Annotated in this window: 41 protein-coding genes and 3 pseudogenes (1 of these 44 cut by a window edge); 20 read left to right on the forward strand and 24 right to left on the reverse strand. The window is 68.8% G+C overall.

Going from position 1 to position 57,671, the window contains the following annotated elements; all coding sequences use genetic code 11:
* The 10 genes and pseudogenes from ACZ44S_RS23600 to ACZ44S_RS23645 all read left to right on the forward strand — a co-directional run.
* Positions 1-1,466 (forward strand): annotated as a pseudogene (locus ACZ44S_RS23600) (AAWKG family protein); the annotation flags it as partial.
* 58 nt (positions 1,467-1,524) lie between these two features.
* On the forward strand, positions 1,525-1,977 hold the full coding sequence (locus tag ACZ44S_RS23605; RefSeq protein ID WP_037940043.1) for a YbaB/EbfC family nucleoid-associated protein: 453 nt from the start codon (positions 1,525-1,527) through the stop codon (positions 1,975-1,977).
* Between the two features lie 2 nt (positions 1,978-1,979).
* Positions 1,980-2,357, forward strand: a complete 378-nt coding sequence (locus ACZ44S_RS23610; RefSeq protein ID WP_466932119.1) for a hypothetical protein — start codon at positions 1,980-1,982, stop codon at positions 2,355-2,357.
* Between the two features lie 18 nt (positions 2,358-2,375).
* Positions 2,376-16,790 carry a WXG100-like domain-containing protein gene (locus ACZ44S_RS23615; protein ID WP_466932121.1) on the forward strand — a complete coding sequence of 4,805 codons (14,415 nt, stop codon included), beginning with the start codon at positions 2,376-2,378 and terminating at the stop codon, positions 16,788-16,790.
* A 175-nt stretch (positions 16,791-16,965) separates the two neighbouring features.
* A complete protein-coding gene (locus tag ACZ44S_RS23620) occupies positions 16,966-17,199 on the forward strand; it encodes a hypothetical protein (protein WP_466932123.1) in 234 nt (77 codons plus the stop codon).
* An 11-nt stretch (positions 17,200-17,210) separates the two neighbouring features.
* The gene (locus ACZ44S_RS23625; RefSeq protein ID WP_466932125.1) at positions 17,211-19,490 is read left to right on the forward strand and encodes a heavy metal translocating P-type ATPase; all 2,280 of its coding nucleotides are present in this window, start codon (positions 17,211-17,213) and stop codon (positions 19,488-19,490) included.
* Positions 19,487-20,002: a copper chaperone PCu(A)C gene (locus tag ACZ44S_RS23630; RefSeq protein ID WP_466932127.1), complete on the forward strand. Its 516-nt coding sequence runs from the start codon at positions 19,487-19,489 to the stop codon at positions 20,000-20,002. The genes ACZ44S_RS23625 and ACZ44S_RS23630 overlap by 4 nt, the downstream gene beginning before the upstream one ends.
* 406 nt (positions 20,003-20,408) lie before the next feature.
* Positions 20,409-21,614 (forward strand): sensor histidine kinase, encoded by a 1,206-nt coding sequence (locus ACZ44S_RS23635; protein ID WP_466932129.1) that lies wholly within the window; start codon positions 20,409-20,411, stop codon positions 21,612-21,614.
* Positions 21,602-22,258: a response regulator gene (locus ACZ44S_RS23640; protein ID WP_037940961.1), complete on the forward strand. Its 657-nt coding sequence runs from the start codon at positions 21,602-21,604 to the stop codon at positions 22,256-22,258. The genes ACZ44S_RS23635 and ACZ44S_RS23640 overlap by 13 nt, the downstream gene beginning before the upstream one ends.
* A 63-nt stretch (positions 22,259-22,321) precedes the next feature.
* Positions 22,322-22,987 carry a DUF6461 domain-containing protein gene (locus ACZ44S_RS23645; RefSeq protein ID WP_466932130.1) on the forward strand — a complete coding sequence of 222 codons (666 nt, stop codon included), beginning with the start codon at positions 22,322-22,324 and terminating at the stop codon, positions 22,985-22,987.
* A gap of 31 nt (positions 22,988-23,018) precedes the next feature.
* Here the strand turns inward: ACZ44S_RS23645 and ACZ44S_RS23650 are convergent, their stop codons facing one another.
* The 6 genes from ACZ44S_RS23650 to ACZ44S_RS23675 all read right to left on the reverse strand — a co-directional run bounded on the left by ACZ44S_RS23650 (position 23,019) and on the right by ACZ44S_RS23675 (position 28,982).
* Positions 23,019-23,393 carry an ATP-binding protein gene (locus tag ACZ44S_RS23650; RefSeq protein ID WP_466932131.1) on the reverse strand — a complete coding sequence of 125 codons (375 nt, stop codon included), beginning with the start codon at positions 23,391-23,393 and terminating at the stop codon, positions 23,019-23,021.
* Between the two features lie 169 nt (positions 23,394-23,562).
* A complete protein-coding gene (locus tag ACZ44S_RS23655) occupies positions 23,563-24,294 on the reverse strand; it encodes a DUF1775 domain-containing protein (RefSeq protein ID WP_466932133.1) in 732 nt (243 codons plus the stop codon).
* A gap of 29 nt (positions 24,295-24,323) precedes the next feature.
* Complete coding sequence (locus ACZ44S_RS23660; RefSeq protein ID WP_466932135.1) at positions 24,324-25,871, reverse strand: YncE family protein; 1,548 nt, start codon at positions 25,869-25,871, stop codon at positions 24,324-24,326.
* A 114-nt stretch (positions 25,872-25,985) separates the two neighbouring features.
* Positions 25,986-26,678: a hypothetical protein gene (locus ACZ44S_RS23665; protein ID WP_466932137.1), complete on the reverse strand. Its 693-nt coding sequence runs from the start codon at positions 26,676-26,678 to the stop codon at positions 25,986-25,988.
* On the reverse strand, positions 26,663-27,244 hold the full coding sequence (locus tag ACZ44S_RS23670) for a sigma-70 family RNA polymerase sigma factor (protein WP_466932139.1): 582 nt from the start codon (positions 27,242-27,244) through the stop codon (positions 26,663-26,665). The genes ACZ44S_RS23665 and ACZ44S_RS23670 overlap by 16 nt, the downstream gene beginning before the upstream one ends.
* A 379-nt stretch (positions 27,245-27,623) precedes the next feature.
* Positions 27,624-28,982 carry a dicarboxylate/amino acid:cation symporter gene (locus ACZ44S_RS23675; protein ID WP_466932174.1) on the reverse strand — a complete coding sequence of 453 codons (1,359 nt, stop codon included), beginning with the start codon at positions 28,980-28,982 and terminating at the stop codon, positions 27,624-27,626.
* Between the two features lie 185 nt (positions 28,983-29,167).
* Between ACZ44S_RS23675 and cuyA the strand changes: the two genes are divergently transcribed.
* Together cuyA and cuyB are read left to right on the forward strand one after the other, a co-directional pair.
* Entirely contained in the window at positions 29,168-30,175 is a 1,008-nt protein-coding gene (gene cuyA, locus ACZ44S_RS23680; RefSeq protein ID WP_466932176.1) for a D-cysteate sulfo-lyase, read from the forward strand.
* Positions 30,172-30,909: a cysteate racemase gene (gene cuyB, locus ACZ44S_RS23685; protein WP_466932178.1), complete on the forward strand. Its 738-nt coding sequence runs from the start codon at positions 30,172-30,174 to the stop codon at positions 30,907-30,909. Before cuyA ends, cuyB begins: the two co-directional genes overlap by 4 nt.
* Here the strand turns inward: cuyB and ACZ44S_RS23690 are convergent, their stop codons facing one another.
* Positions 30,910-31,818, reverse strand: a complete 909-nt coding sequence (locus ACZ44S_RS23690; RefSeq protein ID WP_466932180.1) for a LysR family transcriptional regulator — start codon at positions 31,816-31,818, stop codon at positions 30,910-30,912. It abuts the gene before it with no gap.
* Between the two features lie 58 nt (positions 31,819-31,876).
* Entirely contained in the window at positions 31,877-32,593 is a 717-nt protein-coding gene (locus tag ACZ44S_RS23695) for a hypothetical protein (RefSeq protein ID WP_466932182.1), read from the reverse strand.
* A 259-nt stretch (positions 32,594-32,852) separates the two neighbouring features.
* Here ACZ44S_RS23695 and ACZ44S_RS23700 point away from each other — a divergent pair, with 259 nt between their 5' ends.
* Positions 32,853-33,434, forward strand: coding sequence for a sigma-70 family RNA polymerase sigma factor (locus ACZ44S_RS23700; RefSeq protein WP_466932184.1), 582 nt, complete (start codon positions 32,853-32,855; stop codon positions 33,432-33,434).
* Positions 33,435-33,777: 343 nt separating this feature from the next.
* Here the strand turns inward: ACZ44S_RS23700 and ACZ44S_RS23705 are convergent, their stop codons facing one another.
* The 6 genes and pseudogenes from ACZ44S_RS23705 to ACZ44S_RS23730 all read right to left on the reverse strand — a co-directional run.
* Positions 33,778-34,137 carry a DoxX family protein gene (locus ACZ44S_RS23705; protein ID WP_466932186.1) on the reverse strand — a complete coding sequence of 120 codons (360 nt, stop codon included), beginning with the start codon at positions 34,135-34,137 and terminating at the stop codon, positions 33,778-33,780.
* 235 nt (positions 34,138-34,372) lie between these two features.
* A complete protein-coding gene (locus ACZ44S_RS23710; RefSeq protein ID WP_466932188.1) occupies positions 34,373-34,546 on the reverse strand; it encodes a hypothetical protein in 174 nt (57 codons plus the stop codon).
* 70 nt (positions 34,547-34,616) lie between these two features.
* On the reverse strand, positions 34,617-37,160 hold the full coding sequence (locus ACZ44S_RS23715; RefSeq protein WP_466932190.1) for an ABC transporter permease: 2,544 nt from the start codon (positions 37,158-37,160) through the stop codon (positions 34,617-34,619).
* 3 nt (positions 37,161-37,163) lie between these two features.
* Entirely contained in the window at positions 37,164-37,937 is a 774-nt protein-coding gene (locus ACZ44S_RS23720; RefSeq protein WP_466932192.1) for an ABC transporter ATP-binding protein, read from the reverse strand.
* Complete coding sequence (locus tag ACZ44S_RS23725; protein ID WP_466932194.1) at positions 37,934-38,173, reverse strand: hypothetical protein; 240 nt, start codon at positions 38,171-38,173, stop codon at positions 37,934-37,936. The genes ACZ44S_RS23720 and ACZ44S_RS23725 overlap by 4 nt, the downstream gene beginning before the upstream one ends.
* 332 nt (positions 38,174-38,505) lie before the next feature.
* Positions 38,506-38,964, reverse strand: a pseudogene (locus ACZ44S_RS23730) (IS701 family transposase); the annotation flags it as partial.
* Between the two features lie 248 nt (positions 38,965-39,212).
* Between ACZ44S_RS23730 and ACZ44S_RS23735 the strand changes: the two are divergent.
* Both ACZ44S_RS23735 and ACZ44S_RS23740 read left to right on the forward strand, forming a co-directional pair.
* On the forward strand, positions 39,213-40,154 hold the full coding sequence (locus tag ACZ44S_RS23735; RefSeq protein ID WP_466932196.1) for an STM4015 family protein: 942 nt from the start codon (positions 39,213-39,215) through the stop codon (positions 40,152-40,154).
* 40 nt (positions 40,155-40,194) lie between these two features.
* Entirely contained in the window at positions 40,195-42,567 is a 2,373-nt protein-coding gene (locus ACZ44S_RS23740; RefSeq protein WP_466932198.1) for a wHTH domain-containing protein, read from the forward strand.
* A gap of 329 nt (positions 42,568-42,896) precedes the next feature.
* Here the strand turns inward: ACZ44S_RS23740 and ACZ44S_RS23745 are convergent, their stop codons facing one another.
* The 3 genes from ACZ44S_RS23745 to ACZ44S_RS23755 form a co-directional block, all read right to left on the reverse strand.
* Entirely contained in the window at positions 42,897-44,009 is a 1,113-nt protein-coding gene (locus tag ACZ44S_RS23745) for a ParB/RepB/Spo0J family partition protein (RefSeq protein ID WP_466932200.1), read from the reverse strand.
* Positions 44,006-45,169, reverse strand: a complete 1,164-nt coding sequence (locus tag ACZ44S_RS23750; RefSeq protein WP_466932203.1) for a ParA family protein — start codon at positions 45,167-45,169, stop codon at positions 44,006-44,008. Before ACZ44S_RS23750 ends, ACZ44S_RS23745 begins: the two co-directional genes overlap by 4 nt.
* A 297-nt stretch (positions 45,170-45,466) precedes the next feature.
* A complete protein-coding gene (locus ACZ44S_RS23755) occupies positions 45,467-46,576 on the reverse strand; it encodes a YeiH family protein (protein ID WP_466932205.1) in 1,110 nt (369 codons plus the stop codon).
* 120 nt (positions 46,577-46,696) lie between these two features.
* Between ACZ44S_RS23755 and ACZ44S_RS23760 the strand changes: the two genes are divergently transcribed.
* Complete coding sequence (locus tag ACZ44S_RS23760) at positions 46,697-47,599, forward strand: LysR family transcriptional regulator (RefSeq protein ID WP_466932207.1); 903 nt, start codon at positions 46,697-46,699, stop codon at positions 47,597-47,599.
* Between the two features lie 179 nt (positions 47,600-47,778).
* On the opposite strand, the gene ACZ44S_RS23765 is transcribed toward ACZ44S_RS23760, so the two are convergent.
* Genes ACZ44S_RS23765 through ACZ44S_RS23775 form a run of 3 tightly spaced genes read right to left on the reverse strand, consistent with a single transcriptional unit; the run spans position 47,779 to position 50,824 of the window.
* Positions 47,779-48,180 carry a DUF6009 family protein gene (locus tag ACZ44S_RS23765; protein ID WP_466932209.1) on the reverse strand — a complete coding sequence of 134 codons (402 nt, stop codon included), beginning with the start codon at positions 48,178-48,180 and terminating at the stop codon, positions 47,779-47,781.
* A complete protein-coding gene (locus tag ACZ44S_RS23770; protein ID WP_466932211.1) occupies positions 48,177-49,706 on the reverse strand; it encodes a DNA primase family protein in 1,530 nt (509 codons plus the stop codon). The genes ACZ44S_RS23765 and ACZ44S_RS23770 overlap by 4 nt, the downstream gene beginning before the upstream one ends.
* Positions 49,703-50,824, reverse strand: coding sequence for a bifunctional DNA primase/polymerase (locus ACZ44S_RS23775; protein WP_466932238.1), 1,122 nt, complete (start codon positions 50,822-50,824; stop codon positions 49,703-49,705). The genes ACZ44S_RS23770 and ACZ44S_RS23775 overlap by 4 nt, the downstream gene beginning before the upstream one ends.
* Positions 50,825-51,791: 967 nt before the next feature.
* Between ACZ44S_RS23775 and ACZ44S_RS23780 the strand changes: the two are divergent.
* Positions 51,792-51,972: pseudogene (locus ACZ44S_RS23780) on the forward strand (site-specific integrase); the annotation flags it as partial.
* A 117-nt stretch (positions 51,973-52,089) separates the two neighbouring features.
* Entirely contained in the window at positions 52,090-52,308 is a 219-nt protein-coding gene (locus tag ACZ44S_RS23785; protein ID WP_466932212.1) for a hypothetical protein, read from the forward strand.
* 193 nt (positions 52,309-52,501) lie between these two features.
* Here ACZ44S_RS23785 and ACZ44S_RS23790 read toward each other — a convergent pair whose 3' ends face one another.
* The 4 genes from ACZ44S_RS23790 to ACZ44S_RS23805 all read right to left on the reverse strand — a co-directional run bounded on the left by ACZ44S_RS23790 (position 52,502) and on the right by ACZ44S_RS23805 (position 54,952).
* Complete coding sequence (locus tag ACZ44S_RS23790; RefSeq protein ID WP_407702066.1) at positions 52,502-52,759, reverse strand: cyclic nucleotide-binding domain-containing protein; 258 nt, start codon at positions 52,757-52,759, stop codon at positions 52,502-52,504.
* A gap of 50 nt (positions 52,760-52,809) precedes the next feature.
* The gene (locus ACZ44S_RS23795) at positions 52,810-53,262 is read right to left on the reverse strand and encodes a MarR family transcriptional regulator (RefSeq protein ID WP_466932214.1); all 453 of its coding nucleotides are present in this window, start codon (positions 53,260-53,262) and stop codon (positions 52,810-52,812) included.
* 377 nt (positions 53,263-53,639) lie between these two features.
* Positions 53,640-54,530, reverse strand: coding sequence for an NmrA family NAD(P)-binding protein (locus ACZ44S_RS23800; protein ID WP_466932217.1), 891 nt, complete (start codon positions 54,528-54,530; stop codon positions 53,640-53,642).
* Complete coding sequence (locus ACZ44S_RS23805) at positions 54,527-54,952, reverse strand: nuclear transport factor 2 family protein (RefSeq protein WP_466932219.1); 426 nt, start codon at positions 54,950-54,952, stop codon at positions 54,527-54,529. The genes ACZ44S_RS23800 and ACZ44S_RS23805 overlap by 4 nt, the downstream gene beginning before the upstream one ends.
* An 85-nt stretch (positions 54,953-55,037) precedes the next feature.
* Here ACZ44S_RS23805 and ACZ44S_RS23810 point away from each other — a divergent pair, with 85 nt between their 5' ends.
* Positions 55,038-55,631, forward strand: coding sequence for a TetR/AcrR family transcriptional regulator (locus ACZ44S_RS23810; RefSeq protein WP_466932221.1), 594 nt, complete (start codon positions 55,038-55,040; stop codon positions 55,629-55,631).
* 1,589 nt (positions 55,632-57,220) lie between these two features.
* On the forward strand, positions 57,221-57,671 hold the start of the coding sequence (locus ACZ44S_RS23815; protein WP_466932223.1) for a ParA family protein. It continues 812 nt past the right edge of the window; the window shows 451 of its 1,263 coding nt (coding positions 1-451); its start codon is at positions 57,221-57,223; its stop codon lies off the right edge, out of view.

Genomic DNA, 57,671 nt, shown 5'->3' on the forward strand with positions numbered 1-57,671 from the left:
CCAACGGCCCCCTGCAAGCCGCCCACCTGGCACCACTCGGCACACCCCTCGGCAGCCCCGGAAGGCTGAACCGGGGCGCGGCCGGCGACCTCGGGCGGCTCGACGACGGCAGGATCGCCTCGTCCTTCCCGGACGGCAGCCGCAGCGTCTTCGACCCTGACATCGGGGCACTCACCACCACCCGCCCGGACGGCACCACCACGATCACCGACCTCACCCACGGGGCCAAGGTGACCAACCCGGACGGCTCCACCACCGTCCTCGACGACGACGGCAAGCTGACCACCACGTACCCCGACGGCACCACCCGGACCGTCGATCCCACGACCGGCGAAACGGTCACCACCCGCCCCGACGGCACCACGACCACCGAGAAACTCGGCGACCTGGGCAACCTCAACGGCCGCAACGGCCTGGGCACCCCGGGCGACCTTGCCGGCCTGGAGACGCCGACTGGAGGTCGCACGGCCCTCGAAGAGGGCGACTTCACCACCAGGTATCAGGACGGCAGCCGCGCCACGTTCGACCCGGACACCGGGGCGCTCACCACCACCCGCCCGGACGGCACCACCACGATCACCGACCTCACCCATGGGGCCAAGGTGACCAACCCGGACGGCTCCACCACCATGCTCGACAACGGCCGCCTGGTGACGAGCTTCCCCGACGGCAGCAAGCAGGTCCTCGACCCGGAGACCGGCATCGTCACCGTCACCGATCCCCAGGGCAACACCAGGACGGTGGACCTGGGCGAGCTCAACTCGCCGCGGGGCAGCGACAGGCCGGACCAGCTCGACAGCCCGGGACTGCCCGACCGCCCCGAACGGCCGATCGACCTGCCCGACGGCATCAACCTCCCCGACCGCCCCACCCAGCCCATCGACCTGCCCGACGGCATCAACCTCCCCGACAACCTCGGCTCGCCGGGCGGCCTGAATGGGAACGGTGGAGACGGCATCGATCGTCGCGATGTGCCAGTGGCTGGGCCGAGCCACGGTGGCGTCGGTCTCGCCGGCGGGGGTGAGGACAGTGATGTCCTGGCCACTGGCGCCTTCGCCGCGACCAGTGCGGCACCCCCCGTGGGGGCTGCCGGCTCCGGTCTCGGTTTCCCCGCCGTGCCGGGTGCGCCCGGTATTCCGGGTACTCCCGGTACTCCCGGCATGCCGATGGGCGGCGGCATGGGCGCGGGCGGCGACAAGGGCAACGGTGAGCGGGTGCGTGCTGTCCTGGTCGACGCGTTGGAGGAGAGCGAGCGGCGCAGCCGCCGCCGGCGCGGCCCGTGGAACCGCCAGGAAGACGACGACACCTTCCTGGCTCCGGCCTCGCGGGTACCGACCACCGGGGGTCATTCCGCGGACGAGGAGCAGCCGGGACGCCGGCCCACCAGTTCCGCCGACTACCTGGAGGAGGAGACGGACGTGTGGGGCACCGAGGAGGGCGGCACTCCGGCCGTCATCGGGCGCTGACGGCCGGGAGCCCCGGCAGGACAACCGCGACAGGAGCGGCATGAGAAGGAGAGCGGGCGTGGCGGAGCCGTTGGAGAAGCGGTTGGAGAAGGCGATGGCTGAGCTGGAGGCGGTTCAGGAGGCGGTGGCGCGTACGGAGCGGGAATTGCGGGAGGCGTCGTTCGCGGTGGTGTCTTCCGATCGTGCTGTCCGGGTCACTGTGGGGTCGCAGGGTGAGCTGGCCGGGATCGAGTTTCTGGAGAAGAAGTACCGGGACATGTCTGCGCAGGAGTTGGCCGCCAGTGTGCTGGAGGCGGCGAAGGACGCGCGTTTGAAGATGAACCGGCATGTGATGAGGGCGATGGCGCCTTTCACCGAGCCGAGCGCGGATGTGCCGGAGCTGAAGGGCTTCGAGGTGGACTGGGAGAAGATCTTCGGTCCGGAGGTACTGCGTGAGGACGACGACAGGCCGGACCAGGGGCGTGCTGTTCCAGTGTGGCGGGATGCGCTGGGTGAGGACGGGGAGGACTGACGGTGGGGCAGCGGTACCACGTTGATCCGCAGCGTATCGAGGCTCTGACCCGGCAGTTGGAGGAGATCGCCTCGCTGGCGAGGAACATGACCGAGGAGTTCCTGGACGACCAGGCCAGAACGATTCGGTGGCCGGGAACGGAAGGCGAGTTCGCGGCGAAGGCCAGGCCGCAGGAACAGAGGGAGCGGGAGACCACGAAGGCCACCATGATGGCCGTCCGTGACGCTCTGGTGGGCGTCACTGATGCCACGCTTCGTCAGGTCGAGATGATGAAGACCACGCGGGATCGTCATATTGAGGAGGTCGAGCAGCGGAACAGTCGTATCGGCGTGCCTGGTTTGGGTGGTGACGGGGGGCCGGGCCGTCATGGCCGTCGCTGATCTCGGGGTGCTGGTGCGGTGAGTCTCGATCCTTCCGATTCACTCAAGGACTTTCTCTGGGCTCTGACAGGGGAGCGCTGGCTCGACGCCGACGAGGACCTTGCCTATGCGAGCCGTCAGGACTACTCGGGACTGGGCCGGAAGCTGGAGAAGCTCGCCGGGCTCATCGGCAGGTCGGTTCACGATATTGCCGGTGCGCTTCCGGATGATGTGGCACGCGCGTACTCGGATGCCGTGAGGTCGCTCATCGACGACGGGGGCAAGAACCCTTTGATCGATTTCGCTGGTCAGCTCGATCAGATCGCTGAGGGCCGGCGGAAGACTTCCATGGACATCATGGAGGCGAAGTGGCAAATGATCGCCGAGGTCGTGCTGCTGATGGCCCAGATCGCCTTTCTCCTGGCGCTGTCGTTCTTCACGGGTGGTGTCTCGGCGAGTCAGATCTTCCTGGCCAGGCTGCGCAGCCGGTTGAGGATCTTGCTCATCATGAGTCAACTGCTGCAGCGTTTCCATGTGTTGCCCTCGCTGTCGGAGGCGTTCCAGGAGGCGTTCACCACATTCGCGGTGCGGCTGGCGATGATGAACTTCGCCCCGGACGGCCGTCGTCCCGACGGCATCGACTGGAACGACATCCTGAAGTCCGCCGCGTTCGGCGCAGCCGCGGGCGCCTTCACCAGCATCTTCGACAACTGGGCCAGGAGCATCGTCAAGAGCTTCGACAACGACTTCCTCAAGAACGGGCCGGACCTCGGCTTCAAGGACCAGCCGAATCTGCAGAACAAAGTCGGCCTCTCGGGCGGCGGTCCGGATGCCACACGGGGCCCGGATCCTGAGCTGGGACCGGATGTGCGACCGGATCCCAAGCCGGGACCGGATGTGCAACCGGATCCCAAGCCGGGACCGGATGTGCAACCGGATCCCAAGTTCGGCACCGATGTGCGACCGGATCCCAAGCTGGGACCGGACGGCGCCGGTCCGTCCGCGAACGGCTCCGGCGCTGAGAGGAAGACGCCGCTGACGTTCCGGGACGACCCGCTGTCGTTCCGGAACAACTCCGACCTGTGGCGTAACAACCAGCTGATACGCGACAACGCCGACCGGCCCGGCGCGCTGGCCGTCCACTACGGTCTCAAGGGCGCGACCGATTTCGTCGCCGCCGGTGCCGGCGAGGCACTGGCGGAGTACGTGATCAAGGGTGCCTTCGACGGTAAATGGTCCTTCAGCTGGTCCACGTTCGTCGGCGCGGGCGTCAGCAGCCAGGTCGAGTCCACCCTCAGCGACACCGCTCTGAACAGTGGCGCCGAGCTACGCCACACGATCGACAAACTGCGTCACCAGCCACCACCCACCGTCTCCCGCGGCGACAGCGGTCCCACCCGTCAGGAGCCCACCGACGGCTCCCCGCTGACGAACGCCCCGGACGGCAGTTCGCCGGACACGCAGATCGTGGGTGGCGGCTCCCCGCTCGCCCGGCCCCCGGTCCACTCGGCGTACCCTCCGGGATCGGACGAGGTGCCTTCGCTGTCCTCCCCCGGCACCGTCACTCCCCTCGAGAGCGATCTGTGGCAGCAGGTCCACCAGGGCCCGGCGGAGGTCCGGGAACGGACACTGCGCGAGCTCACGGACATCCGCGGCTCCCAGCCCCCCAGCAGTGCCGAGATCGAGATCCGGGACACCCTGCACAACAGCCTGTCCGGGCGACCCGAGATCCGGCTGGTGCCGATCGGCACCAGCCCCACGACCCATACCGACGCCGACTGGATCAGCCACATCCTCGACAGCTTCGGCACCCCGGTCACGGTCGCTCCGGCCATCGAGAACACACCGATCACGCAGAGCACACCGATCAGGGACAGCGTCCCGCTCACGGACAACCACCCCGTCACGAGAAGCACCCCGGCCCCTGACAACATCCAAGTCACCGACAACCACCCCGTCACGGGCAGCACGCCGGACCTCGACAACACCCCGCTCACACGGAGCCCCACACCTCTCACCGCTTCGTTCCCACCCGGCGACAGCACACAGCCCACGGCCGGCACTCCCACGAGCCCCGACGGGAACACGACGGACCATCCCGAGGGCACCACCGAACCGGTCACCGCCCAGCCCCCGGACACGACTCGAACCTCGCACACCACCCCCACGCAACCGCACACCGACACCCCCTCCACGCCCCGGGACACTTCGGACGTCCCCGCGGGCAGCCCTCACACGCCACCCGCCGGCGTCACCACCGACCCACCGAGGACCGGCACGACCGGCCCCCACACCATCAGCGGCCGGGAAGCCACCCCGTCAGCCCAAAACCCCCCGCCCACCCCCGCCTCACCGCTGACAATCGTGGTTTCGGACATGCCACCATCGGTGGAGGGCACACCGGAAGCGGCCGAACTGCTCGACAAAGCCGGAACCGACCGAGCGGTGGTACTCGGACCGGCGATCACACCGGACGGGGCCGGGCGACCGGTGCGCGCGGCCGTCGAGCTGACCCGGGAGGCGCCGGGCGCTCCGGTCAAGGTCCGTCCGCTCAGTGGCCCACTGTCCGTCGTGTCACCGGACACCGGTGACACGGACGTCGCCACGACGGACCTCGGCACGGCCTCTCCGGGGAGCGAGGACACCACTCGGGGCTCCGCCGACACCGCGTTCCCTGATGCGGATGTGCTGCTTCCGCTCGCCGACGCCCTCGGCGCATCCCCCGCACCGGAGACCCGACCCGCCACCCAGAGCACCGGAACCCACCACGGCGACCCGCCCGCCCCTCCCGCCACGCCCCCGAAGACGCCGTTCGTCACGACGCCTCCGGTGCACGACGGTGGAACCGCCCCGGTTTCCCCACCGGACGGTGAGCCTTCCTCCCTCAAGCACCTCACCCTCTCTCAGCCCTGGGACGAACCGGCTACCGACCTGTACCTGGAGTCGGGCCACGGCACCGACGACACAACCGGCGTGAGCGCTCCCGGAAACAACTCCGCTGGGTCCGACGGAGCAGGCAGCACGGGCGAAAGGAGCAGCGCCGACAGGCCCGGCCCGGAGACCGACAGCACCCCGGCCACGCCCGTGCCCACCGTTCCGTCCGGGCCCCTGACGAAGCCAAGCGTGACCTCCGCTTCGGGGCGGATCACCGTGCGGCCCGCGGAGCGCAACAGCACCGTCGACGACAAGAAGGGCGGCCCTGCGGAACCACCGGGCGATCCGGTCGTCACCGCCCTGGACGGCCACACCGTACCCATCGCGCAGCTGAGACTCTGGGCGGCGGACACCGCAAGCTCCCCACCAAGCGGTGCTGTGAATGCGCTGATCATTTCCCAGAGCCCGGCCGAGGACGGTACACCCCAAAACGCGAAACGCCGCGAGTTGCTCGGCACATCCACGTTCCGCCATGTACGCATCACTTCGGCTTCCGGCTCCCCGGCGTCGCAGAGGGCCGTGTTCACCGGCCCTCCGACGGCCCTCCCCGGCTTGGGCACCGGGCTGGGCGCCCAGTACGCGGTGATGCACGGCACCTCCCGTAGGGCCGAGCTCGGAAGCACCGACCCGGCGTACCCCACCGTGACCGTCAGTGGAGTGCAGCTGGGCAAAGTGATCCAGCACCTCGGCCTGGACCGGCCACTTGTGCTGTACTCCTGCGAAGCCGGGCAACAGCCGAAGGTGGCGGGACTGCCGCTGGCACAGCACGTGACGAACCAGACCGGCCAGTCGGTGTGGGCACCGACCAGCAAGGTGGGCACGGCCCTGGACGCGGACGGCAACACCGTCGCGGTGCTCGTCGACGGCCAGGACGGCCCTGGGCAGTGGCGATTGTTCACCCCGGAACCCAGCGGTGCCGACCTCGACCGGCTCGCGCGCGACATCGGCCTGCACGTGGGCCCGGAACCGGTTGACCCCTTCGTCCGGGCCCGTACGCTCCAGCAAGTCCGCACGCTGCGGGAGATCCTCGGCCCGGACGCCGAGAAGCGGCCGGAGCACCTGGACCTGCTCGCCGGGCTCGCCTTCGTGGACAGCCGACGCTGGTTCAGCCCCCACACCGCGGCCCGCTACGGCGATGGCCGGATGACCCCGGACCTGCTGCGTCGCATGGTCGTCGACCGCAGGGGCGCCACGGCGGGAGACGCCACCTCCGTCCCGTCGGCCGGCCCCACCGTCGAGGAGTACAAGGAGTTCCTGCGCGCGGCAGCCGAGTTGCGCTCCACCGCCGGACCCGAGACCACCCTCGACGGACTGGTGCCCCCTCCACCGCCACCGCCCGCGCTTCCACCGAACACCCTGGTCTCGCCAGAGGAGGTGCGCGATCTCACGTATGCGCCCTCGGTGCATATCACCTGGTCCCTCTCTCACACACCCCTGCCGCTGTCCGAGCTCGCTCTCAGCCCCGAGGACACCGCCGAGCTCGCCCGCCGCAAGGGCTTGGCACCCGCGATGTCCCCTCCGGAGAACCTGGCCGGGGACCCAGCCCCGCCGGGCACGAGCACCACTGTGCCCGTCACCGTGCACACCGTGCACGCTGACGGCAGCATCTTTCGGCGATGGGACACGCCCGGGGATGGAAACTGCCTCTTCCGTGCTCTGCTCGACAGTGCGCGCAGTCAGGACATACCACCGGCGTGGGCGGCGCGGGACATCACCGGGCTGCGCCGCCTGCTGCGCGACCGGCTCGACGACTCCGAACTTGCCGCCGTGGCGGACGAGGCCCTCCCCGATCCCGTGCTCGCCGTGGTCGACGACCTGCGTCTGCGCGCCCTCACCGGGGCACAGGACCCCGGCGAGCGGCAGCGGATCACGGATGACTGGAACCGGGTCGCAGAAGCGGTCGTCAACGACGGTGACCCCGGCGAATGGAAGCGGATCCTCCGGGACAGCAGCTACCCGGAGCTCGCCGTCGTCGCTCCCACTCCCACCGATGCGCGGCAACTCGGTACCCGGGGACTCCTCACTGCGTCGGCCGAGCTCCCCGGTCTGTGGTCCTCGCCCTTCGCCGATCTGCTTCCCCAAGGGCTGGCGCACACGCTCGATCTCGATGTGCGGATCGTCGCGCCCGACCAGCAGTCTCCGGGGAACACTCACGTCTTGGCGCTCAACCCGGGTGGCCGAGGCGGCACCCTGTACCTGGACTACAACGGCATCGATCACTACAGCGCCCTGGCCCCACTGCCTCACCAGGCTCCTGCCACGGGGCCGGACCCGGCGGCTTCAGGCCCCGAACCGGGCGACCCCTTCGGGGACTGGCTGCGCGACATGGCCGACGCCCCCAGCCTGTACGGCCCCGAACCGGGCGACCTCTTCCGGGACTGGCTGCGCGACATGGCCGACGCCCCCAGCCTGTACGGCCCCGAACCGGACGCCCCGGTACCGACGGAAACCCAGCTCGAGCGGAACCGTCCGGCCCAGCTGCTGACTGGCCCGGACGTCCAGCCGCCGGGCCCGGCACCACGCACCGTCACCTTCGAGGACGGCAGCCGGCTGCCCACCGTCCTGCTCCATCCGGACGCCGACCCGGACGATGGGCGTCCGGACGACGCCGCGCACGAAACACGGCCGGCGGGGCTGTTCGCCGGCCCAGGGGTCCTCACCCTGCGTTCCCCCGAGCAGGTGGCGCAAGAGATCCTCGAGCAGGTGCCGGAGAATCTGCGCGACCGGTTCGACAAGGCGGAACTGCTGGGTCTGCTGACCGACCAGCCCTCTGCGTTCACCGCCCCGCGCGGGGCGCGCTTCGTGGGCCGTGAGAAGTCGGGAACCGGCCTCGAAATGACGGTCGAGGCTGTCCCCTACCACCGCTGGGAGCCCATCTCCGACGTGAAGGACGGCACGGTCCGGGTGGACACCATGCACCGTGGCCAAAGCGGTATCGAGGGCGCGCGCAGCGTCGGCACCGGCCGCAGGATCGCCGCCGCACTGGGTATGGGCACACCACTCAACTGGCTGTTGAAAATCAGCGTTTCCCTTGGCTGGTCCCGCCGAACCGACTACAACCAGAGCACCCAGGGTTACCACCAGTCCGAGTATCGCAGCGTGGATGGCTCCCGCCTGTACCTGGACGACGTCTACTACCGGGTGCGGGTGGACCGGGTCACCAGAGCCCCGCAGACCACTGGCCAGGACACTTCACCCGGCGCACCTTCACCGGGCCCCGACTGGGTGCGCAGCCAGGTGCACTCCGAGGGGTTCGCCATGCGGCATGGGTTGAGCTGGCGACTGCCCACCGACCTCACGGTGCCCTTCGCGGGACCCCGGCGCGCGCCCAAGAAGCTCACCTTCCCGGCCGGAGAGGAACCACGGCTCACCGAAACCGCCGGACTGCACCTGACGGACCCGCCGGAGGAACTGGCGCTCGCCATCTCCGTTGCCCGGCCCGGCAGTTCCGCGCACCACACGCTGGTCGACTACGTCCGGCCGCAACGGCTGCTCTCCCTCTTCGGGCGGTTCTCCGCACCGGTCAGCGGCCCCGAACTCACTCGGGGGCACCGCCAGCGCCCGTTGGGCCACCTGGTGATCGAGCGGTCGATTCCGCACCGGGCCACCCTGGTCACCGAGTCTGTGACGTCCGAACTGCGCGAAATCACCCAGACGACCTACCAGAACCAGCGTGCGCACGTCCGAGAAACCCGACTCGGTCTGCAGACGACCTCCGGTCCCGGCGGCACCGTCCTCGGCCCGGAGACGGACGTACGCATCCAGGGTGGTCCGCTGATCCGCGGGGATTTCGGCACCGGGCGGAGCCATCACCTGGGCAGCGAAGCGGCTCGTAAGATCACCGGCCGTGTCCGCAATCACCCGATCGCGCTGTACCGGGTGGAACGCACCCTGATGGTGCGCAAGGCCGGCGAGCCGTCGTCCGCGGCCCGCCCGCTGCGAGTGGTCAGCCTGGACTGGATCTCCACTCAGGACGCGCGGCGGCTCGCGGGCTGGGACGGTCGTATCCCCGGGCAGACGGGACCCGACCCGGCCGCCGAGCCTCCGGTGCCGTGGTACCTCACCCGAAACGACCCCATACACCTGGGCAGTCAGGTCCGCGTGGAGGGCTTCCGCGCGGTCCGTCGACACAACCCGGCACCGAACGAGACCTCAGCGCCGGACGGCAGCCAGGACCCGGCGCTGAACCAGCAGAGCCGAAACCAGGCACAGAACCATGATCAGAACGGGCAGACCGGTCCGCAGGATCCGTTGCGGGTCTTCGCGGACGCCGTACTGGACACCCTTCACCGCGTGTACCCGTCGCTGTTCGTACCACCCCTCATGCTGCGCCACCCGCGGCTGGCCAGATTCTGGTACGGCGACGGGCGGATGAGGACCGCGCTGTACAACGACCGCCAGGTACGCGAGGCGCTGAACCATCCCACCCTGAAGCAGAGTCTGGATGTTCTGACCACCACCGGAGTGCCGGTCTCCGTCACCGAGGACGGCAAGGTGCGCCGTGGCCATTACGTCCTGATCCTGCGTGCGCGGCTCACCGATCGGCAGTTCGAGACCACCCTGAGCGAACGCTCCCTGCGCAACGCGTTGGTCGGCACCGAGGTCTCCGGGCAGGGCCAGCACACGTCCAGCACCCTGTCCGGCGGTGTCGAAGCGGGCATCTCACCACGCGACCACAACAAGGTGCCCGGAACCGGGCTGCCGCGCCAAGCCGGCGGCGTGGCGGTGGGTGCCCGCTGGGGCAGGACCCGGCAGAAGGCCACCCGGAACACCCTTGCGGTCGTCAACGACCACCTGTCGTACCACAACGGCGCCGACCTCTACAGCTACGAGGTACGCCTGAGCGCCTCCGTCGAGGGACACCGCCGTCCGCGCAGGTTTCCCCGGTTCGCCTCGGTCGGTCTGCTCGGCGCTGGTGTCTTCGTCAGCCGGATCGAGGAGAGTGCGCTGTTCGACGAAGAGGGCGAGACCGTGTGCCGGGTGGATCTGGCGGTGCCGTCGGCGCACGGCTCCAGCCGCCACGCCCCCACCGACCAGCAGGCCGGCGAACCGGCACGCACACCCGAACCGGAGCAGCTCTCCCCCACCGAGGCGGACCAGCTCATCGACGGCACCGGACCGCCGGTGGACGACTCCGCCGACCGGCAACTGACCCGGAGGGTGCTGAGCGCCCCGCACGTGGTGGCAGGCGTCGAGGGAGGACCTCAGCGTCAGCAGCTCATGCAGGACACGGCTGACCGAGCGTCGGGCACCTCCTGGCATGTCGGCATGCCAGGAGCCCCGTCGCACACCGCACTGCGCCGTGCGGTGGCGGACCTCAGTATCGCCGCGCAACTCGGTCAGTACCTGGGACCGTTCGGCTCCCGTATCTCCGGACTCGTTGGCGCCGGCCCCCTCCAGACCCACTATCTGAGGGGCGCGATCCGCGGCGAACTGCGCAACCTGCGGGTCAAGAGCGACCCGAAGCCGGCCGCTTTGGAGGCAACCCTCGGCAACGAACACCGGCTCCAGTCCACGAAGAGCACCGCCTCACGCGTCACCGCAGGCGTTCTGGGCGCCGACCGCCCGCTTCAGCAGGCCGCCCAGGGCGGTGTGGCGGTGATCGGTTCCTACACGGCCGGACTGCAGTACAACTGGGGCAAGACCACCACCGTCTCCGGGAACATCACCCCGGGCCGCAATACCACTCTCACCTTCTCCGGGCGCATGTACCTGGTGGTGGCCGACGTCGTCGAGACCCTCTCGGTGCGAGACCGCTGGACGGCCGTGCTGGGCACGGTGGGCACCCGTGCCGGGGCCACACTCGGCGCCGCGGCAGGGCGGCTCTCCGAACGGCTGGGACGTGTTCTCACCCCACGCGGGGCTGCCGCCGCGCTGCACCGCCTGCGCGACGCGGTGATGTTCCAGCTACCGATGCAGGACGCCATCGAGTCCGGGCTCGCTCCGGACGGCATGGGCAGCACCACCCCGCGTAACCTCGGAGGTGGTTACCGGGTGCCCGCCTTCCTGCGCAGCCGCCGCTTCGCCACCCATTCCAGCGGCCAACTCGACGCGAGCGGAGCAGCGCGGGCGCTGACGGACAGGCTGCAGAAGTTCCATGTCCCCTCAGCCGACCGGGAGCAGATCCTTCAGCGACTCTCCCCCGACTTTCTCCGCGCCAACCTGCACGAGTTGACGACCGACGGAATGCCCCTGCCGGTCCGCCTCCGCGTGTGGAACAGCCCTCACCACCTGCCGGTCGGCGGCAGCCCCGCCGAAGTCCGCTTCAAGCTGACCCCGGTCACCACAACTGTGGAAAGGCTGCGGACCGGCATCGAACTGGAGGACTACCGCAACTCCGTACGTGATGACGCAGAAGCCTCCTCGCGGGACCGCAGCGGAGAGCTGACGGCCGCGGTCGGCGCGCGCACGGCCGACAGCGGCCCCCTCGCTGCCAACCCCTCGCTTCAGAGCACCGCGGCCGAGCAGGCGTCGAGTACCCGGACCCGTACCACCGGCAGCACTGCCATGCCGAACGTCGCCACCACCCAGACACACGCCGAGATCGTCACCGGCTACACCCTCACCGTCACCATGACGGACCGGACCGGCGAGCCGCTCATCGACGAAGTCACGGTTCCGGTCGGCAGCCTCAACGAATTCGTTCCGGCCGGCCTGCTCACCCCGGACGGCAACGGACATTATGGCGAGCTCACCGAGCAGGACATAGGGGAACCCGAGCGCGCGGTACGGATGCTGACCGCCTCCCAGGCCCGCCCGGAAGGCATAGCCGAATGGCGTGCCTCCAGCAGCAGCGATCACCACAGCGGCGACACCGCCACTCCCGCCGACCCGGACATCCTGCCCTTCGACGACCGCACGGGCTCCGGCATCCTTGCCGTGGACATCCTCGGCGCGCCCAACGTCCAGGACGCCCTCACCCTTGCCACCGCTCGCGCCGATGGGTTCGGCGACAGCGACCTCGGCAAGCGGCACGTCAACGATGCCCTTGCCGAACGCGTGCGCATGGCCCGGCTCACCCCGCTCACCGCCCTCGGCACCACACCCGCCCAGACCCAGCAGGAGGCCACCACGCAGATCGGCCTGACCGCCGGCTTCCGCCAGGCGCTCAGCGCGAACGGCTCGCCGCTGCCCACGCAGACGTCCGCCCGCCTGCTGGGCCAGTCCCACACCGCCGACTCCCGCCTCTACGCGAAGATGCACCGCCGCGGGGCCCGGCTGCTCGCCGTGGAGAACAAACCACGCATGGAAGCCATGCAGCGACAGAAGATCTCCAACACGCTGACGGCGGGTACCACCGACAACGTCGAGGGTACGGTGGGCACGGCACCGCTGGTGAGCACCGGCAACGCAGGTGTGCTGAACCCGGGTGGCACAGTCCCGGTCGGCGGGGCCATCGATGGCACCCCGTCCACCGGCACCACGAGCACCACGCTCGGCACCCACGTCAAGGTGGCCACCGACCGGACCATGCTCTTCGCGCTGCCGGTGAGCTGGCTGGCGGTGGCAGACGTGGACCACCACATCACCGACGGCCGCCCGCTGCACGCGCTCGGCAAGCCGAAGCGCGGCCCGCGCGCCGTCGAAGCCGAGACGACCGCCCTGGTCTGGCTGCGCGAGGACATGGCCCGCGACTACGGCCTCCTGGACGACACCACGTTCCCCGACGACGTCGTCACCGCCTGGGACAGCCTGGCCAACGCCGTGGGGGACCTCGCCGAGGCGGAGCGGAGCTACTACGACGCCCGGGCACGGGCTCGGGAGGCATGGCTCGACATGAGCGCGGAGGAACGGGCCGCACTGGGCGACGACCACCCGGACCGGGCGACCGTCCTGCCACAGGCCATCGCCCAGTCCCCGGCCGTCGCCACCTGGCAGGCCGCCCGCGAGGACGTCCGCCGCTGGCAGCGGCGCACCGACGCCGCCGCCCAGGACCACCACCGCCTGCATCTCTACGCCTCCCGTCTCACCGCCCACCACCAGAATCCGGTCTCGGTACGGCCGCCGAACCAACCGCAGACGTACACCGAGCCGGACTGGCGCTCCGAGGCACCGGAGCCGTACACCGTCACCAACGGCACCGGCTCCGACCCGCGCACCCTCACCTCGCCGGACGGCGCGACAGTGCGCGAGGTGCACGCCGTGCCGCACGACGGCGCCTCGTTCTTCCATGCGCTGCTGGCGGTCGCCCAGGACCGCGGCCGGCTCCCCCACCTGCTGGGCACGGATCTGGCCGAGCGCTTCACGAGTACCCCCGGCGACCCGGAGGTCACCGCGGAGGCCGTCGACACCGCCCGCAGGCGCCTCGCCTGGGCGCTGGGCGAGGACGGCAACGAGGACTTGCTCGACGCCCTCGCCCTGGATGTCTCGGACGCCTTCACCCAAAGCGAACTCGACGCCGCCGGCGTGCAGCTGACGCCGGCGCAGCAGGCCGAGTTCAACGAGCTGGGCCGTCTTCCACAGACCTTCTGGGCGACCCCCGCGCAGCGGGTGGCACTTGCCACTGCTGCTCTGTCACGCCCGTTCGCGAGCGAGCCGCAGCAGGACGGCGCCGAGCGCCCGGACGGTGAGCCCGCCCCGCCTGACCGCCGCCCCGGCGCCCACGGCGGTGCCGACCTGCTGCCCGCCCTCGCCGCCCGGGTCCTGGGCACCCCGCTCACCGTGGTGACCGAGCATGGCCACGAGCAGGTCTTCCTGCCCCGAGGCTTCGATCCGGCCGCCGTCTCCCCTGCCCACGACCCCGTCCTCTTCGCCACCGAAGCCTTTTTCCACGCCGCACTCCCGCCCGGCACCCCGGCCCCGGTCACCACCCCGCTGCCGGATCCGACGTTCGAGACCCCCGCCCCGGATACCAAGCCTGCGGACACCAGCACGACGCCTCCCGCCCCCGAGCAGCGCTCCGGCGCACCGAAACAGCAGCCCGAGGAGGAACGGTCCGCGGAGCCGCCTGTCGGGCGAAGCCGTGTCTCCCCTCCTGGCACGCACCCATCCGACAGCGGTCACGAGGCACCAGTGCCCATGAGCACCCGGACTCGGGCTCCGGAAACGCAGCTCGTGTCCTCACTCGACACCGCTCCGCCGGTTCTTCCTGTGTCGCACGACCCACGGAGCCCGGCCGAGGCCCCCTCGACGCCCCCGTCCGACAGCGACGTCCCCGGCCTTCCGGACGAGGAAGAGGCGTACGAGCTGAGCACCCTCGGGGCGGCCACAGCCACGCCCCCTCGCTCGACCGTACGAGGGCTGAGGCTCGAACCGGGAGACGCGGTACTCAAGATCCCCTCCTACGAGACAGGCATCCTCGAAGGAGCTTTGATGCGGGAATACGGCGGCCATCTCCTGCCCGGCCCCGAAAGCCTCCGCCCCGGAGGCAAACTCGTCATCATCGGCCACGGTCACCAACTCGGCGACGGACAGGCAGCCGCCGACCAGATCAAAGCCCTGTACAACGGAGCGCTGCCGGCCGGAGTCCACATCCACATGGTGGTGTGCCGGGCCGGCGACGGCGCATACCCGCCGGCACAGCGTCTGGCCAACGAACTCGGCCGCACCGTCGTGGCATCGACCATCGACGTCTCCATGACCAACACCCTCGACGCAGCCCACTTCATGGACGTGGAGTACGACGACCCCTACCTCAGAGGAGTGCATTACGGCCTGAACACCACCCACACCCATCTGCAGGGCAGTTTCTACGCGTACTCCCCGCACGAGGTCACCCAGGACAACGAAGGCGACATCGTCATGGGCGGAATCGACCCCACCACGCACACACCCGCCCCGGCCAACGGACCGCACAACGGCCCCTCCTTCCAGCTCCTCTCAGCCGAAACACCACAACTGAGCACCTTCTCCGGAACCGATACCACGGACAAGTCCCGCGGCCGACGAGTCACCCCGCCCCCGGCACCCGACAGTCAACAGCCGCATCCGCCGGACCAGGTGGGCGTGGCCGTAAACGAACTGGTGCGTCGCACAGAAATTTTCCGGCAGTCAGCGAAGCGCCACTTCACTGCCCTGATGAATGGCGACTATCGGGAGGGAAAGAGGCCACAGATCCCCCTTAGATACACGATCGAGGTCCAGGAGATCCTGGACCACATCGAGCGCCTGGCAGACACCGACACCGCATTTCAACAATGGTGCAGCGACTACACGAACCACCGACAGGCGTTGCGCAGCGAGATCACCGATGCCCTTACGGCACTCAACGAACAGTGGCGTAACTACGGATATTTCCTGATGTTTCATTTCGGCAGCATATGGAGTGATATCACACCGAAGGACCACTGGTTCAACTATTCCTACAGTGAGTATTTCCGTGCCATGTCCGTAGACAATTTGCGGTCGCTGGACAAGGATCCCGCCGTCGTCGAGGCGCGCCGGAAACACGCGACAACCGGGCAAACGGACAGCCCGTGGGTCGACCAGAAGCGATCGGAGATCGAGGCCGCCCTGCGGCAATGCGTGCTGCGCCACTACTCGCCTGCCGACCGAGTAGAGAGCATTCTCGAGCTGGGGCACGCCCACCAGCCAGGCCCCTCTCTCAAGTCCCTGGCGGTGCTGGAAGATGAGAAACCCGGTTCCTTCGAACACAACACCGCGACCTACGACATGGAAGACCTGGCCGACCATGGATTCGTCTTCTTCTACATCGAGCCGGAGGTTTCCGCGTTTCGTGCCAGCCGGTTCGGCGGCGGCGACCCCGCCCGCATTACGGTTCCCATTGATACGCTGGAACAGCAAAACGGCTGGGTGATGCTGAACGACTTCCTGGACCGTGAGATGCCCACCCTCCGCGCAAATGACCAGGGTGAACTGATCTCCTACGTCCGCACAGCCGACGAGACGCTGCATGAGGACACAAACTGGGTCGGCGGTATGGACAAGTATTTCAGCGTTCCCGCCAAGTCACCGGAAGGGAAGCTGAAGAGAGCCGTTTACATGACGAAAGCACTCCTCAACGAGGTGGAGGATTCGGTCGAGCAGGTGGCCGGCCTAGCCGGACGGGCCCACGACCTGATCGAGTACGAGGACGACGACGAGGACATGCCGTACAGACTGATCAGGATCATGCGACAGCTCCGGGAGGAAGAGGACATACTGAAGGCCGCCCTCGCGAAAATCGACCAGGGAAAGCTGGAAAGGCTGCGGCAGGAACGCGCAAAGGCGCTGAAGGAATCCAAGGACTACTCCCACAAGGTGCGCGTCTACAGGCCGGAGGCACTGTCCCACGAAACCGGGCATACCCAGTACAACGGCATCGGAACGACTGACGTTCGTCCGGAGCCAGGAACAGCGAACATCCTTGTAGGCGCCGACGTCATCCCTGGTTTGGCACTGCGCTGCGTCGTCGAGATCGCCCGCGTCGAGCGCACCCGCCCACACGTGGCCAGTCGCCTGAAAAGCATGTCGGGCGAGGCCTTGGTCCGGGTGCTGCTCAAGGACTTCATCCGCCCTCAGGCCATGCTGCAACGGGAGGTTCCCTTCACCCGGGCGGACGTGGAATTCAAGAACCGTTGAACCGCCCGCGCCCGAGCAGCACCGTGAGCGTCGTTCAGCGGGTTTCCGCACCTGGGCCGGCGACTGTGATACGCACCACTCCCTCGCCCGGGAACTCACGCCACAGCCGTCCCGACTCCTCAAGCAGTACGGCGGAATCCGACCACCGTCGTACAACGCGACCTGGAGACCTGTGATGGCCGAATCCCGACAGAAGTCGCCCGCCGGGTGCGCTGCGGTGCGGAGAGCGGTGCTCCCACCCGCCCTGCTCGGCTTCCTGCTCCTCTTGACGCTGATGTTCGCGCTCTCCTACGCCGTCGGCTCTGCCGCCGGTCCGGTGTCGCCGGGCATGTCCGGCACCAGCACCGGGGGCACATCGCCGGACGGCGGCGGAGACGTGCAGGACATGGACATGGGCGGGATGGGCTGAGGAGGACACCGATGGACACCGAGCCAGTGACTTCCGGGACCGTCATCACCGACCTGACCGTCGGCGGCATGACCTGCGCTGCCTGCGTGAACCGCGTGGAGAAGAAGCTCGGCAGGCTGGAAGGGGTCACGGCGAGCGTCAACCTGGCGACCGGCCGTGCCCGTGTGGAGCACCCGCCGGACATCGCCGCCGAGGAACTCATCGCGGCCGTGGTGAAGGCGGGTTACACCGCCGAGCTGCCGGAGCCGCCCCGCGCGGCGAAGGCCGAGGGCGACGACGAGGCAACCGCGGACACCGCCGGGGCCGAGGCCACACGGCAGGACCGCAACCGGCTCCTGGTCACCGCGCTGCTGGCGGTGCCCGTCCTCGTGGTGTCGATGGTGCCCGCGCTGCAGTTCCGCAACTGGCAGTGGCTGTGCTTCGCGCTCACCGCTCCGGTCGTCTTCTGGAGCGCGTGGCCCTTCCACGTGCGGGCCCTGCGCGGGCTGCGCCACTCGTCGGCGACCATGGACACCCTGGTGTCGCTGGGGGTGGTGGCCTCCTTCCTGTGGTCGACGTACGCCCTGTTCCTGGGCGGTGCCGGGGAGCCGGGCATGGAGATGGCTTTCTCCCTCGTCCCCGGCGCCTCCCCGGACGCCCCGGCGATCTACCTCGAAGCGACCGTGAGCGTCCCGTTGTTCGTACTGGCCGGGCGCTTCCTGGAGGCACACGCGCGACGCGGAACCGGCGAGGCGCTCCGGTCGCTGGCCCGGCTGACGGCGAAGGAGGTCTCGCTCCACGAGAACGGATCCGAACGGCTCGTTCCCATCGAGGAACTGACCACGGGCCAGGTCTTCATGGTGCGGCCCGGTGAGCGGGTCGCCACCGACGGCGAGGTCGTGCAGGGCAGTTCCGCCGTGGATCTGTCCCTGGTCACCGGCGAGAGCGAGCCGGTGGAGGTGGCACCGGGCTCGGCGGTGGTCGGCGGCGCCGTCAACGCCGGCGGGCTGCTGCTCGTACGGGCCACCGCCGTCGGCGCCGACACCCAGCTCGCCCGTATCGCGCAGCTGGTGACCGACGCCCAGGCAGGCAAGGCGAAGGCCCAGCGCCTGGCCGACACCGTCGCCGGGTTCTTCGTCCCGGTGGTGCTGGCCCTGGCCGTGACCACCCTGGGTTTCTGGCTCGGCGCCGGGGCCGACGCCCAGCCGGCCATCACCGCGTGCGTCGCCGTCCTGGTCGTGGCCTGCCCCTGCGCCCTCGGCCTGGCCACGCCCACCGCGCTCATGGCCGCCACCGGCCGCGGTGCCCAGATCGGTGTCCTCGTCAGAGGCCCGCAGGCCCTGGAAGGTCTCCAGCACCTCGACGCGGTCGTGCTGGACAAGACCGGCACCCTCACCTCCGGGCACATGAGCGTGGCCCGCGTGACGACGGTCCCCGACGGGCCCGACGAGGCCACGGTGCTGCGCCTGGCCGGCGCGGTCGAGCAGGGCTCTGAACACCCGCTGGGACGGGCGATCGTCGCATACGCCCGGAAGGAACCCGCGGGACAGCGCCTCCCCGAGGTGAGTGACTTCCGTGCCCTGACCGGGCGGGGAGTGTCCGGCCTGGTGGAGGGCGGCCGCGTGGAGGTCCTCGCGCCCGGCGACGACCTGCCGCGCCCGCTGGCCGACGCCCTGACAGCGGCCGAGACCGCCGCCCGTACCCCGGTGCTGGTGCGCCTGGACGGCGTGGATCAGGCGCTGATCGAGGTGGGGGACGTCGTACGGCCCGGCAGCTACCGGGCGGTGGACCGGCTCAGGCGTCTCGGCGTGCGCCCGGTGCTCGCCACCGGCGACCGCGAGGCACCCGCACGGGCGGTGGCGGACGCCCTCGGCATCGACGACGTGCACGCCCGCCGCAGTCCCGAGGACAAGGCCCGTCTCGTCGAGGATCTGCGGGAGCAGGGCTACCGGGTCGCCGTCGTCGGCGACGGCGTGAACGACGCCGCGGCACTCGCCGGTGCCGACCTGGGCATCGCCATGGGCAGCGGCACCGATGTGGCCATCACGGCGGCCGACGTGACGCTCGCCCGTGGCAACATCGACGCCCTCGCGGACGCGGTGGAGCTCGCGCGGCGCACCCTGGGCACGATCCGCGTCAACCTCGTCTGGGCGTTCGGCTACAACGTGGTGACGGTGCCGCTCGCCATGGTGGGGCTGCTCAACCCCATGGTGGCCGCCGCGGCGATGTCCGTGAGTTCGCTGCTGGTCGTCGGCAACAGTCTGCGGCTGCGCACCTGGCAGCCCTCGGCCCCTCGGAGGCGTGTGCGATGACCCGTTCCTTCCGGCAGCTCGACCGCCGCCGCCTGACCGACACCGCACTGGCCGCGCTCGCACCCGTCGTCGCCTGCGGCGTGGCCCTCGGCGGGCTCACCGCATGGGTCGGCGCGGGCGGGGCGGGCCGGCCTACCGCCCGGATCGATGTCTCGTACGGCCGTGTTCTGCTGCCGTTCGGTGATACGAGGGAGACGTCCGCGTACTTCGACGTCTCCAACACCGGTGACGCGGGCGACCGACTGGTCGCGGTGACCTACACGGGCAAGCAGGCCGAGATCAGCCGCCACGCCAAGGCGGGCCGCGGGGCCGCCACCAAGGCGTACCTGGACTCGACGGAAGTCCCCGCAGGTACAAGGCTGTCCATGTCGCCCCATGGCGTGAACGTGACCCTGCTCGCGCAACGCGGCTGGCGTCCGGGTGATCTCGTCCGGTTCACGTTGCGCTTCGAGCGCAGCGGCACGATCGACGCCTTCGCGGTGGTGACACGGCCGGGTGAATCGGGCTTCTGAGCGCCGCGTGGAGTCCGGCGTCTCGACCGCAACCGCCAGAAGCGCGCCTGCGCCACTCCCCCACCGGTACCGTCCCGCGGCCGGGCGGGAGGCGGGAGGGGGCCCGTCTGCGTCATGGCTGCTCTTTCGGCGTACGCGACTGTGCGGGTCACGGACGACGGTGGCACCTCTGCGACGCTTCGGACCGGCGTCGCCCGCGCCGATCTCTCGGGCCGCAGGACTGGTGGTACAGCAGGCTGTACTCTTCCTCGCTCGCTCTCGGTTCGCGGCACCTTCGGGCTTAGGGTGACTGGCGTATCGGCAGGCTGGCGAAAGGTGACAGGTGGCCACCCGGCACAACGACAGTTCCGGCGGCCGGTCCGGGCCCGGTGCAAGAGAGCCTTTCAGGGAGACCGTCGCCGGTTCCGTGTCCGCCGCGCTGGCCGCGCTCGGGCAACTCGTGGGCGGTCTCGGCACGGCCGTACTCGCCCTGGTCGGCCTCGGCTGCCTCGTGCTGACGGCGGCGGCCAGTCTGGCAGGCGTGGGACTGCTGCTCGCCCCGGCCGTGCTACGAGGGCTGCACGCACTCGCCGGCCGGGAACGCACACGGCTCGCCCGTCACGGTCTCGACATCGTGCCCCCGGAACCACCGCCCACCCGGCTGCGGCCCGCTCTGGCCGATGCCACCACCCGCCGCGAGACGCGCTGGTTGCTGGTGCACGCCACCTTCGGTCTGCTGCTCGGCCTGCTCGGACTGCTGCTGCCGGTCGTGGCGGTCCGCGACACCGCCTTCCCGCTGCTGTGGCCGTTCGCACCGGAGGATTCCACCAGCACCTCGCTGGGTTTCGGGACCGCGGATTCCTGGGCGGAGGCGTCCGTGGTGTCCCTGCTCGGGGTGGGCTGGATCGCCATCATCCTCGGCCTGGGGCCGGGCATGGCACGCCTGCAGGCGCGGCCCGCCTTGCGCCTCCTGGCGGCCGGGCCGGACACCGACCTGTCGCTGCGGGTGGCCGAGCTGACCGCGACGCGGGCCGCCGCGCTGGACGCCCACGCCGTCGAGCTGCGGCGGATCGAGCGCTCCCTGCACGACGGCACGCAGAACCGCCTCGTCACCGTCACCGTGCTGCTCGGCGCGGCCCGCCGCATGGTGGCCCGTGACCCCGCCGGTGCCGACGAGGTCCTGGAGCGCGCCCAGTCCGCCGCCGAGCAGGCACTGGCGGAGCTGAGAGCCGTCGCGCGCGGCATCCTGCCGCCCGTGCTCGCCGACCGCGGGCTGACCGGAGCACTCTCGGGTCTCGCGGCGAACTGCGCGGTTCCGTGCCGGACCGATGTCGAGCTGCCGGAGCGGTGTGCGGCGTCGGTCGAGGCGACCGCCTATTTCGTGGTGGCCGAGGCGCTCACCAACATCGCCAAGCACAGCGGCGCCACCCGGGCCACCGTCACCGTGCGCAGCCGGGGCGGCCGGCTCCTGCTGCGCGTCGAGGACGACGGCCGGGGCGGCGCCGACGAGACGGGCGGTTCCGGCCTGGCCGGCATCCGCCGCCGTATCGCGGCACACGACGGTGTGCTGCGCCTGACCAGTCCGCACGGCGGACCGACCCTTCTCGAGGTGGACCTTCCATGCGGATCGTGATGGCCGAGGACGACCCGTTGCTGCGCGAGGGACTGGCCCTGCTGCTGCGCGCCGAGTCGCTGGACGTGGTCGCCAAGGTGGGCACCGCCGACGACGTCCTCGACGCCATCGACACCCACCGGCCCGACGTCGCCATCCTCGACGTACGGATGCCGCCCACCCACACCGACGAGGGCATCCGCGCCGCCGTCGAGGCCCGCCGCCGCCACCCCGGGCTCGCCGTCCTGGTGCTGTCCGCCTACGTCGAGCAGAGCTTCGCCACCGATCTGCTCACCGGCGGGGTCGGCGGCCTCGGCTATCTGCTCAAGGAGCGGGTCGGACGGGTGGAGGAGTTCCTCGACGCCCTGCGCAGGGTGGCGGACGGCGGTACCGCCATCGACCCCGAAGTCGTCGCCCAGCTGTTCACCCGCTCACGCCAGGACACCCGGCTGGAACGCCTCAGCCCGCGTGAGCGGGACGTACTCGGTCTGATGGCCGAGGGGCTGGGCAACAGCGCCATCGCCGGGCGGCTCGTCGTCACCGACGGCGCCGTCCACAAACACATCCGCAACATCTTCGCCAAGCTGGACCTGGCACCCACCCAGCAGGTCGACCGCCGGGTCGCCGCCGTCCTGCACTACCTGGAGAACGCCCGCCGCCCCTGACACCCGTAAGAGGTGAATCACGGAGCAGTTCCGCACAACCGACGACAAGGAAAAGACCCGCACATGCCGACGCCTGGATTCCCGGTGGGCACCCTCGACTCCGAGGGAACGCCCATATGGATCACGGATGTGGCCGCAGAGGATCCCCATCACAGCCTGCACGTGGTCCGTGGCCTTGACCCAGCGGCCGCGCTGGAGGCACTGGGCGCCCCACCACACGAGATCCGTCCGTGTGTGCTGCCCGACCCCTCCGCCAAGCCCAATGCGTTCACCTCGCTGCCCAAAACCGTCCTCGGCACGGAATGGCCCTCAGCCACGCTGATGGCCGGCAGCGCCGGTGCGTGGACCTTCGTGTATGACGACTCCGGGGCGACCTGGGACCGCGCGGCCGCACTGTCCCGCGACGGCCGGACGGCGGCCACGAGCGTGTACACCGTGAACGCAGATGCCAGCCTCGACTACGCAGTCAACGGAGCGATGCTCCGCCATGTCGACGTCGACGACCTCGTGCTCCCGGGGGGCCTCTCCGGGATGCCGGAGGAACTGCGCACGGCATTCCAGGAGGCCGGCATCTTCGAAGCGGACTACCGGGAGTCGTCCGACGAACCCGACTACAGCATCTGCATGCGCGCCGTCTGCGCTCTCGGGGGCCTGCCCCGCACCTCCGAAGACCTGCGCCGTGTGCCACTGCTGGCAGCGGCGGTGCCCACGAGGCCACTCGGCTGCTGATCCCGACTGCTCGACAGGATGCGCGAGGCTGTCAGAACCGCACCGGCCGGCCGGATCCCCTGATGCCGACCTCCGCGCTCACCCGCAGTCCCCACACCTCCCGGACCGTCTCGGTCCGGGAGGCGAGGCAGCCGACGATGTCCAGACCCCTCCCGCACTCGTCGGCCTCGGCCGGTTTGGGTCGCGGGTCGGGCCCGCCGTAGTCCGTGACGTCGACCCGCAGGGTGTTCCCGACGAGTGCCAGCGTCATCGTGAGATCGGAGCCCCCGTGCTGCACGGCGTTGGTGGTCAGCTCGCTCACGATGAGCACCGCTGCGTCGGCCTCCTCACCGTGGATTCCCCAGCGGGCCAGGACGGCGGCGGTGAAGCGTCGTGCGTCGCGGACACCGCGCTCGTGCGCCATCATGGCCACGCCGGCTACCCGCGGCGCCGTACCAGGAAGGCGAGCGACTTCATCGTGACGAGGGAGAAGTGCTGTGTGGGACATCGGGTTGCCTTGTCGGGGAGTCGGGGCAAAACCGTGGCCGAGTGTTCCGGGCGGAGAGTGCGGTACCAGGGTGAGGGCCGATGCGGGTCTAGGAGGACACACTCCGGCTTCTGCGACGCTGCAGCAGGACGGCACCGCCCGCCCCGCCCACCGCGGCCGCCGCGCCGATCCCGACGACGATTCCGAGGGACGAACCCCCCTCCTCGGCGGCGGCCGACGGTGTCGGCGTGGCCGCGACGGACGGCTCGGGGGCCGTCTCCGCCCCGTCCGTCGCAACCGACGGTGAGGAACCGGTTGCCGGCCGGGCCGGGGGATCCGCCTCCGGGTTGACGGTGAGCACCGGCAGGGGGAACTCCGGGTCCTCACTGCCGGTCGCCGGCTGGTTCCACGCGGCGATCGTGCCGTTGGAGTAGGTCTGCTCGGAGGGGAAGTCGAGGGAGTACCGGTCGGGTACGGGGCCCACCTTCACCGTGAAGGTCCCGCTTTCCTTGGGCGGGATGTCGTAGCCGGGCTTCGCCGTCCAGAGCAGCTGAGTGCCCTCGTCGGCGGGCCCGGCCACCTTCTTCCCAATCCAGCCCTCCACCGTCGGTACGTCGGTGACCTCGAGCTCCGGGGGGACGATGACGGCGACGCGGATCGTGCTGGCGTCGGCGAGCTCGCTGGGGACGCGGAACTCGAGCGTGGCGGGTTTTCCGGGGATGACGTCACCGGTCACCGAGACATGGGCTGCCGCGATGCCGGACGCGAGCAGAACTGCGCCCGCCGCACCGGCGGCCACGGTGACCAGGGAGGCGATGTGCCGTCGAATGCGGCGGGGCATGGTTCACGTCCTTCCGGTTAAGGAACAGGTCAGCAGCAGTCGCAGTACAGAAGGTCGGTGGCCTTGACCGAGTGGCCGTGTCCGCTGGCCTGCGCGGCGAAGTTCGCCTTCTGGACGGGGGTCACCTCGCCCTTGACCTCGATGGCGATGCTCTCGCCGTTGAAGGCGCCGAAGGAGAGCGCCATGGGTGTCTTGCCACCCTTGTCGGTGGGGAACGAACGCAGCACGGTCTTCTTGCCGTCGGCGGCCACGGAGTAGGCCTGGTAGACGGTGTCCGGCTGAAGGCCCCGCGCCTGGAGCTGGATCATGTCCAGTCCGGCCACCGGGCGGACGGTGGCCTCCAGGACACGGCCCTTGACCGGGTCGAGGGTGTCACCGCGGCTGCCGTTCGGCAGCGTGGTCGGCACGTTGTACGCCTGCTGGCCGAGACCCTGCCGGCCGAGGCCCGGGGCGCTGCCGGCACGGTCGGTGGCCCTCGGGGCGTAGACGATGGCCTGCGGTTCCTGGCCCGTCGCGATGGTGTCGATCACCTTGTTGGTGCGGGTGTCGATGACGTCCACCGCATCGGACTTCTCCAGGCCGACGTACAGGCGGGAGCCGTCACCGCTGCCCCACGCACCGTGCGGTGCGTGCCCCTTGTTCTTGATCTTGGTGATGAGTTCGGGAGCACCGCTGGTCCGCTTGTAGACCCAGGTCTCGTCCAGCCCTCCCATGGTCAGGTAGACGAACTTCCCCTTGCTGTTCTCGATGAACTGCGGGTGGTTGGTGTCGGGTCCTGTGTTGAGGACGGTGACCACCTTCCTGTGCTTGAGGTCCACCACGGTGATCTTGCCGTCGCGCTTGTGGGAGACCCAGATGCGCTTGCCGTCGGCGGAGATGGCCTGGTCGGAGGAGAAGGTGGCGCCGAGACCGGTGATGCGCTCCTTGATCTTGCGGGTGCGCACGTCGATGACGCTGACTTCGGCCTTGCTGGTGAAGTTGACGTACGCGTACCTGCCGTCGGGGCTCATCAGCACCTTCGACGGCCCTTCACCGACGCGCACCGTAGCGATGACGCCTCCGCGCTCGACGTCGACGACCGAGATCGTGTCGCGGCCCCGGTTGGCGACCCAGAACTGCTTGCCGTTGGCGGTGAAGCTGCCCTCGTGGGCGGCGCGGCCGACGTCGGTGGTGTTGAGGACCTTGTTGGTCCTGGTGTCGACCATGTGGACGGTGTTGCTGGTGACGCTCACCACGGCCAGCCTCCGGTGATCGGGCGAGTACGCCAGACCGTGCACTCCGGAGTCACCGCTGTACTGCGGGCTGAAGGTGCTGCCCACCCGCTGATCGCCCAGGGCGATCGTGCCCAGGGTCTTGTTGGTGGAGGGGTCGATCACCGACACCGTGTTGGAGGTCTGGTCGGCCGTGTAGATCCGGTCCCGGCCCGTGATCGGAACCGGGCGCTGCTTGGGGGCGGCACTGGCCTCGGCGGCCGTGGTTTCCGGGCTGGCCTGCGCGATGGACGTGGCCGCGAGCCCTCCGCCTCCGACCCCCAGCGCGGCGATCAGCATCCATGTGGCACGACGCACAGTAGGCATGTACTTGCTCCATTGTCTGTTTTCGGGCAGGGGGGGCCACCGCGCCTGCGGGGGCGACGGACCGTCTGACCACTTGGGAAATTGCGGCGTCAGGGAGTTCGTGTGTCCGGGCCGTCAGGCCGGCCGGGACGGGGAGGGGGACGGAGAAGGCACGACGCGAACGTGGCTCACCACGTGTCCGTCCCCGTCCTCGACGATCAGAGCGGTGATCGTGTCCTTGCGCATGGCGGTGACCATGCGGGTGGACACCTGCTCCCCGGAATCGGCGCGCACACTGCCGCCCGGGACACGCGTGCCGTCGGCGTTGACGGTCACCATCCGGTACGTCTCACCCTTCTTGAGGCCCGACAGGGCCACCGGTACCTCGGTGCCCCACGGATGGTCGATCATCGATCCCTCGCGGACCAGCACCACCGCCGTGGCGGGAGCCGGCTGGTCCTGGTCCAGGGTGAGGGGGACGACCGTCGCGGCCGCGGTGACGAAAGCGGCGGCCACGCCCAGGGCGACGCGACGCCGGAACCTGGGCCGGACCGGCTTCGGATCGGCCACGACCTGGCGGATGCGGTCGCCGAGGTCCTTCGAGGGCCGCGCCGGGGAAGTGGAACCCCGTGCGCCTGTCCAGTCGGCGAACGGGTCGACCCGTCGCAGGGTGCGGACCACGTCCTCGAGCTCGGCGGCCTCGCGAGTGCACTCCGGGCACTGGTCCACATGGCGGGCCAGGTCCTCCGGTAGTGGTGTCCCGAGAAGCAGGTGCTCGGTCAGCAGCGGACGGAAGGGGATGCATTCCTTGTTCATGGTGCCAGCCACCCGTTCTCCTCCAGGACGAGTCGCAGCGCGCGCACGCCGTAGTAGAGGCGGCTGCGCATCGTGGAGGCCGGGACCCCCAGCTCCTCACCCAGCTCCGCGCAGGTACGGCCGCCGAAGTACACCTCCACCACTGCCTCCCGGTGCTGCGGGCTCAGCCGCTCCAACGCCTCTCCGAGCTGAATCCGCTCGAGAAGCTGATCGACGGGGTCGAACGCCGGGGACGACTCGGACACGGCGTCCCACGAGGAGTAGCCGGTTCCCTCCCGGACCTTGCGCCGACGCAGGGCGTCCACCACTCCGTTCCGGGCGATGGCGAACAGCCACGTGCGCATGCTGCCCTGGCCCGGATCGAAGCCCCGGGGCGACTTCCACGCACGGACGAAGGTCTCCTGGACCACGTCCTCGGCGAGCTGACGGTCGTCCAGTGCCTTGTACGCGAACCCGAAGAGTTCTCCACCGTAGAGGTCGTAGGCGGCCTGTACCTCGCGTTCCGTCCTCAGTGCGGTCGGCTCGGCCTCTTTCGACGCGAACCGGTCGCGCAGCCATCTCACCGGACTACCGCTCACCGACACGGCCGTCCACATCCGATCCGCGCCAGAACACCATGGTGCTTTCCATTTCCGGAGACGATGTGGTCATCAGGGGATACGCAGGCCTCACCACTCATGTTGAAAGGAGGGGAAACTTCGTCGGTGCTGCCGAAAGACACCTGGTCAGCTCCCCGTGGGCGGGGGTGCCGGGTCATGGCGACGGCCCGAGCACCGCGGTGGCGGTGGCACGGGCACGGTCACGATCACAGAATGGGGGTACGGCGGTTCCGATGCGACTGGATCACAGGCATCGGGCGCGGGACACACCGGCCGCCCTGATGTATGGCGTGGTGCCGGTCCAGGGCTGTCGTCCCTGAGGTGCACCGGGACGCTCGGTCAGCGCGTTCGGTCCTCGTCAGGCGTCGCTGCGTCCACCGATGTCGGCGGCGGTGGGCTTTCCGGCGAGTTCGGGGGCAGCGGGTTCCCCGGCAGGGGCGGCGGGGCTGGTCTTGGCCCGGTGTACGAATTGACCCTCCGACTTCGCGATCACCATGGCGGCGAGCGAGTTGCCCGTGACGTTCAAAGCGGTCCGTGCCATGTCGACCACGAAGTCGATGGCCAGCAGAATGGCGATGCCCTCCGCGGGTAGTCCGATCACCGCGCCGGCCGAGAACAGGACGACGATCGAGGCGGACGGCACGCCCGCGATGCCCTTGGTCAGCAGCATCAGTACCAGTAGCGCGGTCAGCAGGCGCGGGATCGTCAGCTCGACGCCGTAGGCGTGCGCGAGGAAGACGACAGCCAGTCCTTCGTACATCGTGGCGCCGTCGGCGTTGAAGGAGTAGCCGAGAGGCAGCGTGAACGAGGACACCTTCCGGTCCACACCGAACTTGTCGAGCCGTTCGATCAGGGGTGCCAGTACGACCTCGGCACTGCGCGTCACGAACGCCAGGAACAGCAGGTCCCCGACCGCGCGCAGCATCGGCACGTACGGAACCCGGAAGATGATGGCGATGACCGGGAACAGCACGACGAGCACCACGAGCACGGCGGCGTAGAAGACGACGACGAACACCGCCAGCTTCAGCACCAGGTCCCAGCCGTAGTGGGCCGTGTTGTACGCGACGAAGGCGACGACGGCCAGCGGGGTCAGCTTGATGATCCAGGTGATCATCTGGAACATGGCGTCGGCGACGGCGTCGAAGACGGCAACCACTGGTTTGGCCTTGTCTCCGATCTTGGTCAGCGCCATCCCGAGAAATACGGCGAAGAACAGAATGGCCAGCAGCTCCCCCTCGCCGGCCGACGCAAAGACGTTTTCGGGAATGATGTGCAGGAAGAGTTCCTTCAGATCGATGTCTCTCCCGATGCCCGCCGTCTCGGCGGGGTCGACTGATCCAAGGTTCGCGTCCTTCCCGATGCCGGAGTAGAAGGCCACGAAGAGGGTGACCGCGAGAATGGCCGTCGTGACGATTTCGAAGTAGAGAATCGCCTTGGTCGCCATGCGACCCACCGTCTTCGCCGACTCCAGCCGCGCTATGGACACAACGATGAGCGGAAAGATCAACGGCACGATGGTCATCTTGATCAGCCTGATGAACGCATCCCCGACGATCTTCAGCTGGTCGCCGAACGCCGGCGCCACCAGACCGAGCAGGGCACCGACCACGAGCGCGATCAGCACCTGCACGCCCAGAGGGGGCATCGAGAACTTTCGTCTGCGGTGCTCGACGCGGCCGGCGTTCGCCGCGGCAGCAGGTTGCACATTCGACATGAGTGACAGGTCCTTTCCCTTGCCGGTGACGTGTCATTTGGCTCGCCGAAGCGGCCCAGGTCAAGCACGGAGAAATATCCATGCAGTCTGTGCATGACCCCTGACGGAACCGACATTGGACAGCGCTTCCCGAGGGCTCTACCTTCTGGAACATTCATCCACTGCAACCTGATGGGGAGCATTCCATGGTTCAGACGGCACGTTTCGCTCGCTTTCCACTGGGTCATTTCCCGACCGCCCTCGAACCGATGGAGCAGCTGACCACCCATCTGCGGCAGAGCTACACCTCGGTGCCGGAACTGTGGATCAAGCGGGACGACTGCACGGGGCTGGCGACCGGCGGCAACAAGACACGCAAGCTGGAGTTCCTGGTGGGTGAGGCGGCCCGGCAGGGGGCCGACGTGCTCATCACGCAAGGGGCGACCCAGTCGAACCACGCCCGGCAGACCGCTGCGGCGGCCGCCCGCGCCGGCATGGAATGCAAGCTGTTCCTGGAAAAGCGCCAGACGCGGGACGAGGAGTACGAGCTCTCCGGCAACGTCCTCCTGGACGAGCTGCTCGGGGCCGAGATCGTCGACCGCGTACCTGCAGGGACCGACATGCAGGAAGCCATGGAGCTGCTGGCCGACGAGCTGCGCGCGGAGGGGAGGCGGCCCTACGTGATTCCCGGCGGCGGGTCCAACCCGCTGGGTGCGGTGGGCTACGTCCAGTGCGCCCAAGAGCTCGAGGCGGCGCCCGTCCCCGTCGACTGGGTCGTGCACGGGACGGGGAGCACGGGTACGCAGGCGGGCCTCGTTGCGGGACTCCGTGCGATGCACAGTCCGGCCAAGGTGCTCGGCATCAGTGTGCGCCAGCCCGAACAAGCCCAGATAGATGCCGTGTTCGGTCTCGCCGAGCGCACGGCGGCTCTCATCGGTGCCGAGGGCGCCGTCAAGCGGGAGGACATTCTGGTCGACGACCGCTGGGTCGGCGGTGGATACGGCGTCCCGACGGACACCATGACCGAAGCGGTCCGCCTCGTTGCCGCCTGCGAGGGCATCCTGCTCGACCCCGTGTACTCGGGCAAGGGATTCGCCGGACTGATCGGTAACATAGCCGACGGCCGCTTCGCCCCCGACGACAACGTCGTCTTCCTGCACACCGGAGGAAGCGCGGCCCTGTTCGGCTACCGGTCCACGTTCCAGACGCCGTGAGCACACACGACCACCTGGTGGGCATTCTGGGCGGGATGGGCCCGGCCGCCACCGCCGAGTTCTACACCAAGCTCATCGGCCGGACCCGGGTGACCCGCGACCAGGACCACCTCCGGGTCGCGATCTGGGCCGACCCGACCGTCCCCGACCGTGTCGGGGCCGTGATCGGCACCGGCATCGACCCCTATCCGGCGATGTTGAGCGGAGCGAACCGGCTGCGCGATCTCGGCGTGACCCTGGCGGTGATGCCGTGCCACACCGCGCACGTCTTCCTGCCGGCCCTCGTCAAGGACTCGGGATTGCGGTTCCTCGACATGGTCGCCGAGACAGTGGCGGAACTCGAGCGGCGGGCCGGGGCGATGAGCAGCGTCGGACTGCTCGGTACCCGCGGGACGATCGCCTCCGGCCTTTACCAGGACCGGCTGCGGGAAGCGGGGTTCGGCGTGGCTCTGCCGGGAGAGTCCACGCAGGTGCAGGTGGATCTCGCCATCAAGAAGGTCAAGCAGGGCGACCCGGAGGCAGCCGGTGTGCACCTGGACAAGGCGGTGCGCGCCATGGCGGGTACCGAGGGGCGGCTGATCGTTCTGGCGTGCACCGAGCTCCCGCTGGCGGCCCGGTTTCTCTCCGCATCGCGAGGGGCTCCCCTGCTCGATCCCACCGATCTGCTGGCCGACGCGGTGGTCCGGGAGTGCCTGGGCCCGTATCCGGCGGAGGGCCTCCCGGAGGCCGGATAGTCAGGAGCCGTCCGCCGCGAGTCTGGCGGCACGGTGCCAGATGCCCGCCGCGCGGGCGGGCACCTTGTCGGACGGCACACGGTACAGCCGGATCTCGATGCGCGCCGTCAGCGACGAGTCACCCACCTGCTGCAGTGTGCCGTCGGCGAGTTGCGAGGTCACCAGACGCCCGGGCAGCCAGCCGATGCCCAGACCCGCGCCGATGAGAGCTGCCAGCCCCGAGGTGAAGTCGCTCTGCGCGATGGGCAGGAGGTGGAGGTCCCGCTCAGCGAGGATGCGCTCGGTCACCCGGCCGAGAAACGCGCCCTGGCTGTGGGTGACCATGGGTACAGGCTGTGCGGCGGTGCCGGGCAACGAGAAGTCCGGCTGCTGGCCGGTGACCGACGTGTACGGAGCGAGGACATCCTCCGCCAGCACCATCCACTCCACGTCGGCCACCGGAATACTGAGCGGCAGAGCCGGATCCGCGTAGGCGAGCAGCAGGTCGCAGCCGCCGTGGAGCAAGGCGTCATAGGCATCGAGCGTGTTGGACGGCAGCAGGACACACGGCACCGGTCCCTGATCGCTGCAGCTCGCCCACCATTGGGCGAAGAACGTGGTGGCCAGCGTGTGGGTCACCGCGACCCGTACGGCTCCTCTCGGTGTCCGCTGCCGTCCGCGGATCTCATCACGCACCGCACTGATGGCGGCCACCGTCTCGATCGCTCCGGCGCGGACCTTGACGCCCGCCGGTGTCAGGCTTACGGGATAGGTCGAGCGGTCCACCAACGGCTCGCCGAACCAGATCTCGAGGGCGCGGATCCGGCGGCTGAAGGCAGGCTGGCTCACGTGCTGCGCCTCCGCGGCACGTGTGAAACTGCCGTGCTCGACGAGTGCCAGGAAGCTTTCGAGCCAGCCGATGTCCACCACGGTCGGATTTTAGCGGTGCCATGACCGATGGCAGGTGACCTTGCTCGCCCTCTTCCTTTCACCGGTGCCGGTCGTGGATGCCCCTGAAGGTCGTCCGCCCCCATTCGGCGGTCCTGCGCAGGAACATCCCGTGCTGCGCCAGGCGGTCGTCCAGGCGTCTGATGCGCGCCTGCAGTGCGCGCCTCCTCAGAGGTGTGTCCGCGCCACCGAGGAGGAGACACAGGTCGTGGCAGCACAGCGGGCGCGACGCTGAGGACAGCAGATGGAGCAGCACTCGCTGGGACGTCTGCTGCACTTCCGGTAAGCGACGCAATTTCCAGGCGACACGTCGGTCGCTGCCGGAGCGGGACAGCGTGAGCCAACGGCGTTCGGCGACGAGCCTGCCGGCCAGTTCCGGGGGTGACAGGTCGTGGGGCAGGACATTGACCGCTCCCGCCAGCAGAAGACGCGCCGGGTCGGTGGGGCCGGAGGTCAGCACGATCACAGCTCCGAAGTTGCTCAGCACCCTCACTTTCGACTCCACATCGCCGTCTCTCACCTCGTTCGGCACGTGCAGGACCACCAGGGGACACACATCGCCCAGCAGCTCCAGGTACGCCTGTTCCGAACCCCAGGGGTAGGAGAAGGCCGGCATGACGTGATAGCGCCGCATCCTGCGCAGCAGACGGGCGGTCTCCGTTCTGCGCAGGGAGAGGACCGGGCCGACGATCTGGTGCCGGGCAGGTTCCGTGAGCACCCGGCCAGTGGACGAGGTGACGACATCGAGTGGTGACATGGCAGACCACCGGAAACAGCCGAAGGGATCGATCCTGGCGACAGAGTGTCGCTCATGTCCGCGCCACGCTTGGCCCCTCGGCCCCTGTCAGCGTTTCAGACGCTCGTCATACCTGGTCAGGTCGAGGACGGACGCGCATCCACGACAAACGAACGACAACGTTTGACCAATGGTTTGCGGAGAGTATTGATCACGCTCCCCTGCCCCAGCACGGGAACACGCCACATGACCACCGGCGGACAGCGATTGGGCACCATCCATGACGGGGACCACCAAGACGGAAGGCATCAGTCTCGCTCCGAGCCTGATATCAACCCGGCACTACGCACCCCACGATGACCACCACGCCCTCATCCAGACGATCTACGACCGGCACGGCCCCCTGCTCCTGCGATACGCGGCACGGCTGCTGGGGGGCGACTGGCACAAGGCCGAGGACATCCTCCAGGAGACGGCGGCGCGCGCCTGGAAGCACGCCACCTTCCTGAGAAGCCATCGTGAGCACCTGAGGCCGTGGCTCTTCACCGTGGTCAGGAACCTGGTCACCGACCATCACCGCTCCTGCGGCCTGCGCCCTCTGGAACTGGTGCCGATCGAGGACCTCGACACCACCTGGGAGAGCTCCGACCACGCGCTCACCCTCCACGTGGTACTCAACGCGCTGCAGGACCTCAACGAGCAGCAGCGGACCGTGATCAGGCTCCTGTACTGCCTGGAGTGCAGCGTGGCACAGACTGCCGAGCACCTGGGCATCCCGCCCGGCACGGTCAAGAGCCGCGCTTTCTACGCCCTGCGAGCTCTGCGCAAGGTGCTGGAGGGCCGGGGAATGACCGAGGCGTGAGACCACGACCGGGCCGGAGGCGGAATTTCGCCGGCATCGCAGGTGAACCGGACCGCGGCTTCGGTCGTTGTGCCGAGTGTGGGCGCCCGCGTACTCCTCCCTCCACCACCGGGATGGACGGCTTCCAGCCCACACACGCCACGCGCGGTACTTCCCCCGGCTGCACGTGGAACGGCCCCGGCAGGTTCACTCCGCACCTGTCGGGGTCCGTATCCGCCGGCCCACCCAGCCGGCGCTGACCGACTGCGGCGGACGAACCGAGGTGTGGGGCCGAGGTACGGACGCCGCGGCCGGACGCCTGGCCGGTACAGGGAAGCTGGTCACTTCGGTGTGCCGGCCAGGTTCAGCTCACGCTGCTCAGGGGAAGGCCCACGAACAAGCAGAGCATGATCGTGGCCGTCACCAGGGGCGCCCACAGGCGCAGCCCGCGCTGCTCGTGGCTGTCGTGGTACGTGAACGCCGCGGCGGTGAGCAGGAACAGGCCCCCGGCGGCGACGACCGCGGACGCGGTGACGAAGTACGCGGACGACAAGCCCGCGCCGCCCAGCAGTTCCAGGACGCCGATCCCCCGGCATGCGGCCCGGGAGAAGCCGCATGCGGCAGCCGGCGTGCGGGGCACTCCCCGGCCCACGATGTGCCCCAAGCCGCTGACCAGGAAAAACGCTCCGCAGACCGCGGCGACCGCCGTCAACGCAATGCTCACTGGGATGAGTCCCTCTCCTCGCCGTGATGCCCGGTGCTGTCACCGGGACCCGTCATCGCGGGAACGGTGAGGAGACGACCGTGGTTCACATCGGGTACACGGTGACCCGCGCCTCTGAACATGCGTGCGTAGCGTGGCGATGGACGGTCGGACGAACGCACCGGTGCCCGTACGGTGAGGCCCGGATCGCCACCAGGGGCCAAACCCGCTCGGCCCAGGCCGCGCAGGACGTACGTCAGGCCGATCGCGCCGCGTGGTGATCGGGGTGGACGTCGGCGAGCACGCCGATCCTGCGGGCGTCGTCATTCGGCGTGTCGAGCGAGGCGGTGCGGCCGGCGCCCACCGCACGGCGCAATACTTTTGTTTCGCCCTCGATCCGTGTACGCGCCGCGCCGCCGGCGTCGGTCACAGGGCCGTCGTCGGGCCGGCCACGCGCGGGACGTGCCGTCGCCGCGCCGCCCGGCATGGCTGCCGCGCGTTCACGGCGTGCGGAGGGCTTCTGCGGGCGGGGTGCGCAGGGCCTTGCGCGTGGGGAGTTCGATGGTGAGGAAGGCCGTCAGGGTGACGACGAGGACGGTGACCGGCAGCAGCCAGACGGGACCGGACGGCCAGGGACGGCCGAGGAATCCTTGCCCCAGCAGGGCCAGCGGCACCACCGACAGCACCAGTCCGGCTCCGCAGGCTGTCGCGGCGATCGCCGCCGCCTCACGGCGCATCATCGCCCGGACCTGACCGGGTGTCATACCCACCAGGCGGAGTGCGGCGATCTCGGTGCGCCGCTGATCGGTGGACGCGACCAGTTTGTTGGCGATGCTGAGCAGCAGGTAGGCGAGCAGGACGACGATGACGGCCAGATTGATCCACACCTCGGGCGGGGTGTCCTGCCCGGTGCCGGGCCCGGGGTCGGTGTCCGACAGGACCACACCGGGGTGTTTGCCGACCAGCGCGGCGAGCCGCTCCTCGGCGGCGGCGCTGCCGTCGGTCCGTACGAGTATGCTCTGCGGCGCGGGCACCGTGGTGTGCCCCGCCGCCAGGTCCTGGGAAAGGACCAACGGGCCGAAGCCGAGGCCGCGGTCGTATACGGCGACGACCCGGGCCGTCACACGTACGCCGTCCCCGAGGATCAGCTCCACTCGCCGTCCCAGCCCGGCATCGCGTGAGCCAGCGGCCTCACTGCTCACAGCGACCGTGGCGCCCTTCAGACGCGCCAGGTCCCCGTCCCGCACGTCGAGGTCGTACACCCCGGCCCCGCCCGGGGAAAGGATCATCGCGGACGCCGACTCGGTCGTCGTCTCGCCGAACTCCTTGTACTGCCACACCGCGGTCGTGGTGGTGACGGGTTCCGCAGCCTCCACGCCCGGCAACCGCCGCACGGCCGACGCCGTGTCCGGGGGAAGTCCGCCGAGCTGCGGCGCGCTCAGTGTGTGCTGAGCGAGGGTGCCGACCCGGATGTCCTGCTGGGTCGCGGCGAGCACCGTGGTCTGCGTGAAGGTATACGTCAGCACGAAGACGACCCCCATGGCCGGCGGACTGATGACCCCGGCGAACCGGAGGGCGCAGGCGCGCATGCCGACCACCGCCAGCCAGCTCGGAGCGAGGGCGCCTGGCCGCATGCGCCGCAGCGCCGCCCCGCCCGCGCCCTTGACCAGCGCCGGCCCGGACAGGGCCAGGCCGATCGCGGCCATGATGCCCGCAATCGACGTGGACGTGGCGCCTAGCGCGGTCCGGACCAGCAGCGGAGTGACCGCCGACGCCGTCGCGGCCGCGATCAGCAGCAGACCAGTCAGCGTCCGGGCACGGGACGGGGCACGGGGCTCGCTGCGCGACTCGGCCACCGCCTCGGTGGCCGGCAATGTGGAGGTGCGCCAGGCCGCGCCCCGGGCCGACACCTGCACCACCGCCAGCATCAGAACCATGGTGACCAGGGCGGGCAGCGGACCGAAGGTGAGGGGAAGTCCGGGTGGCAGAACCGCTCGGTCGACGAGCGCCTGCGCGAACTGCCTCGCCAGCAGGTAGCCGAGGCCGATGCCCGGCACGGCCGACACGACCGCGACCACGGTGGCCTGACATGCGGCGAGACGGCGGATCTGCTTCGGCGTCGTACCGACCGCGCGCATCAGCGCCAGATCACGGCGCTGCCCGGCGATCGACACGCCCAGCGCGCCCGCCGTGACGAACCCGACGATCATCAGCAGGATCCCGGCGAGCGAGCCCGCCAACAGAATCAACAGCGAGCGCGCCGCACTCACTCCAGGGGCCACAGCCGTACCGCGGTCCGCTCCGGTGAGTACCTTCAGTCCCGTGCCCGCCACCTGATCCCGGACCGCCGCCGCCACCGGCTCCCCGGCTCCGGGCGCGACGCGCAGACCGATCAAGTCCACCGTGCCCGCCCGGGACCCGCCCCTGCCGCCGGCCGTGCCCTCCCGGCCGGACAACCGCCGCGCGGTGCCGTCCGCGAAATAGACCCCCGCCTCAGGCGCATCCACGACCGCGGACACACGGTAGGAGGACGGCTCCCCCGTACCCGCGGCAACCCGGATCCGGTCCCCCACCCGTACCCCGGCCGAGGCCGGTACCGCGACCTCATCAGTCACGGACGGCGGATGACCCTCGATGCGTGGTTCCGGCAGCAGCGTGGTCGACGACCAGCCGTGACCGAAGGTCCGCGGATCCTCGGCCGGCAGCACGCGGCCGCGCGCATCGATGAGCGCGGCTGGGAACCCAATGTCACCGACCGCCGCGGTGACCCCCTTCACCCTGCTCAGCCGGCCGACAAGATCGGCCGGGACCGTGGCACGCTCCGGGAGCGCGACCGGCAGGTCCCCACTCGGATGGAACTCCTGGTCGGCCGCCACGACCACATCCGCGCCGCCGAGCCGACCGGGCGGCAGCTGGGACCGCAGGCCCGACTCGGCCAGTACGCCTGTCCCGGTGAGCAGAGCGGCGCCGCCGAGCACCGCGCAGGCCACGGCGAGCAGCGCGGTGAATCTGTGTGCCGCCATCCGCAGAGCAAGATGCAGCATGAGTCAGCGCCCTCCCAGCGCGATGAGGCGGTCGGCGAGCCGGGCGGCGGTCGGGGCCTCCAGGGCGTCGATCACCTTGCCGTCCGCCATCACCACCGCGTGATGGGCCCAGGCCGCGGCCGCCGGATCGTGGGTGACCATCACCACGGTCTGGTGGAACTCCTCGACGAGGCCTCTCAGCAGCTGCAGAATCTGGTGAGCACTGTGCAGATCCAGCGCCCCGGTCGGCTCATCGGCGAAAACCACCGCGGGCTTGGACACCAATGCCCGTACAACCGCCGCCCGTTGCTGCTGGCCTCCCGAGAGCTCGGCCGGCCGACGGCCGAGACAGCCGGAGATACCGACCCGTTCGACCAGCGCGTGCATCCATTGCCGGTCCGGGCTGCGGCCCGCCAGGCGCAGCGGCAAGGTGATGTTGTCCTCGAGAGTCAGTGACGGAATCAGGTTGTACGCCTGGAACACGAACCCGACGTGGTCACGCCGTAGCTCGGTGCGACGGGTCTCGTCCAGACCGGCGATCTCACGGCCATCGATACGGACGCTGCCCGACGTGGGCGAGTCCAGCCCTGCCGCACAGTGCATCATGGTGCTCTTGCCGGAGCCCGAGGGCCCCATCACGGCGACGAAAGTACCCGGCCACACCGTCAGCGACACATTGTCCAGAGCCCGCACGCCGCCCGGATACACCTTGCTGACCTGGGACACGGCGACGGCCGGAGCCCTCTCGACTGGTTCCGCGCGGACGGCGGTGCGACGGCCGAGACCCCAGGCGCTCATCTGCCGCTCCGCAGGCGGAGCACGACCAGCACAGTGGCGCACAGCGCGGTGACCCCGCCGGCGGCCAGGTGCACCCCCAGACCGGCCCCGGCGAACGAGGCCACGGTGTTGCCGAGCACGCTGACGACGAGAACCACCCAGAGCAGAACGCGGACCGCGCCTGTGCTGCTGGACCGGTCCGGAGTCCCCTCCTGACTGTCGGCCGCGGTGAGACTGTAGGGATCCGTGTGCGACATGTGAACCATTCCCCTGTGTGTGCGAGGACACCGACGCTACGGACCGGCGTCTCCCGGGCCGATCCCCCGGGCCGCCGGACCGGAGGTACAGCAGGCTGTACCGTCCACGCCTTCTCTCTGGGCACAGGGGGTCGCCGCACCGCATGCCTCAACGTGCTCCGGGAGGTCCGACGGCTCCAATGCCGAGGATGGGGGGCAGCAGGTAGCCGGTGCGCGGTTGCGTTGGGCGCCGGGGTCTCGGTCGGGAGTGTCTGCGGGTTCCGCAGGTGGTTCGGCCAGGCGGAAGCGATGGGTGTTCACGGCCTTCTCCACCCCCTGACCGAGATTGGCCCCCCGGCAGCGTGGCGGCGCTCGGGATCGGAGCACCAGGACCGCTCGGGCAGGTAGAGCCGTCGGTCGATCAGCGCGCGTCCCCGCTCAGTGGCGTAGGCGAAGAACACGCCGACCTGGGAGTTGTCGATCCGGCCGGCTGTGCCGGTGTACTGGCGTTGCACCCCCGCCGACATGCTGCCTTTCTTCACGAAGCCGGTCTCGTCCACGATGAGAACGCCGTCGTCGCCGAGGTGGTCCACAACGTAGCGCGGACGTCGTCACGGACGGCGTCGGCATCCCAGCGGGCATGGCGCAGCAGGCGCTGCAGGCGCTGCATCGGCCCGGGCCGGGCGTGACCGGCCTGTTCAGCCAGTTGCCAGCAGTTCTTCCGCTCCGGTAGCCGACAGCAGCCCGAGCAAGTAGGCGCGGGCCGTGGCCCGAGGCTCAACTCGGCCGGACCGCCCGGCGATACGCGCCATGACCTGGTCGAACACACCCGCCAGCGAGCAGGGTCTGCGCTATGGCCCGCGGCCACCGCACGATCTTCGTTTGTCCACACACCAACCGATAATCACGCGGTGGCCGTACCCATTCCCAGCCGGGTCCGCCACAAGCTCGCGAAGCCAGACTGGAATACTAAACGGTGCGAGTCCCATCCGTCACAAAAATCAAGGAATATATGGAGTTGCTGGCTGGCGTACCCCAACACCCGCGCGAAAGAGACCACTTGGACCAATTCCACGGACTTCCGGTCCTGGACTTCCCGGAGGCGTCCTCCGGCCGTCCGCTGCCGGACGATCCCGCGTCCGTGGCGTGGCGCGTCCGGGTCGAGATGAGTGACCAGGACGAGGACGAGGACGACTACTGGAACCGCTTCCTCGAGACCGTGCCGCTGGAGGAGGTCCGCGCGCTCCTCATCGGCAGCCCTTACTACGGCTTCGATGCCAGCGCCCCCCAACAGTTCGAGGACCTCGTCGAACTGCGCCACCGGTTCACCCGTCTGGAGGCGCTGTTCCTCGCCGACGTCGACGTCGACGAGTGCGACATCTCCTTGCTGGAGCACGGCGATGTCGCCCCCGTCCTGGAGGCGTACCCCCGGCTGCGGGAGCTCGGCATACGCGGCAGCAACGACGTGGAGTTCCCCGTCATCCGTCACGAAGGGCTGCGCACCCTGCGCTTCGAGAGCGGCGGGCTGCCCGCCTCGGTCGTGCGCAACGTGGGCGCGTCCGACCTGCCGTCCCTGGAGTACCTGGAGCTGTGGCTGGGCGACGCGGACTACGGCTGCGACGCGACGGTGGAGGACCTCCAGCCGCTGCTCGCCGGGGAGCGGCTGCCCTCCCTGCGCCATCTGGGTGTGCAGAACAGTCAGTTCCAGGACGAGATAGCCGCCGCCGTGGCGCAGGCCCCGGTCGTGGCCCGGCTCGAATCCCTCAGGCTGTCGATGGGTGCGCTCGGCGACGAGGGTGCCGCGGCCCTGCTGGGCGGGCAGCCGCTCAGTCACCTGCGCTATCTCGACCTGCATCATCACTATCTCAGCGACGCCATGATGCTGCGGGTCTGGGACGCCCTCGAACCGGTGGGCGTACGGGTGGACCTGTCCGAACAGTTCGAGGAAGAAGTGGCGGACGAGTACCACAGAGGCGGCCGCCGCATCACCGCCTCCGTGTGAACCTTCCCTTCCCCGCCCGCTCCTTCCGCGAGAGGACACCGTGCCGAGCGACCCGAACTCCCTCGACCTCGACGACCGGCGCATCGTCAGCCGGGAACTGAACTGCGAGGCCCCTTGGCTGGACCCCGAAGAACCCGTGACCTTGTGCCACGTCCTGCGTGCGGCGGGGCCGCACGGTGATCATCACGCGACCAGCTCCCGGCTCGCCGAGCTGGGGTACCGGGTTCCCACCCCCGCGCAGCTGGCCTCGGTCACGGACGACGACGTGAAGCTGATCAGCCGCGACGCTGACGGCGCCCGGCCCTGGATCGGGGCCGAGGCCACCGCCTTCCTCAGGGGCCACGTCCTGTCGGCGGCCCTGCGGCTGGGGCGGCAGCCCGCCGGGATCGCCGCCCGGCTCGCCGAACTGGGCTTCCCGGTGCCCGCACCCGACACCTTTCCGGCAGAAGTGGTGCCGGGCGGCGACGAGAGGCTGATCAGGGACCGGAGTAAGGGTGGGATCGGACGCTGGATCGCGGACGACACCCCCGTACCGATCGCCCATGTCCTGGACACCCTCCGGCCCAAGGGGCGCGCGGTCGAGTACCCGCGCTGGATGGCGTCCGAGATCGTCTCGGCGGGCGAGCGTTTCATTCGCCTGGGCTATCAGGTCGCCCCGGGAGTGATGGAGGTCACCGCTGCCGACGTGGTGCTGGTCAGCCAGGACCTGGACGGGCGCAAGCCCTGGCTGGCGAGCCCGGACGAGCCCGTACCGCTCCACCACGTCCTGCGCTTCGCCCAGGCCCACGACCGGGACCCGGACGAGGTCATCACCCGGCTCGACCGGCTCGGGTACCGCCGGCTCCCCGAGGGCCCGTCGGCCGGTTCCGTGATACGCGTGACGCGCGAGGACGTGGAGCTCTCCGGATACGAGTGGGACGGGCAGCGGTGCTGGCTCACACAGGACGACCCCGCGTGGTTCGCCCACCTCGTCGCGGTCGGCGCCGGGACCGGGCGGGCACCCGCCGAGATCGCGGACCGTCTGCGGCTGCTCGGTTTCCGCATCCCCGAAGAGGAGTTTCCCGCCGAGGTGTCGGAGAGCGACTTCGCGCTCATCAGCGGCCGGTCCCTCGCAGGGGCCGAGCCCTGGCTCTCGCGTACGGACCCGGTGCCGGTCGGGCACGTCCTGTACTGCGCGCATGCCCGGGGGACGAGCACCGCGCGGGTCCTGGCCCGGCTGACGGAGCTCGGCTACACCCGTCTCCCCGACCTCCCCGACCGGCACGTCACCGAGGAAGACCTCCGGATCGTCAGTGAGCGGGGAGACGGCAGTGCTCCGATCATGAGGGACTCCGTGCCCTACGGCCGTATCGTGCGGGCCGCGGCCGCCTCGGGCACCGGCCCGCGCGAGATTGCGGACCGCTACCGGGAGCTGGGCTACACCGACGTCGTCCTCCCGGACGGTCCACTGCCCGAGTCCGTCACGGGGCGCGACGCCGACCTGATCAGCACCGGCACCGGTACGGGCTGGCTGGCACCGGACGAAGCCGTCCCCGTCCCGCACATCGTGCAGCGGGCGCACGCCGAGGGCACCGGACCGGCCGAGATCGTGCGGCGGCTTCGCGCGCTCGGGTTCCGCGACGTTCCCGGCCCGCTGCCGGAGACGGCGCATCCCGGTGACCTGGCCATGATCAGCGAAGACGCCCAACCGGGGAAGCCCTTCCTGCCGTTGACCGGTGTGACGGCGCACCACGTCCTCTGCGCCGCCCACGTCGTGGGAGTGAACCCGCACGGCATCGCGGCCCGGCTGGTCGCTCTCGGCTACACACTGGAGTACACCCCGCACTCCGACGACGCGGTGATCTTCAGTGAGAACGCCGACGGCCGCACACCCTTGGAGTGGAATTCGGGCCTGGGGCACGTCCTGCTCATCGCGAAGGTCCTCGGCCGCACCCCGGAGGACATCAACGACCGTCGCGGGGAACTCGGCTGCCTCAAGCACCGGATGCCTGACGCGGGCGGCTTCGAGGAGGACGACATCCTCCTGCTCAGCGGGAACCTGGACGCCCGCGCGCCCTGGATCCCCTGGGGAGGAACCCCGTCGTGGAAGCACGTGCTGGGTGCCGCGCGGGCCACTGGCCGTAGCCCCCAGGAGATCGGGGGACGCCTGCGGCTGCTCGGCCACGACCCCGGCGTGCCGCCCGTGCTCGACGAGTGCGACCGCGACCTGCAGGAGGCCATGCCCGAGATCTGCGAGTCCACGGACGCCGCGACGGTCCTGGCCGTGGCGAGCAGGACGGGCAGGAGCCCGGCCGAGGTGGCCGCACGGTTGCGCGAGCTGGGCATCGAGGTCCCGGACCTCGAATACCCGACCCGGCGCCCGGCTCCCCGTCCGTCCCGGTCCGTCCGGTCCGTGGGAGCCGGGTCCGCATGACGGAATCGAGTTGTCCCGGGCGGGGTGCGGGACTCATCGTCAGGTACGTAGTCGCTTTACCGTCCTGTCTGGAGGGTCACTCCGGCCCGGTCGAGAAAATGGTCTACGTCATGCGTGAGTTGCCAGCGATCCGGAAGCATGGTTCATGATCCTCCGGATGGGCCTGGTGCCGGGGGGAAGTACTTGCGCAGAGAGGCACTGTGACCACGTGGACCGCACGTCGGCCGTGATCGGCCAGCGGGGCAACAAGGCGAGCGCGGTCTCGTGCAAGTCGGCACAGCCCCGCTCCCTGTCACAGAGGAAGGCAAGCGGGGCCGCTGGGCGGACTGCTATCGGGTTCCCAGCTCGGCCAGCAGGGCCTCGTACTCGTCCGGGTGCTCCTCCCGCAGAACGTCCATCCACACCCGGGCTCCTCGCGCGAACGTCTCGGGCGTCATCTTCTGGTGGAGATGGTGCACGCAGTAGAAGGCGTCGTCGTAGGGGAGCCGCTTCGGCTGCTTCGGCCGGGCTGACTCTGCGTGCGCTGTCTTGAGTTCTCCCGTGCTGGTGCGCGGCTCCGGGATGGACTCGGAGGCTTGCTCACGCCCGACGGACGGCGTAGCCGTACTGGGTCGAAGGGGCGGGGACGGCGGAGCGACCGGGGCGGGAGGCGTCTCCGGGATTATCACGCCGTGATAATCAGCGGGACCCGCTGACCGCTCCACGACCTCCTGCGTCTGGCTCTCCGCCTTCCTGCGAGCTGCTTCCGCCCGCTCGTCGGCCTTGGCCTTCTGCTCTTCGGGCGACAGCTTGCCGAGGTTGCGGACGTGCTCCACCTTCCGCACCCCGGTCACCAGATCCTTCTGGAGCTCGGGAGCGAGCTTCAGCAAGGACAGCTTGCTGGAGATCGTGTTCTGCGGGATGCCCAGCCGCTTGGCCGCCTTGGTCTGGGAACCGTAGTAGTCGACCAGGGCCTTGAGAGCGTGGGCTTCCTCGAGGTCGGTCATGTCGTCGCGGTGGTAGTTCGCGACGAAAGCGGCCTCGAGGAGAGCCTCGTCGGTGGCGACCCGTCCGTTGTCGACGCGGACCGGGATGGTGGCCATCCCGACCCGACGAGCGGCCTCGAGGCGGCGGTGGCCGTCGACGACGATGTACTGCGCCCCGTGGTCGAGGTCGTCGGCGCGATCGGCCCGGTTGCGCAGGTAAGCGTCGACCGTGGCCACGGCGATGGGGATGATGATGCCGACCTCGCGGACGCTCTGCACCGTCTCGTCGAGGTTGCGCAGGTGGTTGCGCGGGTTGTCGGGGTTGTCGCTGATGAGGGTGACCGGCAGCTCGGTGATGGCTGCTGCAGCCGACTCCTCGCCCGCGATGGTCTGGTCGATGAGGTTGCGCCGGGAGGACCGGGCGCCGCGGGCAGCGCCGAACGCGGGTGCCGATCCCAGGGTGTCCGCCTTGCTCAACGCGTTGCTCCCCTCGCTACCTGCCGCATGGCTTCCGCCTGATCACAGTGAGGCGCGTAGGTCAGCAACGGCATCCGTGTGCGGACCGCTTCGCGCTGTTCCTTCAGGTCGCCGATGATGGCAAGGACCTTCGGGTCCCCAAGAGACTTCCAGTTGTCCAAGGACGATGTGGCGACGTAGCCGCGGCGGGAGTCGTACAGGTTGACGACCAGGCCGAGGTAGTCCATGTCCAGGGAGAGGTCCTCGCAGAGGTCCTCGATCTGCTGGGCGAGCATGCCGTAGGCGGTGGCGGAGGAGTCCTCGGCGAGTACGGGGATGATGACCCCGGAGACGCCGGCGGGCTCACCGCGGCGCCGGCGCCCGTAGTAGAGGGCGGCGTCCATCGCGATACCGAGGCTGGGCGGGCAGTCGACGATGATGACGTCGTAGTCGGCTTCGAGGGGGCGTAGTGCCAACTCGAGGGCTGCTTCCTTCTGGAAGCCACGCTTCTGCGTCGCCACGACGGCGATCTTCGCGTCGAGGAGGAACCCGTCGAAACAAGCGGGCAGGACGTGCAGGCGCTTCTCGTACCGCGGATCGTCTATCTCCACGACCAGGTCGCGCAGGTCACCCCTCCCTTCCCCGCACATGTGGGAGACCAGGCTGTCGTGGTTCGGTTCGATCTGGGGCACTCCGAGCTGTTCGCTGAGGTGTCCCTGCGGGTCGAAGTCGACGACGAGGACGCGCTTACCCGCCTCGGCGTAGGCCTCGCCGATCCCGGCGGAGATGGCGGTCTTGCCGACACCACCCTTTTGGTTACCGACGATCTTCCGTTCAGGGCCGGTTCCGCGGGCACCGTGCTGAGGTGAGGGATTCGCGTCGAGCCAGTCCCGGATCGACTGGGCAAGGCCCTGGGTGTAGGAGATACCTCGGTCGGTGCAGGTCTCCTTGAACCGCTCGTACAGCCCTGGCGGAAGCCACGTGGAGAACGACTTCGCACCGGCGGTGTCCACTTCGGCGCCACTGCCTGTGTTGCCGCGCCAGTCGCTGATAGCGGCCTCGACGGCATCCTGGATGTCCAGGCTGAGTTCAGCGGCGCGAACCTTAAGTGCTTGCTGGAGCGCCGAGGGCAGCTTGGACGCTACCTTTTCCCGGTCTCCATCGAGGTATGGGGAAGCCATGACGTCAGCATACTGACTCCGGACAGCGTCTCGGTATGCGGCTTGCAAGTTCTGACGCCGCTTCACCCGATGGGCTTGTTTCAACGGGAGTATCACGCCGTGATAATTGCCGTCCGAGGGTGTTGCGCCCATGGAATCCCGAATCCGGACTGTCTCAACGGAGTAGATCGAGCATCGCCGCGCCCGGCACCATCGGGATGAACCTCACTTCGCCGTTCGTCCCGGTACCGACAACAACTGACGGCCTCAACACACCTTTCAGGGATGACGTTGGCCCCTTGAGGGACGACCTCCGTGTCACAGGGAGGACGTCAGGTACTGCAACAAGAGGCTGGTCGCCGAGACTACGATCCACAGACTGGCTCCCAGCAAAAGGGGCCGGGGCCCGGCACGGCGCAGTCCACGCAGGTCGGTCGTCAGACCGATCGCGGAGAGGGCCACCGTGATGAGGAAGACGCACAGTGTGGTCAGTCCCGGGTGCGCCCAGGAGGGGATGAGGCCCAGAGTGTTGACCAGAGCGGCCAGCAGGAATCCGACAAGGAACCAGGGAACCAACTTCAGGACGTTCAGACGCGGGGCGGGGCCCGAGCGGCCGGTGCCCTCGGCCAGCGCACGGCGTCTGGTCAGGGCTGCCAGCCACAGACAGATCGGGATGATCAGAAGAGTCCGTGTGAGCTTGACGACGACCGCGTACTGCCCGGCCTCGTCGCCATAGGTCGCGGCGGCGGCGACGACGGAGGACGTGTCGTTGACCGCGGTTCCGGCGAACAGCCCGAACGCCTGCTGACTCATGTCCAGCAGATGCCCCAGGATCGGAAAGACGAGCACCGCGGCGATATTGAACAGGAAGATCGTCGACACCGCGTAGGCAACCTCGACACTCGCGGCTCCGATGACCGGTGTGACCGCCGCGATCGCGGAAGCGCCGCAGATGCTGGTGCCCACGCCGATCAGGGTGCGCAGGTCGCGTCCGATGCCCAGTCGACGGCCGAGGAAGTACGCAGCAGTCAGACAGGCCGCCAGCGAGCCCAGCATGACCGGCAGCGAACTTCCCCCCACCCGCACGACCTGGGTGAGTGACAGCTGGCACCCGAGCAGGACGACCGACAGTTGCAGTACGGACTTGCTTGCTGTGGTGACGCCTGGCCGAAGCCGCTTTCCCGGACGACGCACCGCCGCCAGGACGACACCGATGACTATGCCCGCGACGGGGCCTCCGACCAGGGGAAACCAACGGCCGACCAGTGTGGCCACCGCAGCGACGGACACGGCGAGCAACAGCCCTGGCAAACGCTCCACGAATCGCCCAGCCCACGAGCCGCCGCGTACGGCTGTCCGAGCACCGGTGCTTCGCTCCGTGACCGCCCGTATCCGGTCGGGGGTGATCCTGTCGCTGTCGTCATTCATGGCCTCACTGTGGGCAGCCCGCTGACCAGGCCGGTAGCCCGCTCATACGGGGAAGGTCATAAACAAGCGGAATGAGTTCACAGGCTGACTCACCCCCTGGGCTGTTCCTAGGCTTGTGGCATGAGTGGTCTGCCGGATGTGGAAGCGCTGCGGTTGCTGGTTCTCGTCGGGGAACTGGGCAGCCTGGGCAGGGCTGCCGCCGAGCTCGGCATTACCCAGCCCTCGGCGAGCAAGCGGGTGGCAACCCTGGAGCGCAGGCTTGGGCTGGCGCTCATCGAGCGCACCCGGCGCGGATCCACTCTGACGACGGACGGGCAGGCGGTGGCCGACCGGTCGCAGCGGGTCCTGGACGAACTCACGGCGCTCATGGGTGACGTGGAGGCCCATCGCAGCAGGCTAAACGGCACACTGCGGGTGGCGGCCAGCATGACAGTGGCGGAGTACTTGGCCCCGGCCTGGATCAGCGAGTTGTGTCATGCCCACCCTGACCTGCATGTCGGTCTGCAGGTCACCAATAGTGACCACGTACCCGAGTTGCTGCGCAGCGGGGCGGTGGAGATCGGGTTCATTGAGTCGCCGTTCGTTCCCCGCGGTCTGATCAGCAGAACGGTGGCCACCGACCGGCTGATCGTCGTGGTGGCGCCCGCCCACCCCTGGGCGAGGCGCCGCAGACCTTTGTTGGCCCGTGAACTCGCCGCCACAGCGCTGGTCGTCCGTGAACGCGGGTCGGGGACACGGGTCGCCCTGGAGCGGGCTTTGCGCCGGGCTGGAGCACAGGAGACACGTCCGCTGCTGGAGCTGGGCTCGGCAGCCGCCGTGCGCGGGGCGGTGATCGCCGGAACCGGCCCCGCGGTGATCAGTGAACTCGCGGTACGTTCCGACATCTTCGACGGCCGACTCGTCCAGGTGAGCGTCGAGGGCATTGAACTGCGCCGCGCGCTGCGCGCGGTGTGGCCGGCCGGGCGGTCCCTGGTCGGGCCTGCAGCCGACCTGTTCGCCGTCGCCGCACACCGGCCGTCTTGAGCGGGCGGTAGTAGGTGGGCACGGCCCATCCAGCAATACGGACCGTGCCCGGGCGGCACGGGCCCTCCGGGGAAAAAGGGACCTGCCGGGACTCGGACAATCGCGTCGTCGTCAGGAGGGATACGTGTCTTCGACCTCTGCCGTTGAAGGATCAGAGGAAAACACTCGGAGGAATCTGATCACAAGGGCAGGGTTATGCCGAGCTCCTGCATGGCAGTCGAGGGGGGTCCCCCTTCGGAGCGTTCAGTCTTGTAGCCCCTGACCCGTGCGGCCAGCGTGCGCGGGTCGACGGCTTCGGCCGGCGCGCCCTTGGCGTACAGACCGTCGGGCTCGGCGTCACGGTCGTGGGGCAGAAGCCAGAAAACGCGGCGCCGAAAGGTGCCGGAAGAGCGGGATGCCTTCGCTTTCGCGCTCAACCGGGCGTAACCGACCATGCGCCCGTCACGGTGGTAGGCCGGTTTGCCACCACGAGTGGGCAGCCGGTCCAGGCTTTGGCGGACGTAGTCGAGCGGTCCGATCTCCTCCAGCCAGACGAGCTCCGTTTCGTGGCTGATCTCGTCCTCAGTGATCAGGGAGCTCATGAGGTCGCTTCCCTCTCTTCCTCGGTGAGCAGTCCGATACCCGGGTAGTGCTTGCGCTGGTTGGACAGGATCATCTCCTTGGGCGAGGCCAGCCCGACCAGTTCCCGGGTGCGGGCGGCGAACGCACGTGAAGACATCGCGGGCGCACCTTCACTCTGGCACCACGCCCGATAGGCAGCATAGAGCGCCGTCTGCTCGGCGCGCAGTTCGCCGCCAAGGTGGCAGCACTCGTCGTAGAAGCGACCGGTGTGGTCCTCTGTCTCCGCGTAGGCGGTGGTGGCGATGCGAACCCGTTCCGGTCCGGTCAGGTCGCGGTCGCCGGAGAGGTAGCGGCGGGCGCCGTCGATGAGCCAGCCGAGGATGCCGGGGCCCTCTTCGGTGACGAGGATGTCGGCCAGATTGTCGATCTTACGGTCGTCGGACACGGTGCGTTCAAAGGGAATCAAGCGCATCCGGCGCCAGAACGCAAAGCCGCCGGTGCCGACTTCGGGGCGGTGATTACCCAGCAGCCACAGCTTGTGGGTCGGCTGGAAGCTGAAAAAGTCCTGTCGCATACGGCGGGCTTTGATGCGATCGCCACCGGTGAGGAGCTTGACCCTCGCCTCGTCGAACTTATCGCCATGCTTGACCTCGGAGCAGACAATGACCCGGCGACCGTGGAGTTCCGCAAGATCCGTGGGATGGCCCTCGTAGGGGCGCGCCATGAGGAAACCGGGCGGAGCGGCGTCGGCGTAGTCTCCGAGGAGCTTCATCAGGACGTCCAGCAGGACGCTCTTGCCGTTCTTGCCGTAGCCAAAGAGGAAAGGCAGGACCTGGCCCCCCACGTCCCCTGTGATGGAGTAGCCGAGCAGAAGCTGCAGGTACGCGATCATTTCACGGCCCTCGGCATCATCACCGAAGGTGTCGGTCAGGAAGCGGTTCCAGCGGGGGGTGGGACCGTGGTCGGGCCCCACCGAGGTGGAGCGGGAGTGGAAGTCCTTGTTCGGGTCAGGGGTTTTGACCAGGCTGGTGCGTAGGTCGACGATGCCGTCCGGGGTGCACAGGGCGTAGGGGTCGGCGTCCAGGAGGCTGGCATTAAGCACCATCCCGGGCGCCGATTTGGCTTGCGCGAGCATGGCGTTCATGCCGGTGGTGGACAGCGCGCGGCGGCGGTGCGTCTGCAGGGCTTGAGCGGTGTGGATGCCGCGGGGATCTTGTACGGCGATGGCTTCGGCCAGGTCGCCGGCCGCCCAGAGCACGGTGTCGTCCTCGTCGATCTGCCAGCGCGTGGTGTCCCAGCGGTACCAGCCGATACCGGGAACATGCCGGTAGTCACGCCCGTAGAGACGCACGAACAGTTTGGCGTTGCCGCGGTCCGTAAGGGTGTCGGGCAGTAGGCCCGCGGCCGTTGCCTCCCCGACCGGTGGAGCCGGTTGGGTACCGGACTGAGCGGGGAGGGGTACGGCTGCGGCGCTCTGCGCCCTGATCTGGGCCGCCACGGCATCGGCGTCGAACTCGAAGAGCGTCTCGTGCCTGGGCGAGGTCATGGACGCCCTCCCTGCGGGGGCAGGGGGTGTTTGAGGCCCGCGGCGAGGCCGCTGCGGATGATCTGCTCAGAGCGTCGCTCCTGACCGGGACGAGCGGTCGCCGCGGCCTCCTTAAGGGCGTGTTCAGCATCTTCCTGAGTCATCCGCCCGGCGGCGACCAGACCGCCCATCGTGAAGGCTGCGCGATTGAGGACGTCGGAGAAACCGGCACCTTCCGAGACCTGGCCACAGGCCTCAACCGGCGCGAGCACAGCGGCAAAAAGACGCCGGTGCGGGGCGTTACGGCCGCCCCCTGCGGCGAGCACCGCCTGCCTGGCGCGAGGAGGCACGGACCGCGGCGCAGGCACCGCGGGAGCGGACAGGTGACCGGTGCGCTCCAGTTCCTGCGCGAGCCAGGACGGCAGCACAGCCGGCTCGCGCACGTCACCCACAGGGGTGTAGGTGCCGTGGCTGGTGCTGGTTCCGGGAGCGACGATGTAACCACCGTGGGCACGGACGTCGACCTGCCAGGCGAGGGCGCGGCCAGGACCGGAGCCCGAGGAACAGTGCCAGCGGCGGTTGCCGGTGGCCCGGTACCAGATATGCAGGCCACCGGAGGGCGTGCGGACGCGCAGGGTGCTGGTGTCGTCTGCGGGGCTGGGCCGGCCCCGCAGAGCAGCCAGGACGGCCATGGTGTGGAAGCCGTTTGCCAGGCCTGTGAGATCCACATGGTCGGCGATCGGAATTCCGGGCAGGATCCTGTCACGGCTAGGAGGCTGGGTGGGATGCGCATCGATGTCGATGACGACCAGTCGCGCCGGCCCACAGGCAACACCGACACCCAGTTTCGGGCGGGTCCCCCACCACTCGGCGATGCGGCGCTGGTCGAGGGTGGCCGCATGGAAACCGTGACACCACCCTCCTGCAGGCAGACACGGGCACTCAGCAGCAGTGTGGCGCGTTGTACGACACCGAGTGCAGTTGGCGACCGGTGTCTTGCGGCCCGCTGCCAGAGGATGCACGGGCCAGCCATGACGCGCGCACCAACTCGCGGTAGCCAGTGCACTGGCTACCGGAGCTACTGGCGCCGAGGGCGGCTGCTGAGGGTTGTTGGAGGAAAAGCGCAGCTCAACAGGCATGCGCACCCCCATCAGCGACCGAAGCGACTCAATGACAGACACAGCCTATCCAACGTGTCATACGAGGTCGTGGAACGTGACCGAAGGAAGAACCCCCATCCAGTGCCAGCACTCCGTTTTGCGGCACGGTACAGCGACCGAAAGAAGAAGCACAGCGACCGGAGCGTCTTGGGTCGCTGTCTTGAGTCCTGGGAGAAACCGCAGGTCAGAGCCTTGCAACAGGCTAAACAGCGACTGAAGCGACTGAAGCATCCTATATATGACGCACACGCGCACGCATGAGGAAGTTATATATCCGAACCTTCAGTCGCTTCAGTCGCTGCAAGCTTCGGACAATGCCTCTGACCTGGGCTTTTCCATGAGACTCCACCAGCGACTGAACAGTTGCTGGGTCGCTTCTCTTCAGTCGCTGCCCCTGAACGCTTCAGCGACCGAGCGACCGAGCGACCGAGCGACCGAGCGACTGAAGCGACTGAGCCCTCCGGCTCTAAGTCGGCTGAACAGGCTGCTCCGGCAGTCCAGCTGCGCGGAGCAGGGCTGTCTACTCATCTCCTAGGCGGTACACCAGGTGCGTGGGAGTTCTGGGCAACAGCCTGCTGAGGGCTTCGCCAGTAGGAAGTCAGCTCGTCTGCGTGTCGCGAAACTGACTGTCAGCCAGACCCTGCATGAGTGAGCACTAGTGGGGGAAGGGCCCGCCCGTTCTTCCCTTGCGGTGCTACGGGCGGCCTGGCCCGCTTCAGAAGAAGCCTGTGCTGAGGATGAGCCATCTGTGCCTGGCTGGTGACGGTGAACTATCCCGTTGTTTCGGTGTACGAGGCCGCGCATGCGCAAGACGAACTTTGGCCGGGCAAGTCGGCCGAGCATGGTGGGGTCGGTAGCTCGTGCTGTTTTGCCCTCTTATCATCACATTGCTGTCTATGGACCCATGCCTGAGCTGCCCATCTTCTTCGCGGTCATGCAAGAAGGCCGCTGGGACGCCGACACCGCCCGGCTGCTGCCCCGACTGCTCAAGGGTCGCCCCCGCGGGCCGGTGTTTGTCACTCACCGTCGCCAGGGCCGGGCAAGGTCGTCAGCCCCGCGACGTATGCCCGGACACCGAGCTGGCCAGGCTGTCGCAGGGGCAGGCCCGCGCGGGCGCAGACGGTCATATGTGAAGCCGGCCAAGGTGAGCAGCCCGAAGGCAACGTCGCCGTAGCTCGCGGCATCTGTGAAGATCATCTCCAGGCGCTTGCCCCCGTCGCGGTCGCAACTATGCCAACCCCGGCATGGTGAAGGGAACGCCCATCAATGTCCACGCGGGCGGACTGATGCGACTGACCGCTCCCTCGTTCGGGCCGTTCCCCGGTCTGGCTTGCCACCGTCTCCCCCGCCCTGACCCCACGCCGTCCCGATGCGCGCAGAACACGTCCCTGATACGCACCGTCTACGAGAGGACCGCTTCCCTCATCGGCATCCAGGGCTTCGCGGCCATCCAGGAGACCTGATGGGAATTGAGGAGCTGCTTTGCCGTCAGCCGGGCAAGTCGCCCCATGCTGATTGATGATGTGGGTGAAGCTGTCCGGCACACGATGGTGCTGCCGCGTGGGCCGCGCCGGCCTTGGCGCTTGGGTCAAGAACGGCGCTCCCAGGACCGCACCTCATTGCCGTCAGGTACATGAGGTGCGGTCCTGGGAACGGTCATGTTGCCCGGCGTAGGGGAACAACCACGTTCTCCCCCATCCGTCTCGGATCCAGCCGGTAGTACTTGATATGACCGATCTTCCCGGTCTCCTCGAGCCAGCCGGCCTCGATCACCTGCTTGCGTGTACGGGAGAAGACAGGCGGAGCCATACCCACCAGCTTGGCCAGCGTCGCCGCCGTCTCCAGCACGGCACCGCTCCGGTCGGTCGGATGCAGCGCGTACAGCATGACAACGAGACGCTGGTTGGCGGTCATGCCGGCTGTCTTCTCGAGCAGCTCAAGGTTCTGATGCTTCTCCTGGCTGATCACTGAGCCTCCCACCGCGCAGGTGCGTTCTCATCGAAACCGGGAATGTCTGGCGGGTTGCACGTCTTCACCGCTTCACGCTGCTCAAGACCCGTGCCGTGGAAGGCGATGTAGGGACTGATCCGGTAGAAGCTGTAGTTACCGATCTTTCCTCGGATGATCAGAATGCGGTGTTTCGCAAGTTTCCTGTTGATTTTACCGACGGCATCGGCTGACATGCCCACACGTTTGGCGATGTCCGCTCCTGTAGCCCGCAGCGGCTCCAAGCCCTCGGGGGATACGCCGATCCACCACAAAACGAGGAACTTCTGACTGGGGGTAAATGCCTTGGACTCGGTGATGGCCTCGACTCGCGCCTTGTCGACCTGTGTATGTCTCCCGGAGAAGGCGTACGGCGCGTAAGGGACCGGCTCGCCTGTGTCAGCGTCAACCAGTCTGCGTAGTGCTCCCAAAGGGGGCCTCCGTGCCTGCAGTTACGGGTGGTTGTGACGACGGCTGTGAGGCCGACCAGATGAACCTAACGTACATGAGCAACAAGTCAATCAGCCACGCCTAGCAGCCGGGCCAATCACCTCTCAGCCCATGTGGTTCTCGGGAAACGAGCTGGAACGCCTACTTGCCTCGGCTGGACACCAGGGCCCTGGAGTTGGCCGATGAAGCGCAGTCCGCACGAAGCAGCGGTGGGTGGTGGGCCGGGGCACGTCCGCATGTGCGGCACATTTCCGAGTAAGAGAGCGAGGGGCCTGAGTGTTGGCGCAATCGACGCCGTGCGAAGTACCGGCCGTGACGACTTCACCGACATCTAAGCCCTAAGAGACCGCCGCCGAGATCATGCTGGGTCTCGAACTGGAACTGCTCCTCGTTCTGAGACATCAGATATGCATCGCATCCTCCTCTCAACGAGAGCCCGGAAGGTGCGCGGGGGGCGATCGGTGACGCGCTGGACGGTGTCGGTGATGCGGTCCTCGGCTCCCTCGGCGATGGCGCGGTCCATGTCGGTCAGCATTGCGGCGAAGTCCGGCGGTACCTGGGTCGTGAGGCGGTCGCGCATCTGCTCGTAGGACAGACGGCGGTGGGTCACGGTCCGACCGGTGACCTCGGTGATGACCGTGGCGACGTCGTCGTAGCTGAGTGCCTCGGGTCCGGTGAGGACGAGATCGGTGTTGGGGGCTTGTTCGTCGGTCAAAGCGCGGACGGCGACGGCCGCGATGTCCTCGACGTCGACGAAGCCGACCCGGCCGCTGCCGGTGGCGGTCCAGATGGTGTTGTCGTCGCGGATGCTGCGGGCGTGTGCGTGCGTGTCGGTGAAGTTCTGCATGAACCACGAGGGCCGCAGTACCGCCCAGTCTTCGAACAGATCGGCCAGGGCCTGGTGCACCGTTCCCACCGTCGGGCCGCCCTTGGGGATGGCCGAGGAGCTCAGCAGCACCGCCCGGTGTACGCCGCCGGAGCGGGCCTGGTGGAGGAACGGAAGCATGATCGGCGCGGGGTCGGGGTCGCCCAGGGGCGGTATGAGGTAGACGCGGTCGACGCCGTCGAGGGCGGCTGCGTGGGTGGCGGGGTCGTACCAGTCGAAGGGGACCGGCTCGGCGCCGGCGACCGGGGTGGCCCGGCGGCTGGCGGCTTTGACGCGGTGGCCCGCGGCCGTCAGCCGCGCGGAGGTGCGGCTTCCGGTAGTGCCCGTGGCGCCGACGACCAAGGTGGCGGCGGCGGTGGTCATCGGCTGCTCCCGGTGAAGTCGGTGCCGGATTCCTGGACGGCGAGGGGGTTCCAGTAGTCGCGGTAGAAGGTGATGTGCCCGTCCTGGACGGTCACGACGGCGATATAGGTCATGTCGAAGGGCGCGGCGGTCTCCACCAGACGTCCGACGCCGCGCATCTCGACGACGATGGTCTGCGGGTCGGTGGTCTGATGGATCCGCAGGTCAGGAAAGTCGTGCAGATCGATGTGGTCGGGATAGTGGCGCATGTAGGCGGCGATGGCCTTCTTGCCCTCCAGACGCTGGGGCCAGCTCTGGGGGGCGAAAGGAAACTCCATAAGGCCCTCCTCGGCCCACAGAGCGACCCACGCGGAGATGTTCTTGTCGAGCAGCAGTCGCAGGCTGTGGCGGAACAGATCCGCCGGAGAACTCGGTGCGGACATGGGTATCCTTCCGTTCTAAAATCCGGACCCAGGGTCCGTTTTAAAGATACGGACCCTGGGTCCGCTTTGCAACTGGAGGAGCAGCATGCCCGAGCGCAGGTCCCGTAAAGACGCCGCTCGTAACCGGGAGGCCGTACTCGCAGCCGCCGACGCCCTTTTCGCCCGCTGTGAGAGTCCCGCTGACATCACCATGGCCGACGTCGCCGCAGCGGCCGGCGTCGGCAAGGGCACGCTCTTCCGGGCCTACGGGGATCGCGCCGGGCTGCTCCGTGCGCTGTACGAGGCACGGCTCGAACCGATCAGGCAGGCCGTACAGGCCGGCCCGCCTCCTCTGGGGCCCGCGACCCCACCGCAAGACCGCGTACCAGCACTGCTCGACGCCGTCCTGTGTTTCAAACTCGACAACCGGCACCTCGCGCTGGCCCTGGAGGGAAGCGAGAGCAGCAGCCCGTACCATGCGGAGTATTACGAGCGGTGGCACGGCCTGCTCCAAGCGGTACTGGAGCAGATCCCCGGCATGACCGACAGCGACTTCCACGCCCACGCCCTGCTCGCCGCCACGCGAGCCGACCTCGTCGAGTACCTGGCCGGAGAAGAGCGCGTACCGCGGGAAAGACTGCGGGCGCAGTTGACCAACTTCGTCACCAGAGTCCTGGCTTCCGGCCCGCTGAGGGATTGACCGTCGAGGAGCGGTCGAGCCACAGTGCCAGCACGGCTGCCGGTCTCGTCATCACCGAGGACATGCTCCACCTTGTATTGCGACGCCACACGGCGGTGAGTCCGTCGAGCAGTTCCAGCCTGACCTGACTATCCCCAGGCCAGCGCACGGGACAAAACCCCTCCGTTGTCGGATCTACCGGGCGCTGGCCGAGTACGCCAAGCGCGAGGCACGCCTGGGGGCATCTTGGTGCTGTCTCGGCAGCTACCGCTGTTTCCGCTGCAGTCTCCCCGGAGGCCCGTCGTGCCGCACGAGACGCCGAAACTCAGAAATGAACGTGACATCAATTTACTGCTGTCTCACGATCCCGGCAGTCAGTTCCCAGGACAGGGGTGGCGGTTGCCAAAACCTGCATGGCGGACTACCGAGTCGCCCTGCCAGTTCACCGGAGCCGCATACCACGACAGCAGGAACCGGATACTCAGATCGCCTGGTCCCTCTGCGCGACTCCCCGATCTGGCTGCCAGTCCCACCAAGCTGCCTCCCACCTCTATTTAGGCTGGTCAAAAGCACTTTCCTTCGGGACGCTCTCTTACGTGGAGGCGGACCGACGCAGTCGACCCCTCACCCCATCGCTCCCCTCCCCACCAACCACTCCTTCCTTGTCTGTCCCCCACCGGGATGACAAGCAGGCACGCAAACCCCGTAGTTCGATCGCTTCACTCTGACCGCCACCCCCTTGCAGCCTCAGCCACCGAAAGTCAGCCCAAGTGGTGGGTAAGTCAGACGACTAGGCGCGCGTGTGTCTCCAGCAACCACCTCCGTCCTCAACCACGTTCTTCTGTTCAGGACACGCCAACGGTTCAGTCGCCGACGGTACTGCGCCCTCCCGGCGGGGCACCGCAAGCCCGCTAGGGCTGAGGAGCTACCGCCCACCCGCGTCCGCCAGCAGGAGAGCCGGAACGGCTTGTCCTGCCGTGGTGATTACGTCGTAATCATGGGACGTTCGCCCTTTCCAGTGCGCGACTTCGTTGCCGGGAACGGAGACTGGCAGACCGACTTTCAGCTCCCGTTCTGCGCACCACTCCGACCTGAACAAAGGCGTCCGGGTCAGCACCAGTCTGTCGCTCAGACCCATGGATGCCAGAGCGTGTCGAAGAAGCGATGCCATCAATGGGGCCGCTGGGAATGTCAGGGCAGCCGACTCAGTGTGTCGTCACTGCGCGCCGACGTCACCATTTCTGGTGCCAGCCCTGCGACGGCTGCTGCAACAGCGATGGCCTGATCCTGATGGAAGAGGGCGAGTACTGGCTCGACTAATCGGCAGAGGTACTCCCCCACTGCACTGCGGCCACTCAGGAACTCGCACGCTCAACCCGTGACAACTACGGACGAGGCTTGCCTTGCACGGTCCGCCGCAGCTGAACCGCTGGCCCTGCAGACGCGCGTCGATACCTGCTGATCCTCTGAACCGCACTCCCCTAGGGTGATTACGACGTAATCACTTGCCCCGCGCTCCGCGGACACGACACGGTCCGCCACCACATCAACTAACCCTAACTAACGTGTCAGCGGTTCACGGGATCTTGAACGTTAGTATGGTGACTCTCATGAGCTTTCCAGCACCCAACGACCGCGAGAAGGTCGTCAGCAAACTCCCGGGGTGGCTTCGGCAGAATCTGAAGATCAGAGCCGCCCAGCACGGCATCGAGATTCAGGCCGCGGTGGAGCAAGGCATCCGAAGCTGGTGCAACCTGGCTTCTGCCACAGCCACAGTCGACACCTCCGGCGCCGACTCCTTTTCCACCTTCCTCCCTCCAGGGCAGTGGGAGACGTTCCGGCAGACCGCCACCGACCGACGTGTCTCCCTAATCCAAGGGCTCGCCCAGTCGGTACAGGTCTGGCTCGACGCCAACCCCGCCCCCGACGTCGCACGGCCCGACGTGACCCGCCGCATCGTCGTCTGCAATCAGAAGGGTGGCGTCGGCAAGACGGCCATCACCGCAGGCCTGGGCGAAGCACTGGCGGAAGACCCCAACTCGCTGCACCCCGTCCGAGTGG

It is taken from the genome of Streptomyces malachitofuscus, from assembly GCF_055571035.1.

What these genes read in the sequence shown, in the direction of transcription:
- ACZ44S_RS23625 (WP_466932125.1), top strand. Translation starts at nt 17,211, where the DNA reads ATGGACACCGAGCCAGTGACTTCCGGGACCGTCATCACCGACCTGACC.
- ACZ44S_RS23645 (WP_466932130.1), top strand. Translation starts at nt 22,322, where the DNA reads ATGCCGACGCCTGGATTCCCGGTGGGCACCCTCGACTCCGAGGGAACG.
- ACZ44S_RS23750 (WP_466932203.1), bottom strand. Translation starts at nt 45,169, where the DNA reads ATGGCTTCCCCATACCTCGATGGAGACCGGGAAAAGGTAGCGTCCAAG.
- ACZ44S_RS23695 (WP_466932182.1), bottom strand. Translation starts at nt 32,593, where the DNA reads ATGTCACCACTCGATGTCGTCACCTCGTCCACTGGCCGGGTGCTCACG.
- ACZ44S_RS23810 (WP_466932221.1), top strand. Translation starts at nt 55,038, where the DNA reads ATGCCCGAGCGCAGGTCCCGTAAAGACGCCGCTCGTAACCGGGAGGCC.
- ACZ44S_RS23630 (WP_466932127.1), top strand. Translation starts at nt 19,487, where the DNA reads ATGACCCGTTCCTTCCGGCAGCTCGACCGCCGCCGCCTGACCGACACC.
- ACZ44S_RS23715 (WP_466932190.1), bottom strand. Translation starts at nt 37,160, where the DNA reads ATGCTGCATCTTGCTCTGCGGATGGCGGCACACAGATTCACCGCGCTG.
- ACZ44S_RS23760 (WP_466932207.1), top strand. Translation starts at nt 46,697, where the DNA reads ATGAGTGGTCTGCCGGATGTGGAAGCGCTGCGGTTGCTGGTTCTCGTC.
- ACZ44S_RS23790 (WP_407702066.1), bottom strand. Translation starts at nt 52,759, where the DNA reads ATGACCGCCAACCAGCGTCTCGTTGTCATGCTGTACGCGCTGCATCCG.
- cuyA (WP_466932176.1), top strand. Translation starts at nt 29,168, where the DNA reads ATGGTTCAGACGGCACGTTTCGCTCGCTTTCCACTGGGTCATTTCCCG.
- ACZ44S_RS23800 (WP_466932217.1), bottom strand. Translation starts at nt 54,530, where the DNA reads ATGACCACCGCCGCCGCCACCTTGGTCGTCGGCGCCACGGGCACTACC.
- ACZ44S_RS23650 (WP_466932131.1), bottom strand. Translation starts at nt 23,393, where the DNA reads ATGATGGCGCACGAGCGCGGTGTCCGCGACGCACGACGCTTCACCGCC.
- ACZ44S_RS23775 (WP_466932238.1), bottom strand. Translation starts at nt 50,824, where the DNA reads ATGCCTGTTGAGCTGCGCTTTTCCTCCAACAACCCTCAGCAGCCGCCC.
- ACZ44S_RS23805 (WP_466932219.1), bottom strand. Translation starts at nt 54,952, where the DNA reads ATGTCCGCACCGAGTTCTCCGGCGGATCTGTTCCGCCACAGCCTGCGA.
- ACZ44S_RS23620 (WP_466932123.1), top strand. Translation starts at nt 16,966, where the DNA reads ATGGCCGAATCCCGACAGAAGTCGCCCGCCGGGTGCGCTGCGGTGCGG.
- ACZ44S_RS23725 (WP_466932194.1), bottom strand. Translation starts at nt 38,173, where the DNA reads ATGTCGCACACGGATCCCTACAGTCTCACCGCGGCCGACAGTCAGGAG.
- ACZ44S_RS23765 (WP_466932209.1), bottom strand. Translation starts at nt 48,180, where the DNA reads ATGAGCTCCCTGATCACTGAGGACGAGATCAGCCACGAAACGGAGCTC.
- ACZ44S_RS23785 (WP_466932212.1), top strand. Translation starts at nt 52,090, where the DNA reads ATGGTGAAGGGAACGCCCATCAATGTCCACGCGGGCGGACTGATGCGA.
- ACZ44S_RS23755 (WP_466932205.1), bottom strand. Translation starts at nt 46,576, where the DNA reads ATGAATGACGACAGCGACAGGATCACCCCCGACCGGATACGGGCGGTC.
- ACZ44S_RS23700 (WP_466932184.1), top strand. Translation starts at nt 32,853, where the DNA reads ATGACGGGGACCACCAAGACGGAAGGCATCAGTCTCGCTCCGAGCCTG.
- ACZ44S_RS23655 (WP_466932133.1), bottom strand. Translation starts at nt 24,294, where the DNA reads ATGCCCCGCCGCATTCGACGGCACATCGCCTCCCTGGTCACCGTGGCC.
- ACZ44S_RS23640 (WP_037940961.1), top strand. Translation starts at nt 21,602, where the DNA reads ATGCGGATCGTGATGGCCGAGGACGACCCGTTGCTGCGCGAGGGACTG.
- ACZ44S_RS23675 (WP_466932174.1), bottom strand. Translation starts at nt 28,982, where the DNA reads ATGTCGAATGTGCAACCTGCTGCCGCGGCGAACGCCGGCCGCGTCGAG.
- ACZ44S_RS23770 (WP_466932211.1), bottom strand. Translation starts at nt 49,706, where the DNA reads ATGACCTCGCCCAGGCACGAGACGCTCTTCGAGTTCGACGCCGATGCC.
- ACZ44S_RS23660 (WP_466932135.1), bottom strand. Translation starts at nt 25,871, where the DNA reads ATGCCTACTGTGCGTCGTGCCACATGGATGCTGATCGCCGCGCTGGGG.
- ACZ44S_RS23720 (WP_466932192.1), bottom strand. Translation starts at nt 37,937, where the DNA reads ATGAGCGCCTGGGGTCTCGGCCGTCGCACCGCCGTCCGCGCGGAACCA.